Annotated in this window: 54 protein-coding genes, 1 tRNA gene and 1 pseudogene (1 of these 56 running past the window's edge); 17 read left to right on the forward strand and 39 right to left on the reverse strand. The window is 40.4% G+C overall.

Going from position 1 to position 57671, the window contains the following annotated elements; translation table 11 throughout:
* Window positions 1-203 precede the first annotated feature (203 nt).
* On the reverse strand, window positions 204-662 hold the full coding sequence (locus tag MTN97_RS07120; RefSeq protein WP_010387855.1) for an LPP20 family lipoprotein: 459 nt from the start codon (window positions 660-662) through the stop codon (window positions 204-206).
* Window positions 663-801: 139 nt separating this feature from the next.
* Here MTN97_RS07120 and MTN97_RS07125 point away from each other — a divergent pair, with 139 nt between their 5' ends.
* Window positions 802-1989, forward strand: a complete 1188-nt coding sequence (locus tag MTN97_RS07125; RefSeq protein WP_248474040.1) for a flagellar assembly protein T N-terminal domain-containing protein — start codon at window positions 802-804, stop codon at window positions 1987-1989.
* Window positions 1990-2003: 14 nt separating this feature from the next.
* Here MTN97_RS07125 and MTN97_RS07130 read toward each other — a convergent pair whose 3' ends face one another.
* Window positions 2004-2903, reverse strand: coding sequence for a LysR substrate-binding domain-containing protein (locus MTN97_RS07130; RefSeq protein WP_248474041.1), 900 nt, complete (start codon window positions 2901-2903; stop codon window positions 2004-2006).
* A 113-nt stretch (window positions 2904-3016) separates the two neighbouring features.
* On the opposite strand from MTN97_RS07130, the gene MTN97_RS07135 reads away from it, so the two are divergent.
* The 4 genes from MTN97_RS07135 (at window position 3017) to MTN97_RS07150 (ending at window position 7058) form a co-directional block, all read left to right on the forward strand.
* Window positions 3017-3745 carry a glutathione peroxidase gene (locus tag MTN97_RS07135; RefSeq protein WP_248474042.1) on the forward strand — a complete coding sequence of 243 codons (729 nt, stop codon included), beginning with the start codon at window positions 3017-3019 and terminating at the stop codon, window positions 3743-3745.
* 54 nt (window positions 3746-3799) lie between these two features.
* Window positions 3800-5248: a dihydrolipoyl dehydrogenase gene (locus MTN97_RS07140; RefSeq protein WP_248474043.1), complete on the forward strand. Its 1449-nt coding sequence runs from the start codon at window positions 3800-3802 to the stop codon at window positions 5246-5248.
* Window positions 5249-5382: 134 nt separating this feature from the next.
* Window positions 5383-6315: an exopolyphosphatase gene (locus tag MTN97_RS07145; protein ID WP_069438731.1), complete on the forward strand. Its 933-nt coding sequence runs from the start codon at window positions 5383-5385 to the stop codon at window positions 6313-6315.
* Between the two features lie 338 nt (window positions 6316-6653).
* Window positions 6654-7058: a DUF1801 domain-containing protein gene (locus MTN97_RS07150; protein WP_138596076.1), complete on the forward strand. Its 405-nt coding sequence runs from the start codon at window positions 6654-6656 to the stop codon at window positions 7056-7058.
* Between the two features lie 343 nt (window positions 7059-7401).
* On the opposite strand, the gene MTN97_RS07155 is transcribed toward MTN97_RS07150, so the two are convergent.
* The 12 genes from MTN97_RS07155 to rppH form a co-directional block, all read right to left on the reverse strand.
* Window positions 7402-7476 (reverse strand) — tRNA-Arg (locus MTN97_RS07155).
* An 81-nt stretch (window positions 7477-7557) separates the two neighbouring features.
* Window positions 7558-8235 (reverse strand): FlgO family outer membrane protein, encoded by a 678-nt coding sequence (locus tag MTN97_RS07160; protein WP_214552533.1) that lies wholly within the window; start codon window positions 8233-8235, stop codon window positions 7558-7560.
* A gap of 8 nt (window positions 8236-8243) precedes the next feature.
* Window positions 8244-8921, reverse strand: coding sequence for a FlgO family outer membrane protein (locus MTN97_RS07165; RefSeq protein WP_069440011.1), 678 nt, complete (start codon window positions 8919-8921; stop codon window positions 8244-8246).
* A gap of 12 nt (window positions 8922-8933) precedes the next feature.
* A complete protein-coding gene (locus MTN97_RS07170; protein ID WP_069440012.1) occupies window positions 8934-9527 on the reverse strand; it encodes a FlgO family outer membrane protein in 594 nt (197 codons plus the stop codon).
* Between the two features lie 67 nt (window positions 9528-9594).
* Window positions 9595-9984, reverse strand: coding sequence for an SPOR domain-containing protein (locus tag MTN97_RS18115; protein ID WP_409418108.1), 390 nt, complete (start codon window positions 9982-9984; stop codon window positions 9595-9597).
* Between the two features lie 334 nt (window positions 9985-10318).
* Window positions 10319-10621, reverse strand: coding sequence for a hypothetical protein (locus tag MTN97_RS18120; RefSeq protein WP_409418109.1), 303 nt, complete (start codon window positions 10619-10621; stop codon window positions 10319-10321).
* A 207-nt stretch (window positions 10622-10828) separates the two neighbouring features.
* The gene (gene galU, locus MTN97_RS07185) at window positions 10829-11707 is read right to left on the reverse strand and encodes a UTP--glucose-1-phosphate uridylyltransferase GalU (RefSeq protein WP_248474044.1); all 879 of its coding nucleotides are present in this window, start codon (window positions 11705-11707) and stop codon (window positions 10829-10831) included.
* 17 nt (window positions 11708-11724) lie between these two features.
* A complete protein-coding gene (locus tag MTN97_RS07190; protein ID WP_138563050.1) occupies window positions 11725-12576 on the reverse strand; it encodes a thymidylate synthase in 852 nt (283 codons plus the stop codon).
* 13 nt (window positions 12577-12589) lie between these two features.
* Complete coding sequence (gene lgt, locus MTN97_RS07195) at window positions 12590-13393, reverse strand: prolipoprotein diacylglyceryl transferase (RefSeq protein ID WP_036981657.1); 804 nt, start codon at window positions 13391-13393, stop codon at window positions 12590-12592.
* 12 nt (window positions 13394-13405) lie between these two features.
* The gene (locus MTN97_RS07200; RefSeq protein ID WP_069440014.1) at window positions 13406-14215 is read right to left on the reverse strand and encodes a sulfite exporter TauE/SafE family protein; all 810 of its coding nucleotides are present in this window, start codon (window positions 14213-14215) and stop codon (window positions 13406-13408) included.
* 101 nt (window positions 14216-14316) lie between these two features.
* Window positions 14317-16581, reverse strand: a complete 2265-nt coding sequence (gene ptsP, locus MTN97_RS07205) for a phosphoenolpyruvate--protein phosphotransferase (RefSeq protein WP_214552544.1) — start codon at window positions 16579-16581, stop codon at window positions 14317-14319.
* 23 nt (window positions 16582-16604) lie between these two features.
* On the reverse strand, window positions 16605-17123 hold the full coding sequence (gene rppH, locus MTN97_RS07210) for an RNA pyrophosphohydrolase (protein WP_013465620.1): 519 nt from the start codon (window positions 17121-17123) through the stop codon (window positions 16605-16607).
* Window positions 17124-17644: 521 nt separating this feature from the next.
* Here rppH and mutH point away from each other — a divergent pair.
* Complete coding sequence (gene mutH, locus MTN97_RS07215; protein WP_069440016.1) at window positions 17645-18316, forward strand: DNA mismatch repair endonuclease MutH; 672 nt, start codon at window positions 17645-17647, stop codon at window positions 18314-18316.
* A 118-nt stretch (window positions 18317-18434) separates the two neighbouring features.
* Here the strand turns inward: mutH and eno are convergent, their stop codons facing one another.
* The 5 genes from eno to rlmD form a co-directional block, all read right to left on the reverse strand.
* On the reverse strand, window positions 18435-19733 hold the full coding sequence (gene eno, locus MTN97_RS07220) for a phosphopyruvate hydratase (protein ID WP_069440017.1): 1299 nt from the start codon (window positions 19731-19733) through the stop codon (window positions 18435-18437).
* A gap of 96 nt (window positions 19734-19829) precedes the next feature.
* The gene (locus tag MTN97_RS07225; RefSeq protein ID WP_036981643.1) at window positions 19830-21464 is read right to left on the reverse strand and encodes a CTP synthase; all 1635 of its coding nucleotides are present in this window, start codon (window positions 21462-21464) and stop codon (window positions 19830-19832) included.
* Between the two features lie 161 nt (window positions 21465-21625).
* The gene (mazG, locus tag MTN97_RS07230) at window positions 21626-22447 is read right to left on the reverse strand and encodes a nucleoside triphosphate pyrophosphohydrolase (protein ID WP_248474045.1); all 822 of its coding nucleotides are present in this window, start codon (window positions 22445-22447) and stop codon (window positions 21626-21628) included.
* Window positions 22428-24584, reverse strand: a complete 2157-nt coding sequence (relA, locus tag MTN97_RS07235) for a GTP diphosphokinase (protein WP_036981639.1) — start codon at window positions 24582-24584, stop codon at window positions 22428-22430. Before relA ends, mazG begins: the two co-directional genes overlap by 20 nt.
* Window positions 24585-24592: 8 nt before the next feature.
* A complete protein-coding gene (gene rlmD, locus MTN97_RS07240; protein WP_036981637.1) occupies window positions 24593-25918 on the reverse strand; it encodes a 23S rRNA (uracil(1939)-C(5))-methyltransferase RlmD in 1326 nt (441 codons plus the stop codon).
* 112 nt (window positions 25919-26030) lie between these two features.
* Between rlmD and barA the strand changes: the two genes are divergently transcribed.
* The gene (barA, locus tag MTN97_RS07245) at window positions 26031-28805 is read left to right on the forward strand and encodes a two-component sensor histidine kinase BarA (protein ID WP_248474046.1); all 2775 of its coding nucleotides are present in this window, start codon (window positions 26031-26033) and stop codon (window positions 28803-28805) included.
* A 29-nt stretch (window positions 28806-28834) separates the two neighbouring features.
* Here barA and pdxJ read toward each other — a convergent pair whose 3' ends face one another.
* The 10 genes from pdxJ to rpoE all read right to left on the reverse strand — a co-directional run bounded on the left by pdxJ (window position 28835) and on the right by rpoE (window position 37383).
* The gene (gene pdxJ / locus MTN97_RS07250; RefSeq protein ID WP_010387803.1) at window positions 28835-29566 is read right to left on the reverse strand and encodes a pyridoxine 5'-phosphate synthase; all 732 of its coding nucleotides are present in this window, start codon (window positions 29564-29566) and stop codon (window positions 28835-28837) included.
* A gap of 21 nt (window positions 29567-29587) precedes the next feature.
* Window positions 29588-30280 (reverse strand): DNA repair protein RecO, encoded by a 693-nt coding sequence (gene recO / locus MTN97_RS07255; RefSeq protein WP_248474047.1) that lies wholly within the window; start codon window positions 30278-30280, stop codon window positions 29588-29590.
* Between the two features lie 22 nt (window positions 30281-30302).
* A complete protein-coding gene (gene era, locus MTN97_RS07260; protein ID WP_013465632.1) occupies window positions 30303-31235 on the reverse strand; it encodes a GTPase Era in 933 nt (310 codons plus the stop codon).
* Complete coding sequence (rnc, locus tag MTN97_RS07265) at window positions 31225-31902, reverse strand: ribonuclease III (RefSeq protein ID WP_008466504.1); 678 nt, start codon at window positions 31900-31902, stop codon at window positions 31225-31227. Before rnc ends, era begins: the two co-directional genes overlap by 11 nt.
* Window positions 31903-31904: 2 nt before the next feature.
* Window positions 31905-32840 carry a signal peptidase I gene (lepB, locus tag MTN97_RS07270; protein WP_013465633.1) on the reverse strand — a complete coding sequence of 312 codons (936 nt, stop codon included), beginning with the start codon at window positions 32838-32840 and terminating at the stop codon, window positions 31905-31907.
* Window positions 32841-32856: 16 nt separating this feature from the next.
* Window positions 32857-34644 carry a translation elongation factor 4 gene (gene lepA / locus MTN97_RS07275; RefSeq protein ID WP_036981632.1) on the reverse strand — a complete coding sequence of 596 codons (1788 nt, stop codon included), beginning with the start codon at window positions 34642-34644 and terminating at the stop codon, window positions 32857-32859.
* A gap of 122 nt (window positions 34645-34766) precedes the next feature.
* Window positions 34767-35216 (reverse strand): SoxR reducing system RseC family protein, encoded by a 450-nt coding sequence (locus MTN97_RS07280; protein WP_013465635.1) that lies wholly within the window; start codon window positions 35214-35216, stop codon window positions 34767-34769.
* Window positions 35217-35227: 11 nt separating this feature from the next.
* Window positions 35228-36181 carry a MucB/RseB C-terminal domain-containing protein gene (locus MTN97_RS07285; RefSeq protein ID WP_069440021.1) on the reverse strand — a complete coding sequence of 318 codons (954 nt, stop codon included), beginning with the start codon at window positions 36179-36181 and terminating at the stop codon, window positions 35228-35230.
* A gap of 4 nt (window positions 36182-36185) precedes the next feature.
* Window positions 36186-36800 (reverse strand): sigma-E factor negative regulatory protein, encoded by a 615-nt coding sequence (locus tag MTN97_RS07290; protein WP_248474048.1) that lies wholly within the window; start codon window positions 36798-36800, stop codon window positions 36186-36188.
* Between the two features lies 1 nt (window position 36801).
* Complete coding sequence (gene rpoE / locus MTN97_RS07295; protein WP_036983401.1) at window positions 36802-37383, reverse strand: RNA polymerase sigma factor RpoE; 582 nt, start codon at window positions 37381-37383, stop codon at window positions 36802-36804.
* A 245-nt stretch (window positions 37384-37628) separates the two neighbouring features.
* On the opposite strand from rpoE, the gene nadB reads away from it, so the two are divergent.
* Window positions 37629-39239, forward strand: a complete 1611-nt coding sequence (nadB, locus tag MTN97_RS07300) for an L-aspartate oxidase (RefSeq protein WP_069440023.1) — start codon at window positions 37629-37631, stop codon at window positions 39237-39239.
* On the opposite strand, the gene MTN97_RS07305 is transcribed toward nadB, so the two are convergent.
* Together MTN97_RS07305 and MTN97_RS07310 are read right to left on the reverse strand one after the other, a co-directional pair.
* A complete protein-coding gene (locus MTN97_RS07305) occupies window positions 39214-39570 on the reverse strand; it encodes a hypothetical protein (RefSeq protein ID WP_036981623.1) in 357 nt (118 codons plus the stop codon). The two genes, nadB and MTN97_RS07305, sit on opposite strands and share 26 nt — an antisense overlap.
* Before the next feature lie 55 nt (window positions 39571-39625).
* Window positions 39626-39877 carry a succinate dehydrogenase assembly factor 2 gene (locus MTN97_RS07310; RefSeq protein ID WP_013465640.1) on the reverse strand — a complete coding sequence of 84 codons (252 nt, stop codon included), beginning with the start codon at window positions 39875-39877 and terminating at the stop codon, window positions 39626-39628.
* A 151-nt stretch (window positions 39878-40028) separates the two neighbouring features.
* Here MTN97_RS07310 and MTN97_RS07315 point away from each other — a divergent pair, with 151 nt between their 5' ends.
* Both MTN97_RS07315 and MTN97_RS07320 read left to right on the forward strand, forming a co-directional pair.
* Window positions 40029-40940, forward strand: coding sequence for a YgfZ/GcvT domain-containing protein (locus MTN97_RS07315; protein ID WP_248474049.1), 912 nt, complete (start codon window positions 40029-40031; stop codon window positions 40938-40940).
* Window positions 40941-40951: 11 nt separating this feature from the next.
* Window positions 40952-41437 (forward strand): peptidylprolyl isomerase, encoded by a 486-nt coding sequence (locus tag MTN97_RS07320; RefSeq protein WP_214552554.1) that lies wholly within the window; start codon window positions 40952-40954, stop codon window positions 41435-41437.
* A gap of 41 nt (window positions 41438-41478) precedes the next feature.
* On the opposite strand, the gene MTN97_RS07325 is transcribed toward MTN97_RS07320, so the two are convergent.
* Genes MTN97_RS07325 through MTN97_RS07335 form a run of 3 tightly spaced genes read right to left on the reverse strand, consistent with a single transcriptional unit; the run spans window position 41479 to window position 43171 of the window.
* Window positions 41479-41964: a hypothetical protein gene (locus MTN97_RS07325; RefSeq protein WP_248474050.1), complete on the reverse strand. Its 486-nt coding sequence runs from the start codon at window positions 41962-41964 to the stop codon at window positions 41479-41481.
* Window positions 41965-41991: 27 nt separating this feature from the next.
* The gene (locus MTN97_RS07330) at window positions 41992-42804 is read right to left on the reverse strand and encodes a DUF481 domain-containing protein (RefSeq protein WP_013465645.1); all 813 of its coding nucleotides are present in this window, start codon (window positions 42802-42804) and stop codon (window positions 41992-41994) included.
* A 46-nt stretch (window positions 42805-42850) separates the two neighbouring features.
* The gene (locus MTN97_RS07335) at window positions 42851-43171 is read right to left on the reverse strand and encodes an HI1450 family dsDNA-mimic protein (protein WP_013465646.1); all 321 of its coding nucleotides are present in this window, start codon (window positions 43169-43171) and stop codon (window positions 42851-42853) included.
* 289 nt (window positions 43172-43460) lie between these two features.
* On the opposite strand from MTN97_RS07335, the gene MTN97_RS07340 reads away from it, so the two are divergent.
* The 5 genes and pseudogenes from MTN97_RS07340 to MTN97_RS07360 all read left to right on the forward strand — a co-directional run.
* On the forward strand, window positions 43461-44252 hold the full coding sequence (locus tag MTN97_RS07340) for a crotonase/enoyl-CoA hydratase family protein (RefSeq protein ID WP_036981617.1): 792 nt from the start codon (window positions 43461-43463) through the stop codon (window positions 44250-44252).
* 83 nt (window positions 44253-44335) lie between these two features.
* Entirely contained in the window at window positions 44336-44689 is a 354-nt protein-coding gene (locus tag MTN97_RS07345) for a CidA/LrgA family protein (RefSeq protein ID WP_013465649.1), read from the forward strand.
* A complete protein-coding gene (locus MTN97_RS07350; RefSeq protein WP_033102807.1) occupies window positions 44682-45413 on the forward strand; it encodes an LrgB family protein in 732 nt (243 codons plus the stop codon). Before MTN97_RS07345 ends, MTN97_RS07350 begins: the two co-directional genes overlap by 8 nt.
* A gap of 37 nt (window positions 45414-45450) precedes the next feature.
* Window positions 45451-46284 (forward strand): mechanosensitive ion channel family protein, encoded by an 834-nt coding sequence (locus MTN97_RS07355; RefSeq protein ID WP_016899673.1) that lies wholly within the window; start codon window positions 45451-45453, stop codon window positions 46282-46284.
* 106 nt (window positions 46285-46390) lie between these two features.
* A pseudogene (locus tag MTN97_RS07360) lies at window positions 46391-46828 on the forward strand (GGDEF domain-containing protein); the annotation flags it as partial.
* A gap of 80 nt (window positions 46829-46908) precedes the next feature.
* On the opposite strand, the gene MTN97_RS07365 reads toward MTN97_RS07360, so the two are convergent.
* Both MTN97_RS07365 and MTN97_RS07370 read right to left on the reverse strand, forming a co-directional pair.
* The gene (locus MTN97_RS07365) at window positions 46909-48261 is read right to left on the reverse strand and encodes a magnesium transporter (protein ID WP_248474051.1); all 1353 of its coding nucleotides are present in this window, start codon (window positions 48259-48261) and stop codon (window positions 46909-46911) included.
* Window positions 48262-48559: 298 nt separating this feature from the next.
* Window positions 48560-50227, reverse strand: coding sequence for a methyl-accepting chemotaxis protein (locus MTN97_RS07370; protein ID WP_248474052.1), 1668 nt, complete (start codon window positions 50225-50227; stop codon window positions 48560-48562).
* Window positions 50228-50633: 406 nt separating this feature from the next.
* Here MTN97_RS07370 and purU point away from each other — a divergent pair, with 406 nt between their 5' ends.
* Both purU and MTN97_RS07380 read left to right on the forward strand, forming a co-directional pair.
* The gene (purU, locus tag MTN97_RS07375) at window positions 50634-51464 is read left to right on the forward strand and encodes a formyltetrahydrofolate deformylase (RefSeq protein ID WP_248474053.1); all 831 of its coding nucleotides are present in this window, start codon (window positions 50634-50636) and stop codon (window positions 51462-51464) included.
* Between the two features lie 467 nt (window positions 51465-51931).
* Entirely contained in the window at window positions 51932-53818 is a 1887-nt protein-coding gene (locus MTN97_RS07380) for a hypothetical protein (protein ID WP_069440029.1), read from the forward strand.
* Between the two features lie 538 nt (window positions 53819-54356).
* Here MTN97_RS07380 and MTN97_RS07385 read toward each other — a convergent pair.
* From MTN97_RS07385 to acs, 3 genes are all read right to left on the reverse strand, one after another.
* Window positions 54357-55964, reverse strand: coding sequence for an AbgT family transporter (locus MTN97_RS07385; protein ID WP_008111547.1), 1608 nt, complete (start codon window positions 55962-55964; stop codon window positions 54357-54359).
* Window positions 55965-56122: 158 nt separating this feature from the next.
* Window positions 56123-56773: a response regulator transcription factor gene (locus tag MTN97_RS07390; protein ID WP_214552559.1), complete on the reverse strand. Its 651-nt coding sequence runs from the start codon at window positions 56771-56773 to the stop codon at window positions 56123-56125.
* A gap of 92 nt (window positions 56774-56865) precedes the next feature.
* Window positions 56866-57671, reverse strand: the end of a protein-coding gene (gene acs / locus MTN97_RS07395) for an acetate--CoA ligase (protein ID WP_214552560.1). It continues 1135 nt past the right edge of the window; the window shows 806 of its 1941 coding nt (coding positions 1136-1941); its start codon lies beyond the right edge, outside the window; its stop codon occupies window positions 56866-56868.

The raw sequence follows: 57671 nt of genomic DNA on the forward strand, positions 1-57671 counted from the left end.
GGGTGGAGCAACGATTGAAACGCTTCGAGCTTATGTTGATAGCCAATCAACACCAGATTAAAGTTCTTCGAACTTTACGCCTTATATCCCCGCCCTCAGATCGGGCGAGGGTTTACGGCGAAACTGCTAAAAAAGAATACCCATAAAAAAACGCCTAAACGATAATTCGTTTAAGCGTTTTTTTATGGGTAATAATTTGTCGCTCAGTAATAAGTCACTTTTTTCACTTCACGTGGCTTTATCTCACCTATGTACAAGTCGTGAACGCGTTTCATATTAAGTTCAAGCTCAGTTATATACATATCATTTACGGCATATGTTTTTATAATTTGTGCGCCTTTAATAATACCTTGTACCTTGCTTTGTAAATAATCATCTTGGGCAACAGAGCCTGCAACGGTTGTACCTGCGGTAATTTTTTGCCCGTATACTTGCTCTGTTAGTTCGCGGTATGCTTCTAGCTTTGAAGCCTTAATCGCCATAAGTTGTTTTTGAGTGTCATTACTTCCCGACTGCAAACTAATGGGCGCGTACCCTATTGCTTTTAATACAGGGTAATTATTTGGCTCAACATATTTATATTCAACGTGCTTATCAAATATATTGCTACAACCGCTTAACGTTAAGCAGCCTAATGTGATCATTAATGGCATTACTCGCATCATACAGGGCCTTTAAAAACTAATTAAACTCAGTTATGCACGTTTAATGCCAGTGATACCTATATTCTGTAACAACAAATAATAGTGGTACATTACTTGCTGAGATTCATTAACGCTAACGTTTAATTGGAGTAAGAGTATGAAATCGTTTTTAAAAGCAGTATTGGCAGGATTAAGCACCACTGCGGTATTAACGTTTTCACCTTTTACCCACGCTCAGTGGTATGAGTCTACAGGCCATGCGGTTATTCAAAATAGCGACATTCCCGGTGCAAAGGCCGCTGCAATAAAAGATGCGATTACCCAAGCCCTTGTATTCTCTGGTGCGCGGGTGAGCTCGGTGCAAACCCTTGTTGATGGTGTTTTAACCCAAGATCAGCTAAAAATTAGTAGCCAAGGCGAAATTCAAAAAATAGAGCTCGTTAGCGAAAACCGCAGTAGTGATGAGTTTGCAATTACCTTACGCTTAGATATCTTTGCGCAAACAGAGCAATGTCCACAAAGTAACTTTAATAAGTTTATAGCTGTCACGCAAAGCCAACTAACAAATCGTGATCAAGCGAGAATGGGTCAAATATTTGACATTAACAAAGCAGTCAGTAAAAACATTTATACCTCGTTGCAAAAATCAAAAATGAGTGCAATACCCGTTGCCTATTTCAACAAAGCTATAAAGGTTGATACCTACTTTAATCAACAGCATGACTATTCAAACAGCCAGTTAGAAGAAATTTCATCACGCAGCAACGCGCAATATGTGCTGTTAAGTCAAATAACCAGTTTATCTACCAGCGATAAACTCAATAGCGACTATGCGTTTTGGCAAGATGAAAGCTATCAGCGCCACTACCAAATAGAGTTTAGCTTATTTAATGGCACCACTTATGAGCCGTTATGGCAAAACAGCTATCAAAGCCAAGCAATTTGGCCATTTGAAAAAACAGCCATTATTGATGTAAATAGTAATCGGTTTTGGCAATCACCTTTTGGCCAAAGCATTAGTGATATAAACCAAACCTTAAGTTACGACCTGCAAGCTGCCATGGCCTGCCTACCTACTCAAGGTAAAATAATGCATATGGAAAACAATAAACTAGTGATTAATTTAGGTAAGGCTCATGGCTTAGAAAAAGGCCAACAACTGAGTATTGCCCATCATAATTATTTAACTGACGCACAAGGCAACACTATGCCGCATACCATCACTACACTTAATCGTATACGAATTGAGCAGCTTTATCAGCACAGCGCTATTGCCGTCAGTATTAATGATCAACCTTTACCGGGCGTACAAATTAATGACATTGTAGAGATTGCCGAGCAATAGCCGCATATAAAATGCTAAAGCGCCTCGCTTAGTTTAGCCTTTAAATTAGAGTGGGCGCTTAACCACTGAGCCAATTGCTCAACCCCAGATAAGTGCGGGTAATGCTTTCTACATGCAAACACAATATTACGTTGCTGATTAGGAAAAATAGGCAAATAATGAATACCCACTCGTGGTATTGCTGCAAGTTTTGGCACAAACGTAACGCCATCATCCATCGCCACCAGCGCCAATAAAGTCTCTATGCTATTTCCTTGATACTGGCTGGAAACATCTACCCCTGCCGAAAAACAAAACTGCTGGGCTTGATCTTTAAAGCAATGGCCATCACTTAACATTAATAGGTTGCAACCTTGCAGGTCTTGCAGTGCCACTTTTTTATGCTTACACAATGCGTTATCGCTTGATGCGGCAACTAAAAAGTCTTCTTTATATAAATCAATGGTATGGTAACTTTTAAGTTCAGGTACATCCGCTAAAATTGCAAAGTCGACTTCACCACTCTCTAACGCAGCTAAAATAGTGGTTGTTTGCATTTCAATAAACGAAAACTGGCTATTTATAAACGCTGCTTTCATTGATGTTAGTAGCGTAGGTAATAAATACGGCGCAATCGTTGGAATAATACCAATGGTAAGCTTACCCTGCAGTGGTTCATTAGATGTTGCTGCCAGCTCTTTTAATATTTGTGTTTGTTCTAAAACGACAGCTATTTGTGTCAATAAACGTTCACCTTTGGCAGTTAAGGTAACGTGCTTGGTAGAGCGGTCAAAAATAATAACGCCCAATTCTTGCTCAAGCTTTTTAATTTGCCCACTTAAAGTAGGCTGGCTTACAAAACAGGCATCGGCCGCTTTACGAAAATGCTTATAGTGGGCAACCGCTTTTACATACTCTAAATCTTTTAAGTTCATATTTACACTCAACCTGATAGTTTATACCTATCAGTTTAATACAAACAAACGATTGGAACTATATTTAAATACTCGCCATAATGGCTATCAACAAATCAAGAGGAACTAAAAACATGTTAAACAATATTGAAGGTCAAACAATCCCAAACGTAACATTTGCAACTCGTCAAAACGACGAATGGAAATCAGTGACTACAGACGACATTTTTAAAGGTAAAACGGTTGTTGTATTTTCACTACCAGGTGCATTTACACCAACGTGTTCATCAACGCACTTACCACGCTACAACGAACTAGCAGGCGTACTTAAGCAAAATGGCGTTGATGACATTGTTTGTATATCAGTAAACGATACCTTTGTAATGAACGCATGGGCTGAACATCAAGAAGCGCAAAATATTACCTTACTACCAGATGGTAACGGTGAATTTACCGACGGCATGGGTATGCTAGTTGATAAAAACGATTTAGGTTTTGGTAAGCGCAGCTGGAGATACTCTATGCTGGTTAAAGATGGCGTAGTAGAGAAAATGTTTATCGAACCAGATTTACCAGGCGACCCGTTTGAAGTATCTGACGCTGACACTATGCTTGATTACATCAACCCAACTCAAGTAAAACCAGAAGCAGTTACTCTATTTACTAAGCCTGGCTGTCCTTTCTGTAAAAAAGCAAAAGAGCTACTTACAGCTAAAGGCTTTGCTTTTGAAGAAATTGTAATGGGCGCTGGCGCATCACTTACCAGCCTTAAAGCGGTATCTGGCCGTGAAACCGTACCACAAGTATTTATTGGCGGTAAGCACATTGGTGGCTCAGACGACCTAGAAAAATACTTTGCTTAATTAAGTAAATAAAACAGGGGCTGCAACGCCCCTGTTTATTAAAGGAAAAACACTATGAAAGAATTGCAAACCGACGTTGTTGTTATAGGTGCAGGTACCGCTGGTTTAAGTGCCTACCGTAATGCTAAACAATTTACTCAAAACGTACTTATGATTGAATCTGGCCCTTACGGTACAACCTGCGCACGTGTTGGTTGCATGCCAAGTAAATTATTGATTGCAGCAGCAGAAGCCGCGCACTCAATAGAAATGGCCCCTGCCTTTGGAGTTCACAGCTCAAAACCGGTAATTGACGGTAAAGCCGTTATGGCACGAGTAAAAAGTGAGCGCGATCGCTTTGCAGGATTCGTAGTAGAAGCCGTAGATGAAATACCTAGCGAAGATAAAATTCGTGGCTATGCACAATTTTTAGACGCCAACCGCGTACAAATAGACGACCACACCATTATTACTGCCAAACGCTTTGTAATTGCAACGGGTTCACGCCCATCTTACCCTGGCGTATTTAATAACTTTGGCGACCGATTGATTATTAATGACGATGTATTCGGCTGGGATGATTTACCAGAATCAGTAGCCGTATTTGGACCTGGCGTTATAGGCCTTGAAATTGGCCAAGCGTTGCACAGATTAGGAGTAAAGGTAAAACTATTTGGCGTAGGTGGTGCCATAGGCCCATTAACCGACCCCGTGGTTAAAGATTACGCTAACACCGTATTTGCAGAAGAATTTTATGTTGATACCGACTCAAACGTATCAGACATGAAAAAAGTAGATAATAAAGCCCAGCTTACCTACACCGACAAACAAGGTGTTAAACATACTGAGCAGTTTGACTATGTACTGGCTGCAACCGGGCGAGTACCAAACACCGATAAGCTAGGGTTAGAAAACACCGGCATAGAGCTTGATGAACGTGGCGTACCACTCGCTGATGCCCACACTATGCAATGTGGCGACTCTCACATATTTATTGCCGGCGATGCCAGTAACATGATCCCACTGCTTCACGAAGCATCCGATCAAGGCACTATCGCAGGGCAAAACGCAGGCCGCTACCCTCAAGTGCGTGCTGGTTTACGTAGAGCTAAAATTGCCGCTGTGTTTAGCGACCCACAAATAGCCATGGTTGGTGAAAGCTTTAAAGAAATTAGCCAACGATTAGGAAGCTGTGATTGCTTTGAAATAGGCGAAGTTAGCTTTGAAAACCAAGGTCGCAGCCGCGTTATGCTAAAAAACAAAGGGCACATGCGCGTATATGCCGAGCACGGTACCGGTTTATTTTTAGGTGCTGAATTTATAGGCCCACAAGCAGAGCACATTGCTCACTTACTTGCATGGGCTGTACAAAACAAAATGACTGTACCACAAATGCTAGATATGCCTTTTTATCACCCTGTTATTGAAGAAGGCCTGCGCACGGCACTGCGTGATTTAAACGCTAAATTAAAATTTGGCCCAGACATTCTTAACCATTGTATGGAATGTGGCCCAGGCGCATAACACATCACTAATACACACTTGCTACTCAAAGCCAAAACCATTGTTTTGGCTTTTTTTTATGTTAAAAACTGGTATATAAAATGGCGTTTAAACTGCTACACTCAGATTAATAAACAAACAAAAATAGACCGAAAATGAGCAATAATAAATATAGACTTGTCACTCGAAGCGATTTTGACGGCCTAGTGTGTGCCGTATTACTTAAAGATTTAGATTTAATCGACGATATTTTATTTGTGCATCCAAAAGACATGCAAGACGGTAAAATAGCCATTACCAGCAACGATATTACCACTAACCTTCCCTATGTTGCCGGTTGTCATATTGCATTTGATCATCACTTGAGTGAAACCGTTCGTAACGCAAGCGATATAAAAAATCACATTATTGACCCAGATGCGCCCTCTGCGGCACGCGTTGTATACGACTATTATGGCGGTGCAGAGAAATTCCCTAATATTTCAACTGACATGATGGAAGCGGTCGATAAAGGGGATTCTGCACAATTTTCAAAAGACGAAATTTTAAACCCAACAGACTGGGTACTGATGAACTTTATTATGGATGCGCGCACAGGACTTGGCCGTTTTCGTGAATTCAAAATTTCTAATTACCAGTTAATGATGAAGTTAATTGACGCCTGTAAAGATCACAGCATAGAACAAATACTAGCAATGGAAGATGTTGCCGAGCGTGTTGCGTTATACCACGAGCACAACGCACAAGCTAAAGAGCAAATAGACCGCTGCTCATCAGTACACGACAACTTAGTGGTACTCAATTTAACCGAAGAAGAAACCATTTACGCTACTAACCGCTTCGTTATTTACGCCATGTTCCCCGAGTGTAATATCTCAATTCATAAAATGTGGGGGCTTAAAAAGCAAAACGTGGTGTACGCCATTGGTAAATCAATCACCAACCGTAGCTCAAACACCAATGTGGGCGAGTTATGCCTTAAATATGGCGGCGGCGGCCATTTAAATGCTGGCACTTGCCAAGTAGAAACCAGCAAAGCTGAAGAAGTATTGAGTGAGCTGATTGCTACAATTACCAGTGATGGCTGAGTTATAGCTTCGGGGTTCGGGGTTCGGGGTTCGGGGTTCGGGGTTCGGGGTTCGGGGTTCGGGGTTCGGGGTTCGGGGTTCGACAAAGTACTTTATAAAGCGGGTTAATTGATAGCTCGCTTTTTTATTATGCAGAATTTAATGGAGGGCTTCTTTGAGCGATAACCGGACATTGAGGTGAGTTGTCATTTACTTAGTAAGAAAGAAGAAAACTTTCCTCTTTTTTATACGCTCAGATAAGCTAAAATAATAATAGAAGCTCATGAGATATGGACGTTTTCGCGCTAGAATAGGGAAAATGTCCTCTGATAAAGTTGTTATATGAATAGGAGCTTTCAATGGACGAGGTAGTCAAAAATCGCTTCGAAGAATATCCCGAAAAAGTTCGGCTACGACTTGAGGAGTTACGAACTTTAATCCTCAAGCTTGCATCCGATTTGGAGCTAGGTGAAGTCGAAGAGTCACTGAAATGGGGTGAGCATAGTTATAGTGTAAAAACAGGCAGCCCAATTAGAACTGATTGGAAGTTGAAATCGCCAAACCAATACTACTTGTTCTTCAACTGCCAAACTAAGTTAATCGATACATTTAGAGAGCTGCACAATGACACACTCGAATTTCAAGGTAATAGAGCAATCGTATTAAGTTTATCGAGTTCGTTGCCTGAGGCGGAAATCAAGAACTGTTTAGAGCTAGCTTTAACCTATCAGCAGCGAAAGCATTTGCCACTTTTAGGCGCGTAATAGGTAATCACATATAAGGTACTAAACCCGCACCTTTCGGTCACTACCCGTTAGCTTAGCGTTACTAATGTCCGCAATTAGCACTCAGCCGATAGTCGGTATAGAGTGGTTTAACTTACAGTGTAAGGCAGTTGTCTCTGGTAAATTTATCATTTTTGTCGGATGGCGTGGCTCCGCCACTTATCCGACCTACGCCAAAATGTAGGTTGGTTAAGCCGAAGGCGCCACCCAACAAGCTTTCAAATTCACTTTTTATCCGAACGGCACAAAGCTGACATTGCTACAAATATACTACATATAGTTGATATAGAAACAAAGAAAGAACATAATTCATTGATTTTATTGGCAGCCCCTGCAGGAATCGAACCTACAACTGCCCCTTAGGAGGGGGCCGTTATATCCATTTAACTAAGAGGCCACATCGAGCTTACAGCTTACAGCTTACAGCTTACAAAAATTATAACGGTATCTGGTTTTTTATATCAAGCCTCAAATTAAGTTAATTGCTTGATAAATATATATCTTCTTTATTTAATACGTAAAGCGGTATAAATGTTCGGCTGCTGGCGGCAAGGCGCTTATTTTCAATATTTATCACGCGAGCGTTAACAACAACCCCATCTGCACGGTAAATTAATGTACCCGATAAAACATGGCTGGCTATATTCGTACCTGCAAGCTTGCGAGTGTTTCGGGTGAATGCAAAGTCGCCTTGTTCATTAACGGTAATTAAATTGGCTGTTTTAAAATCAACCGCGCTATAACCAAACTTTTGTAGCTGATGTATAAAAGTTTCTGATAACTGATTACCTAACTGGCTTGCTGTAGTTAAACTTGCGTCTAAATCAACGAACGACGTGACTGCAATCGCTGCATCTTGCGGGACTACTTGCATGGTGTCGGTTAAATCAAGTGCCATTTGCTCTACGTAGTTAACTAAGCTTTTATGATGCTTGTTAGGGTTAAACTGCGTTGTATCAGCATATTGCTCTTGCTCGTCATTGCGCTGCATTTGCGACATGATTTGATTAAAATCAAGATCACTTACCACTGTTTGCTCTGGCTCAGATTTGGCGGATTCAGCCATGTTAGATTCACTAAGTAAATTACAGCCTGAAAGTAATAGTGATAATGCACTTATGCTAATTAAAGCTGAGCGCTTAGCTAAGTTAGCCATGATAAACCTCACTTACTCGCCTGTTTAAGCATAATGCCATCAGCACTGTTACTGCTATTTAGCGCATCAACAACTGATTGCGGAATAAAGCCCTGTGCAGAGCCTACAACCGCTTTACTCGCTAAACCAACAATTCGTGCATTTACTAATATGCCGCCTTGGTGGTTTACTAACGTGCCTGCTAATACGTAACTAAAGTTTTGTTCTTGGTTAAGCTCTAAATAGTCGCGGCTAAAAACAAAATCGCCACCAGGGGTTACACGCATATAATCGGTGGTTTTAAAATCGATTACCGGTACACCAAAATTATGTAGCTCATGCATAAAGCTCTCGGCAATTTGATTGCCCACTAAGCCAGCATTGTTATAGTCACGGTCTAAAAATACAAAGCTCGATACCGCCAATGGCGTTTTAGTATTTACGTACTGTAAATTTTCAGCCATGTCTTGCATGATGCCACGCACATAGTGATTAATATTTTTGCGTGTTGGCGTGTTAACTTGTTTGTTTTTATTCATCACTGCTGTTTTATTTTGATACAGCGAGTCGCTTTGTGTAGGTGCGGCTACAGGACGTTGCTCAAAAAACATAGGTGCATCGTCGGTAATTTGTGTGTCACTATGGTTTTTCATTTGTGAACAACCAAAGCCTAGTGGCAAACATAAAGTTAATAGTAGGCGTTTCATGTGCGCTCCTAATTAATATTCACTGCGGTAAATATAGTCACCGCGCTGCTGTATTTTTTCATTGCTCCACATCACATTGATGGGAATTTCAGTACTGCCGGCAGATACAACTTGATTAGTTTGCATATTTACCATGCGCGCGTTAACAATATAAGCATGCTCTTGACGGGTTAAAGTACCGGTGATGACAAAGTCAATAATCTGACGCTGCTTTAAATTGCCAGTATTGCGGCTAAGTACTGAGTCTGCACTCGCTGATAAGTTAAGTTGGTTTTCAAGCCGGTATTCAACCGTGTTATAACCTAATTGGGTGAATTGGGTTATTAAGCTTTCCTGAATTTGCTGGCTAAGCCCTGCCCCTTGCCCTTGAGCAACATGAGAATCTAGGGCATCTGCTAAATAAAAGCTACTGACCGCAATTGAAGCGGTGCTTTTAAAAGGCTCTTTAATATGGCTAAGCTGGGCACTCAAGCTATTTACGTACTGGTTAAGCGTATAAGGTGCCATAACCGCTTTAGGCGCATCAGTGCTTATACTCGGCTTTGGCTGGGGTGTTAAGCTACAGCCCGCTAAATTTAATAATAGTAAGGGTAACAAAAGGCGCATAGTTGCCATCCTCTAAAAACATAATAGTTACATAGCAATTATTATGCCTAATACCCTAGATACATATTTATTTTAATGGCTGTTGGGTGTAATGGCTCACAATGCAGTTGATTTGGCGCTGTTTTAGTTTATCGCAATCAGCAGCCGCATTGGCTTGATTTTGATAAGCTCCAAGCTTTAAACGGTAGTAAGTAACCCCACTTACATTAATAGTTTCTACATTCGCCACAAATTCGCCCTGAAATAATGAAGATGCACTTTTAAAGTTAAAATACTCACCTAATTTTAATCGATAATAGGTTTTGTTATTAACCTTTGCTTTTTCAATATTTGTCGTGATTTTGTCCTTAAACAAAGGCGCTGCTTTTTTGTTAATTTGCTTCCATTTTTTAGCAACACTCTCTTGTGAATCGAGTGACGCAACCTGCAATGCAAATACTTTTTTTGTTGGTATCAACCATTGTCACTTTTGTTAGCTTCGATGTTTGAGGGAATACTTTTTTCTTCACAATTGAGTTCGTTGCTTTCACAGGCAAACTAACAGCGTGCTTACTGTAGCTTTTTGAAGGGGCTGTAATTATTTTTGTAGGCACGCTAGCATAGCGACTACTGTGTCGCTGATTGTATGGAGCGTCCCCTTTATAGGATTTTGCGTAGCGGTTACTATACCTTTGCCTTGGTCGTTCAACTTTATCTGAGGTGCTTGCGTAGTTATTGCCATACCTGAGGTTTGCCGAGGTATTAGTCTTAATTGATAAGCGAGCATAACGATTGCTAACAGCCTGATTAGATTACGCTATTGCTTTACTGTTAATAATATCTAGGTGATCAACTAAATATGTGAGCTCACGTTCTAACTTTAATAGCCGCTTTATCCCAGAGCGTGCTTGCTGCCATTGCAAGGCGGCATCTTTTAGTTGAGCAAGCTCGAGCGCTGTGATGGTTACATATTCAGGTGAATCTTTAACTTGTTCATTTAATGATGTTTTATCAGGCGATATCGTACAACCAGTACTTAATAACAACAGTAATACGACTAACAGATATCGGTGATACTTTTTGCTGTATTCATATATTGATTGTTTCTCTTTCAATAGTTTAGACCGCTCAATTAAGTCAATTTTCCATTGAATCAACAAAGCACGTTAACAACAAAACAACCTGATTTAACATGGCGATTACAACACAATGTTAAATATGTCTGTATAACTGCAAAAATAGTGATAATTTAAAATACTAAAAAAGCTATTTTACAATCAAAAAAAGCGCCATATAGGCGCTTCTAATAATGATAAGTTTATTTAAATTAACGTTTTAATAAACGTTTTAAGCTCACCGGCGAATTCATCACGACGAAGAGCAAATTCAATAGTTGCTTTTAAATAACCAATTTTACTGCCGCAATCATGGCTTCGGCCTTTCATTGCGTAGGCATCTGCTTTTTCATCTTGCATAAGCATGGCTATTGCATCTGTTAGCTGAATTTCATCACCAGCACCTTGAGGGGTTTTAGCCAGTAATGGCCAAATATTTTTACTCAACACGTAACGACCAACCACAGCAAGGTTTGAAGGTGCCTCGTCAACGGGTGGTTTTTCTACCATGCTTTGAATAGGTGAGCTTTCACCTTGGTTTAACTCAACATCACCTAAATCCACAACACCAAATTTATCTACGTCATCTTTAGGGACTGGCTCAACCATAATTTGACTGTGTTTAGTTTGCTCAAAGCGAGTAATCATTTCAGCTAAGTTGTCTTTTGTTAGGTCACTTTCTACATCATCAATAATAACGTCGGGTAAAATAACCACAAAAGGTTCATTGCCAATAATAGGGGCGGCACAGTTAATAGCATGGCCTAGGCCTTTTGCTTCACCTTGACGTACATGAATAATCGTCACGTCCTTAGGGCAAATAGACTGTATTTCGGCAAGTAATTGCCGCTTTACACGTTTCTCTAACGTTGCCTCTAGTTCAAAGCTGGTATCAAAATGGTTTTCAATCGAGTTTTTACTCGAATGCGTTACTAGCACTATCTCTTTAATGCCAGCGGCAACCGCTTCGCTAACTACGTATTGAATGAGTGGACGGTCTACAACGGGCAGCATTTCTTTTGGAATTGCTTTAGTAGCCGGTAACATACGTGTTCCAAGGCCGGCTACGGGGATCACTGCTTTCATTATGCTCTCCTTATTTTTTAAACTGAAAATGGGTACTGAATCGCTTCATGGCATTGATAACCAACCACCTCAAAGTCATCACGTGTTACCCATGTTTCTATATCTTCGAGTGACTTAATCTCTGGGTTAATTTTTAATTGAGGAGAAGCAAATGGCTCGCGCTTTAATTGCACATCTCGCATTAAATCTAGCTGATTTTCGTAAATGTGGGCATTGGTGATTTTATGATATGCCTTACCGGCTTTGTGGCCAGTAATTTGTGCAACCAGTGCCAATAAAACAAAACATTGAATTTGATTAAAGTTTAGACCTAGCGGTACATCACAACTTCGTTGGTACGAGGTTAAATACAGGGTGTCGCCTAGTAATGAAAAGGTATGCGTATGCATACATGGGCGCAAGCAGCCAAGCTCAAACTCACCTGGATTATAAAAGGTAATAATTTCACCGCGATCATCAATGCCATTTTTTAAATTATTGATGACCTTTGCCAGTTGATCTAGTGTTGAACCATCAGGGCGTTGCCAGCCTCGTCCTTGCACGCCATAAACGCGCCCCATATCATCCTCACCTTTACGATTAGGATTATTGAGCCAGGCACTATTTTCATTGGCGTTGGCATCCCAAGTTTTACAGCCTATATTACGAAACTGCTCAGCACTATCATAGCCTCTTAAATAACCTAACAATTCAGCAATAGCTGCTTTGTAATAGCTTTTTCGCGTGGTGATCATAGGGAACTGATTATTAGCCACATCGTATTCTAAATCAGCGTTTATAACCGTTAAACAACGTGTACCGGTACGCTTATTTTCAACCCATTGTCCTTGGTCAACAATGCGCTGACATAATTCTAAATATTGTTTCATCTAACTTCTTCTTTTAAGCTTTTGCCGCTGTTTTTGATTGTGGTTGTTTATAGGCCCAAATAAGTAAGCCTAACCCGCCAATTATCATTGGTAACGATAGAATTTGCCCCATAGAGATAAAGTCGGCAAATAAACCCAATTGCGCATCTGGTTGGCGAAAATATTCAATACAAAATCTAAATACGCCGTAACCCAGTAAAAACAAACCCGACACACTTCCCGCAGGACGTGGACGCTTAATAAACCACAGTAATATGACAAACAATACAAACCCTTCAAAAAAAGCTTCGTAAAGTTGTGAAGGGTGGCGTGCAAGCGGGCCTCCAGTTGGAAACACCATTGCCCACGGAACATCAGTGGTACGCCCCCATAATTCGCCGTTAATAAAGTTACCTATACGCCCAGCCAGTAAACCAACAGGCACTAAAGGTGCTACAAAATCACCGACTTGTAATAACGATTTTTTACGCTTGTAAGCAAAAATAGCAATTGCAGTGATCACCCCCAGTGTTCCACCATGAAACGACATGCCTCCTTGGTCTATTCTAAACAAATATAAGGGGTTTTCGATAAAATAGCTAAATTGATAAAACAGAACATAACCAATACGCCCACCTAATATAACGCCCAGCATGCCGTAAAAGAGTAAATCGCTGACTTCGTCTTTAGTCCAACCTGAACCGGACTTACTAGCTTGGCGATTAGCAAACCACATCGCAAACGCAAAACCAATTAAGTACATTAATCCATACCAACGAACGCTAAGTGGTCCAATAGAAAAAATTATTGGATCAATTTGAGGAAACTCCAGTGCCATAAAAATAAACCTTTAGCTAAAAACCATTTTAATAGCGATGATAACAAGTAACATCGCGAAAACTTTCTTAATTGTATTTACAGGTAAGTAATGTGTTGCTTTGGCGCCTATTGGCGCTATAAACCATGAGGTAACAACAATCCCTAACAATGCAGGTAAATAAACAAATCCCATAAAACCATGCGCTAAGTCAGTTACTCGCCAACCGGCGCTGATATAACCAATAGAGCCAAAAAAGGCAATTACAATACCACATGCAGCAGCGCAACCAATTGCCTTTTTAATATCAACCGAAAAATAGTGCAGCATAGGCACAAGTAATGCGCCACCGCCAATCCCAATCAACCCAGATAGTGCCCCCATTATCGCACTAATACTTCCTAGCACGGGGCCTGCAGGCATCGGGTGACCTACGCTCACTTTATTACGGGCAGAAAGCACCATTCTCATAGCAATAAAAACCACACTCACCGCAAACACGGTTCGTAACATTTTCTCAGGTATAAAGCTGGCAGCAAAGCCGCTAATCAAGGCACCAATGGCCACACCCGACATTACCCAAGGGGCAATTTTCCAAGGCACATTATCATTTTTATGATGAGCTAACGCTGAAGAGGTCGAGGTAAATAAAATAGAGGCTAAAGATGTCGCAATAGCGATAACTAATACATGATCGGCAGCGGCCACATTAAAACCCAGTAACAAGCTCGTTAGCACCGGCACAATGATTAAACCACCGCCTATGCCTAGAAGTCCTGCTAAAAAACCAACAATGCAACCTAATAACGCACAACTTGCAACTAGAAGTCCTAGTTCATACATAGTTATCTCTAATACATTTAAGAATATGTATATTTTAATTGATTATATAAACAATAACAGCTCAATCATTTATAACAGCCCTATCATTTATAACAGCCCTATCATTTAGGTGTATAAAATAAATTACCTAGCTGATGCTCTATCATAAAATTACGGGTTAAACGCAACACTTGTTTAGCATTGGGCTGTGCTAAACACTCGCTCAGTAATTGTTCCATATCACTAACATTTAAGCGCCTAAGCACCCATTTCACTTTATTTAACGACGATAAGTTCATACTTAAGCGTCTATAGCCCATGGCAATGAGTAATATTGCTCCCTCGGGATCGCCGCCAAGCTCACCACATAAACTAAAGGGCAATTCATAGTGCTCACATTCGCTGGCAATATTATTTAATACACGTAACACAGCTGGATGATAAGGATTGAATAAATCGGCCACACGGGCATTTGCTCTATCTACCGCTAATAAATACTGAGTTAAATCGTTACTACCCACTGAGCAAAAATCGACTTTTCTAGACCACTCTGGCAGCATAAATACACTTGAAGGTACCTCAAGCATAATGCCAATATCTGGCTTTTCTATTAGTTGCTCAGGAAATGTTTCGCTTAACTCATAATAGGCTTGGTTATACAATGCCAGCGACTCTTCAACTTCATCAGTACCACTGATCATAGGCAGCATTATTTTTAAATTACCTAAGCCAACATTCGCTTTGAGCATGGCTTTGAGCTGATCTAAAAAAAGCTCAGGATGATCTAGGCTAATTCTAATACCACGCCATCCTAAAAACGGGTTTTCTTCGGTAATATTAAAATAATCTAAAACTTTGTCGCCACCAATATCTAACGTTCGCATAACTACGGGGTTAGGATAATAGCTACTGAGTACTTCTCGATACCATTTTTCTTGTTCTTGCTGCGATGGAAACTGCCCTTTTTGCATAAACCACGCTTCGGTTCTGTAAAGACCAACACCATCACAAATATGGGCACTATTTTGTTGCGTATTAAGTTCAAGCCCAGCGTTGAGCAATAAACTAATATGCTCCCCGTCCATGGTAATTGCAGGCAGCGATTGCTCTTCTAAAAAACGATTATTGAGTAAGTTATCTTGATGTTGTAACTCGGTATACTCATCAATAAGCATTTGCGAAGGCGAAATATATAAACGTCCAGCAAAAGCATCTAAAATCATTTCTTTGTTATCAAACTGCAATAACGGTAAATCTTCAATACCCCAAATTGCAGGCACCCCCATTGCTCGCGTTAAAATAGAGGCATGGCTATTAGCTGAACCATTAATGCTTACCACACCTGCTAAACGCTCATTTGGCACTTCGGCTAACATCGCAGGAGTTAATGTGTGAGCTATGAGGATTGTGTTTTCAGGGTAGTCTTTTATTGCATGCTCGGTATTCACTAAGTGATGAAGCACCCGTAAGCCAATGTCTTTAACATCAACCGCACGCTCTTTAATGTAAGGGTCTTGCATTTCATTAAACTGCGCAACTAAACGTTCAATCACAATTTTTAATGCACTTTTTGCACACCAACCTTCTTGTAATTGTGCCTCAACATTATGACCTAAGCTTTTAGCATCCAATAATTGCTGATACACATCAAACACCGCCAACGCTTCTTGCGGTATGGTATCGCTTAATGTCATCGATAAGGTGCTAAATTCTTTGCGCGTTGCAGCAACCGCTTGCGTGAATAAACGGCGTTGTTCATTCACATCACTATTTTTAGTAAGTTCTATGGACTTAAAATTAAGTTTAGGAATAACAACAAAGGCTTTACCAATACTAATGCCTGGCGCACTAGACACCCCTTTTAAAACCGATGTTTGATGAGACGACTCATCTTGGCGCAATACTTCTTTTATTTCGGCATGCGCAAGCTGTGAAGCTAACTGCGCTGAGAGCGTAATTAAAAACGACTCTTCATCTTGAGAAAATACTCGAGCCATTTTCTGTTGCACAACAATAACGCCTAATACCTTTTTTTGATGAACAACAGGCACAGACAAAAAAGCGTTGTAGCCTTCTTCGTTCACTTCTGGGGAGAGTTTAAAGCGAGGATGCGATTTAGCAAACGCAATGTTAATCGCCTCTTCGCGCTGAGCAACTAGCCCAACAAGTCCTTCAGTAAAGCCAATTCTAAATTTACCCACCGCATCGGGGTTTAACCCTTCGCTGGCCATTAGTACAAAGTTATCTTGACTGTAATCGGCAAAATAAATGGAGCAGCACTGGGTATTCATGGCATCTTTTACCATTTTCACAAAGCACACTAACGCATCGTCTAAATTCGCTTGTTGCGAAACAGACTCAGCTATCGATCTGAGTGTTGCCAGCATACACTGCTCCTTTTTATGTAAAACTACCTTTTGCTTCGCCAATTGTCTTTTTGTTGCTCTCGCTTATTGAAGGGCATAGCAAAAGGAGCAAACTCTTTCATAACACGTCGATAAACATCCCGTTTAAACGATACTACCTGCCTTACTGGATACCAATAACTCACCCACCGCCAATCATCAAATTCAGGATGGTGCGTTTTTAGTAAATTTACATCTTCATCTTTACAGCGTAACTTCAGTAAAAACCATTTTTGTTTTTGCCCAATACACACCGGACTTGAGTCGCGACGGATTAATCGTTTGGGTAATTTATAGCGTAACCAATGTTTTGAGCTTGCAACTATTTCTACATCTTCTGGTCGCAAACCTACTTCTTCGTGTAATTCACGGTACATAGTTTGTTCTGGTGTTTCACCATCATCAACACCGCCTTGGGGAAATTGCCAAGAATGTTGACCATAGCGTCTGGCCCAAAACACTTGCCCCTGATTATTGCAAATTACAATTCCGACATTGGCACGAAAACCTTCGGCATCAATCACCTTAGTGCCTCATTTGTAAGTCGATTTTTTATGATTGTTCCACATTAGCTGCAATACGGCAAATACTATTACGTACAAGCCTCGTTAACGTCCTCGGTTAAGGCAAATTAATGGCAAAATCCATTGCATGTAAATAACAAATAACACTGCCATACATAAAAACCACACTGTTTGTGCTGGTTACTCACAGCTTGTGCATAACTTTTGTAAAACACGCTCATTTAGCAAACAAATCCACAATGCAAGATCTAAAAGGTGATGTTCTCCACAGAATCTGTGGATAAACATGTTTATACATCTGTATTTATCCTTACAACAAATATAGACCTTAATTAAAACTGAACACTAAAAACAAAAAAAACAATACAGTTCAGTTACTTAGTTAAATTTAGCGTTTTAAAACAGCGCATAAAATTGCACCACACACAGTGCGAACAAAATTCAACCAACCGCTAAAGATATCCACTAACACCCTAATTTGCTATCATGGCGTTGGTATTTATTCAACTAAAATAAACAGTATGCAACCTTTAAAACCTCATTCAATCAAGCAATTAATGCAACGTGTCGATGCTATTGCAGGACTCACACTAGGACAACTAGCACAGCAGTACCACTTTAAAACGCCAGATGATTTATTGCGTGAAAAAGGCTGGACAGGTCAACTGATAGAGTATGTTTTAGGCGCAACGGCCGGTTCAAAACCGCTACCCGACTTTGAAGATTTAGGTATAGAGCTCAAAACATTGCCCATTTCATATAAAGGTAAACCGCTAGAAACCACCTTTGTGTCGGTTACCCCACTAATGAATGTAACTGGCATGACCTGGCACACAAGTAGCGTACGTAAAAAGTTGAATCATGTTTTATGGTTACCTATTTTAAGTGAGCGCAATATCGCCCCGTTTGATAGAACCATAGGCAGTGGTTTTTTGTGGCAACCCTCCCCCGCGCAAGATGCGCAATTACAGCGAGACTGGGAAGAGCAAATGGAGCTTATAGCGCTTGGTCGGGTAGATGAAATATCAGGGCATTTAGGCGACGCCATGCAAATACGGCCAAAAGCTGCTAATAGCAAAGTAGTTACCGATGCCATAGGCCCGAACGGACAAATTATACAAACCCTGCCCCGTGGCTTTTATTTAAAAACCAGTTTTACAAAAGAGATATTAAAACAGCAGTTTCAGTTGTAATTAGTCTTAGGTTCTCTACTGTAGCTTCACTATGGACAGCCCTTCCCATTACTTTATAACACGCATAAAAAATCCCCGCATAAGCGAGGATTTTTATAATTTTAAACAAATTAAAGAATTACTGACCTTTAACTTCTTTTAAACCATTGTACGGTGCTTTAGCGCCTAATTGCTCTTCAATACGAAGCAATTGGTTGTACTTAGCAACACGGTCTGAACGGCTTAATGAGCCTGTTTTGATTTGGCCTGCAGCTGTACCAACCGCTAAATCAGCAATGGTTGCATCTTCTGTTTCACCTGAACGGTGAGAGATAACCACTGTAAAACCAGCATCTTTCGCCATTTTGATTGCCGCTAACGTTTCTGTTAGTGAACCAATTTGGTTAAATTTAATTAAGATTGAGTTAGCAATACCATTGTCGATACCACGTTTTAAAATCTTAGTATTGGTTACGAATAAGTCATCACCCACTAATTGAACTTTATCGCCCATTAGTTTAGTTTGATGTGCAAAGCCATCCCAATCAGACTCATCTAAGCCATCTTCAATTGATACAATTGGGTATTGCTCAGTTAAGTCTTTTAAGAAGTAGTTAAACTCTTCAGAGGTAAACTTTTTACCTTCACCTTTAAGGTCGTAGATATTTGCTTCTTTGTCATAAAACTCAGAGGCAGCACAATCAAGTGCAAGCGTAATATCTTTACCAAGCTCATAACCGGCATTTGCAATAGCCACTTTAATTGCTGCAAGTGCTGCTTCGTTTGATGCAAGGTTTGGTGCAAAACCACCTTCGTCACCAACAGCTGTTGAATGACCATCCGCTTTAAGCACTTTTGCAAGGCTGTGAAATACTTCAGCACCCATACGCAGTGCTTCACGGAAATTAGCAGCACCAACTGGCTGAACCATAAATTCTTGAATATCTACTGAGTTATCAGCGTGCTCACCGCCGTTGATGATGTTCATCATTGGTAGTGGCATAGAGTAAACACCTGGCGTGCCATTTAAGTCAGCAATGTGCTCGTATAGCTCTACTTTTTTAGATTGTGCAGCCGCTTTTGCGTTAGCAAGTGAAACCGCTAAAATAGCATTAGCACCTAGTTTTTCTTTATTTTCAGTACCATCTAAATCAAGCATTACTTGGTCTACATCACTTTGAGCAAGTGCATTTTGACCTTTCAAAGCCGCTGCAATTTCATTATTAATGAAACCTACCGCTTTTAATACGCCTTTACCTAAATAACGAGTTTTATCACCATCACGTAATTCTAATGCTTCGCGAGTTCCTGTAGATGCACCTGATGGTGCAGCAGCACGGCCCCATGAACCATCAGCTAAATATACCTCAGCTTCTACAGTTGGGTTACCACGCGAGTCCATAATTTCACGACCGATTACTTTTACGATTTCTGACATCTTGATTCCTCTATATTCCCAAAATGGTGAGTACGGCTAACCTTGGCTAGCCTTAGAAACAAAAAAGGCCGCGCAATATGCACAGCCTTTTTTAAATTACGAAGACGCTTTTTGGTAGGTATGAGCCGCAGCTACAAACCCTTCAAATAGCGGATGACCATCGCGTGGCGTTGAAGTGAATTCCGGGTGGAATTGCGCTGCAATAAACCAAGGGTGATCTTTATTTTCAATAATCTCTACTAGCTTTTTATCTTCAGATAAACCAGTAAAGCTTAAACCTGCTTGCTCAAGCTGTGCAACGAAGTTGTTATTAACTTCGTAACGGTGACGGTGACGCTCAACAATTTCGTCGCTGCCATACACTTCGTGTACTTTAGAGCCAGGCGTTAAATGGCATTTTTGTGCGCCTAAACGCATTGTGCCACCTAAATCAGACTTTTCATCACGTACTTCTACGTTACCCTCAGCGTCTAGCCACTCAGTGATTAAACCAACCACTGGAGCCTCTGAATTTGCATTAAATTCCGTTGAGTTTGCATCAGTTAAACCGGCAACATTTCGTGCGTATTCAATTAACGCAACCTGCATACCTAAACAAATACCTAAGTAAGGCACTTTGTTTTCACGAGCATATTTAGCCGCTAAAATCTTACCTTCAACACCACGACCACCAAAACCACCTGGCACTAAAATAGCATCTAAACGAGAAAGGATATCGGTTCCTTTAGTTTCTAAGTCTTGTGAATCAACGTATTGAATATTAATAGTTAAACGATTTTTTAGGCCCGCATGTTTTAATGCTTCGTTTACTGATTTGTATGCATCCGGTAATTCAATGTATTTACCAACCATACCAATTGTCACTTCACCCGTTGGGTTAGACTCTTGATACAATACTTGTTCCCACTCAGCTAAATCAGCCTCAGGCGCGTCTAAATGGAAACGACGACATACAAAGTTGTCTAACTCTTGCGACTTTAATAACGCAGGGATTTTATAAATACTGTCTACATCAGGCAGTGAAATAACGGCTTTTTCTTCAACGTTTGTGAATAATGCAATTTTTGCACGCTCGTTATTTGGCAGCTTACGGTCTGAGCGACAAATAAGAATATCTGGTTGAATACCGACTGAGCGTAACTCTTTAACTGAGTGCTGAGTTGGTTTTGTTTTCACTTCACCGGCAGGGCCTAAGAATGGCACTAGCGTTAAGTGAATAAATAGCGCACGTTCACGACCAATCTCTGTGCCCATTTGACGAATAGCTTCGATAAATGGTTGTGACTCAATATCACCTACCGTACCACCAATTTCAACGATTGCTATATCATAGCCTTCTGCGCCATCATAAACACGTTGCTTAATATCATTAGTGATATGAGGAATAACCTGAATTGTTGCGCCAAGATATTCGCCACGTCTTTCACGACGTAGTACATCTTCATATACGCGCCCTTGCGTAAAATTATTACGGCTGGTCATTTTGGTGCGAATAAAACGTTCGTAGTGACCTAAATCAAGGTCCGTTTCTGCGCCGTCTTCGGTAACGTATACTTCACCGTGTTGAATTGGGCTCATTGTGCCTGGGTCAACGTTGATGTAAGGATCCAGCTTTAAAATGGTAACATCTAAGCCACGGGCTTCTAAAATAGCGGCCAACGATGCTGCTGCAATACCTTTACCCAACGAAGAAACAACTCCGCCAGTAACGAAGATAAATTTTGTACTCATGCGAACCCTAGAATATCAGGAATTAAAAGGAATATAATACCCAAACAAGTGATTTTGGAATATAAACAAGACGGGGCGAAATTGTACCAAAACATAGCTAAGCAATCCAGCTAAAAATAGCAAATCTGTGCACAAAAAACAGACATTTTTTATGTCCCTATTTATTTAATTTTTTTTATCGCATCCCATGCTGCATCCATTTCCTCTAAAGACGCAGACTCAATACATTTACCCTGTGCAATTAAGTAGTTTTGCACCTTTTCAAATCGTGCAGAAAACTTATCGTTCGCACTGCGAAGCAATTGCTCTGGGTCACGTTTAACATGGCGCGCTACATTAACAGTAGCAAACAGCAAATCACCTAGCTCTTCTGCTGTATGATCTGAGTATGGATCATGAGCTAAGGCTTCTTTCACTTCTTCAACCTCTTCACTCACTTTGTCAATCGCGCCGTGATAAGTCGGCCAATCAAACCCTAACGCAGCGACCCGTTGCTGAATTTTTTTGGCTTTTGTTAAGCTAGGTAAACTGTTTGGTATATCTTGCCAAAGTACTGAGCTTTGACCTTGGGATTTAGTAGCACGCTCTTGTGCTTTTATTGCTTGCCACTGCGCAGCTAATTCGGCATCGGTTTTAGGTGTGTCTTGCGCTGAAAATACATGCGGATGACGACGCACCAGCTTTTCATTTAACTGTGCCACTACATCGTTAAAATTAAATAATTGCTGCTCTTGTGCTAATTGCGCATAAAACACAATTTGAAATAGTAAGTCGCCTAACTCATTTTTTAAATCGCTTAAATTATTCGTTTCAATACAATCAGCCACTTCATAGGCCTCTTCAAGAGTATGAGGCACGATTGACGCAAACGTTTGCTTGAGATCCCAAGGGCATCCGCTCTCAGGGTTTCTCAGTGTTTGCATTATTTCCAGCAGTTGGCTTAAAGCCTCATTATTAGCCTGATTACTGCCCTCGTTTTGCACTGTGCACCCCTTCTATCTGGTGTAACTTAGAAAGCACTTTATTGGTGCCCTGTAAGTCATGCACTTCTATTTGCATCACAAAAATAGCCGTTTGAGTGCTATCAACCGTGTTGACATTCATATTGAGCACATTGACTTTTTCATTCGCCAAAGCAGAACTAATATCACGAATTAACCCAGACCGATCGCTGGCTTCAATACGAATAGTTAACGCGTAGGAGCTACTAATATCATCTGACCAACTTACTGAAATAACGCGCTCTGGGTGCTTGTTTTTTAAATTACTAAACGAGTCACAATCCTCACGATGAACGGCAATGCCACGGCCTTGGGTAATATACCCAATAATTTCATCCCCAGGTACAGGGCGGCAACAGCGAGCAACATGGCTCATTAAGCTGCCTACTCCATCAACCACAATGCCGTTTTTATCGCCAGTCACTTTACTGGGCGATTTAAAGCGAATAACCGGCTCGTGTTCCGTTCTATCGGTAATAAAGTTAAGCATTTGGTTAAGGCGAATATCGCCTGCACCAATGGCGACCATTAAGTCATCAAGTTCTCTAAAATTAAAACGCTTTATCGCTGGGTCTAAATCTTTGTAAGTTAACTCTAACTTTTGTAATTCGTTATCAAGGATTTCTTTACCCGCACTTAAGTTTTTATCGCGGTCGAGCTGTTTAAACCAATGGTGGATTTTGGCTCTAGCGCGAGACGATTTAATATAACCTAACGACGGATTTAGCCAATCACGGCTTGGATTTGGCTGCTTTTGGGTCAGTATTTCAACCTGATCGCCGGTACTTAATTGATGAGTAAACGGCACTATTTTGCCAAATACTTTTGCACCAATACACCGATGCCCTACATTGGAGTGAATGTAGTAAGCAAAATCAAGAGGTGTTGCTCCTAGTGGTAAGTCAAAAATGTCTCCACGTGGAGTAAACACATAGACGCGGTCTTCAACCACTTGATTTTTAAGCTCTTGCGCTAAATCGCTGCCATCAACCACTTCTTCTTGCCATTGCAGTAACTTACGCAACCAGCTAATTTTTTGCTCATAACCTGAACCACGCCCTGGTAACGCACCTTCTTTATACATCCAATGTGCGGCAACGCCCAGCTCTGCATCTTGATGCATGTCGTGCGTTCGGATCTGAATCTCAACAGTTTTACCTTCGGGGCCAAATACTACGGTATGAATAGATTGATAGCCATTTTGTTTTGGGGTCGCAACGTAATCGTCAAATTCTTTATTTAAATGGCGCCAATTAGTGTGCACTATGCCTAGGGCACCGTAGCAATCTTGCAGGCGCTCAACCACAATTCGCATCGCGCGTATGTCAAACAGCTGATCAAACTCGTAGTTCTTTTTCACCATTTTTTTATAAATGCTGTAGATATGTTTTGGCCTGCCGTATACCTCGGCTTTAATACCCGCTTCATGTAGGCGCTGTTTTACTTGCTCAACCATATCAGCCATATACGCTTCACGGGCAAGGCGCTTATCATCAAGTTGTTTAGCTATATTTTTATAAATATCTGGGTGTAAATAGCGAAAGGCTAAATCCTCTAGCTCCCACTTTAATTGGCCAATACCAAGGCGATTAGCAAGCGGTGCAAATATATCCGCAGTCTCTTTGGCTGCAATCACTCGCTCTTCTTCAGCGGCATCTTTTACGTTGCGTAAATGGCACACCTGTTCGGCTAATTTAATCACCACGGCACGCACATCTTCCACCATAGCAAGCAACATACGGCGAATATTATCGACCTGCACGGTACCATTGCCTTGATGAGCTAACGTACTTATGGTGGCCATTTGCGACACACCCGTTAATAACACCGCAACATGATTTCCTAAATGCTCTTCGACAGCGTCAATGCTCACTACATCATTTAAATAATAAGGGGTTAAATAGGCGGTGGCTAACGAGTCAGCATCTAAATTTAGCTCAACCAAAATCTCCACCATCTCTATGGCGGTATTTTGGCGCTCGCTATTATCGCAAGTTTGGCAAAGTTGCTGTGCTTTATTGAGTAAGCTAATTTTTTCCTGAGACAAATCAAGAGATTCTACGCGTGAAAAAAAATCACCCGCTTTGTCATGTTGATGAGATTGACGTGTCGCTACCATAATGCGCTTTACCTCCGTTGAAATAACGCCATAGTTTCGATATGCCCCGTATGAGGGAACATATTCATTAGCCCTATTTTATTAAGTTCAAAGCCGGCTTGCGAAATAATAGCGCTGTCACGGGCTAAAGTAACAGGGTCGCAAGAGACATATAAAATCGCTCTAAACTGCGTTAATGGAAGCTGCTCTAAAACTGCCATAGCACCAGTGCGAGAGGGGTCGAGTACTAAAATATCTAACTCTTTATTAAACCACGGCGCTTTTTTAATACTCGTGGTTAAATCAAAACAATGAAATTGGGTATTTGTAATAGAGTTAGTGTGCGCATTTTGCGTCGCTAATGCAACCGCCGAAGTAACGCCTTCAATTCCTGTTACTGTTTTAGCCTGCTTTGCTAACACTAAAGAGAAGTTACCAATACCACAAAATAAATCCAGTACATTTTCATCACCTTGTAATGCTAACCAGCTCGCCGCTTGAATTAACATTGCCTGATTTACACTCGCATTGACCTGAATAAAGTTATTTAGTCCAAATTCAAATTTTATATCTAACTGATCAAGCTTATAAAATGGCATCGCTAAGTGGGCATGATCAATGGTATCGCTATCACTTTGCCACACTAATTGCCAATGATGCGCCGAGACACTTTGCTCAACAAACGCTTTATCTGTGGGCGAAATAGCTTTTGTATGACGAATAACAATAAAGTGTTGTTCATCTGCAGCGCATAACTGCAAATGACTTATACTGTGCAGCGCCTTATTATGATTAATTATGTTATCAAATACGCTAAATACCTCTGCAAATACGTCACTTAATACTGGGCAATGATTAATGCTAACAATACTTTTAGAGCCACGTGCTCTATAGCCTACCCGCATTTTTTTTGCTGCTTTGTCGAACATTACGGCAATGCGGGCACTACGTCGGTAATGCGTTGCTTGGCTTAGCAGCGGAGCCTGCCAGTTCAAATCAGTTAATTTTGCAAACTTGGCAAATAATTGATTTACCGCCGCTTGCTTTTCAACGACTTGTTGTGTGGCATCTAAATGCTGTAACTGACAACCACCGCATTGGCTGTAATGTTCACAAATGGGTGTGGTGCGATATTCACTGGCTTTGAGTATTTTAAGCGTGTCAGCTTGGCTGTAACGTGCTTTATCATCAACTAACTTGGCTTTTACTCGCTCATCAGGTAATGCCCCACTGACAAAACACACTTTATTATTGTACTTAGCAATACCACGTCCGTGGTGATCCATTGCCGTTATATCAAGTTCAAGTGATTGCTGTTGAAGTGGTTTTTTCTTTGCTTTAAATATTTGTGCCATTAGGCATTACCTTAAAAGGTTGATGAATCACGTCTCTACCTAGATACTTTGAGAATAACTATGAGTATGTATATACTCACATTCAATAAAAAATGATAATAATGCTCAGATTATGACCAAACTAGGCTTGCGCGATTCTGTTTTAACACTCACCCTGATCCCCACAGTGATCATCGGGCTATTACTAGGTGGTTATTTTACAATAAATCGTTACATTGAGCTTGATGAAATTTTATATCAACAAGGCACAACGATTGCTGAACCTCTGGCTATTGCACTTGAACAGCCTTTACTGGAAAAAAATAAAAAACTGCTTAATCGCATAATTCGCTATACACACAACAAACACTCCCCTTCGATTAAATCGATTGCCATCTTTAATGATAACAACCAACTTATTATAACCAGTAATTATCATCGCTCATTCGACACTTTAATTGAGCAAACGCAATTAAATGGCTTTAAAGCCACCTATGTTCAGCAAAGTGAAGACTTAGTAACCTTTTTCACCCCTATCATTAACCATACAACCCCCAATAGCGACTGGAATACTTCTGAGTTCCAAACCTCGTTGGGCACCGTTGTGATTCAGCTTAACCGCGACAAAGCTGTTATTGGCCAACAACGTGCATTATTGGTCAGCGGTATTATTATTATTCTCGCCTTAGTATTAGCCGCTATTTTAGCGCTAAGACTTAGTCGGATGTTTATGACCCCACTTAATAAGTTAGTACTTGCTACCGACAGATTAATTGAAGGTAAAAGACAAACCGGATTAACTGAACCCATGAATGGCGAGTTTGAGTTATTACGTGAGGGGCTCAATACCATCTCGCATTCTATGGTGATGCAAAAAGATGAAATGCAAAAAAATATTGATCAGGCAACCAGCGATTACCGCGAAACGCTTGAACAATACGAAACACAAAATATCCAGCTCACCATGGCTAAAAAAGAAGCACAGGATGCTAACCGTGTTAAATCTGACTTTTTAGCTAAAATGAGTCATGAGTTACGCACCCCACTTAACGGGGTTATTGGATTTACCCGTCAGCTTTATAAAACGCCTCTGAATAAAAACCAAAAAGATTACCTTGATACCATAGAGCTTTCGGCTAACAGCTTAATGACTATTATTAGTGACATATTAGATTTCTCCAAGTTAGAAGCAGGAGCCATGGAGCTTGAGTCTATTCAGTTTCAACTGCGCGATAGCGTAAACGAAGTAATGACATTACTAGCACCTAGCGCACACGACAAACAACTTGAGCTTTCTATTTATATTAACCCTCAGGTGCCTGACCACTTAACCGGCGACCCCACACGGTTTAAACAAGTGCTGATTAACTTGTTAAGTAACGCAATTAAATTTACTGAAAAAGGCGCTATTAAAGTCGATATTAGCCATCGTTTATTAGATGAGGAGCAAACTTCCATTTTAGTGTCGGTTGCTGACACCGGGGTGGGTATTCCAGCAGATAAACAAGACGCGCTATTCACCGCCTTTGGTCAAGCCGACTCCAGTATTACCCGCAAATTTGGTGGTACCGGCTTAGGGCTTATTATTACTAAACATATCGTTGAAGCAATGAGCGGCCGTATTACTTTAAATTCAGCCCCTGGTAGCGGAACTTGTTTTACCTTTAATGGTGTATTTAGATTACCAAATCATGTATTTATCAACGATTTGCCTACCCAGTCATTAATTGGTAAACGTGTTCTTTATTTAGAGTCGCATAAGCATACTCATCACGCCGTTGCCTCATTATTACAAGAGTGGAAAGTCAGTGTCACTTCTTGCTATAACGAAACCGAATTTTTAGAGTGCATAAAAAATTCAGAGATCAATTTTGATATTTGTCTTATTGGTCACATGGCATCAGTTGACGATATGCAGCGTTTAAAAAGCTATGTAAAAGCGGTTAGGGAATCAACCGATTATTTATATTTAATGCTTAATACTGTATCACACAACATGCGCGAAGCCTTCATCGGCAGCGGCGCTGACGCCTGTTTGAGTAAACCTCTTAATCACCGAAAGCTATGTGAGTTATTAGCTGCGCCTTATCGACTCGACCATCCGGCACATAATATAGAACAGCATGAACAAACCCTGCTGCCGCTAAAAGTGTTAGTGGTGGATGATAATGACGCTAATTTAAAATTAATTTACACCCTGCTCAACGAGCAAGTTGAATTAATTGATACCGCACATAATGGGTCACAAGCGTATAGTTTAAGCAAAAGCCATAAATATGATGTGATTTTTATGGATATTCAAATGCCTATAATGGATGGTATTACAGCCTGTAAACTCATTAAAGAGTCATCTTTGAATGAAGATACGCCTATTATTGCCGTGACGGCGCATGCACTTAATAGTGAAAAAGAACAGTTATTAAAAGATGGTTTTGAAGGTTATTTAACTAAGCCCATCGATGAAGATATGCTAAACCAGATTATTTGCGATCATAGCCCGCAATTACCAGTGAGTCGTGATAAGTCAAAAAGCACATTTGAACATAGCCCTGCTCCTTTTGATAGTACTCGCCTTGACTGGACGCTGGCATTGCAACGTGCAGGCGGTAAAGCAGAATTAGCCAATGAAATGCTTAATATGTTACTGCTAAGCGTGCCCGAAACCCTGAACTTACTAAATCAAGCAATAAGCAGCGAAGATTGCCCTCAAGTACTTAGCGTTATCCATAAATTTCATGGCGCATGCTGCTATACAGGTGTACCAAAATTAAAAACATTGGCTGAAACGATCGAAACATCACTTAAAAATGAATGTACGCTTGAGAATATTGAGCCCGAGTTATTTGAGTTGCAAGACGAGCTTGAAAACTTACTTGTTGATGCCAACATTGATATCACTAATAAATAAGCTCGTCTTTAATATTGTTAATTATAACTCTACGCGCGAGCTTCAAGCATTAAGCGTTTCATGTCACGAACCGCTTTATCTAAACCGTCAATGGCTGCGCGGGCAATAATAGCGTGGCCAATGTTTAGCTCATAAATCTCTGGCATCGCTGCAATTGGTTTTACATTGTGATAATGCAGACCATGGCCAGCATTAACAATCAAACCAATACTGGCTGCATATTTCACGCCTTGGCGAATGTGCTCAAGCTCTTTGGCGGTGTCTTCATCGTTGGTGGCATCAGCATACGCCCCAGTATGAATTTCAACATAAGGCGCACCACAGGCTTTTGCTGCGTCCAACTGCGCTTTATCGGCATCTATAAACAGTGACACTTTAATACCGGCTTGCGTTAAAGTTTTAGTCGCTGCGGCTATTTTATCAATATTACCCGCTACATCTAAGCCGCCTTCGGTAGTAAGCTCTTCACGTTTTTCAGGTACTAAACATACATATTCAGGCTTAACCTCAAGTGCAATAGCAATCATTTCATCGGTTACTGCGGTTTCAAGGTTCATACGTGTTTGAATGGTTTTAGCCATTACATACACATCGCGGTCTTGAATGTGTCTGCGGTCTTCGCGTAAATGAATAGTAATGCCATCAGCACCGGCATGCTCTGCAACACTGGCTGCATGAGCAGGATCAGGATAAGAAGTGCCTCGTGCTTGGCGAAGCGTTGCAATATGATCTACGTTCACGCCTAGAAGAATATCTTTCATTTTTGTACCTGTGAAATTTGTTTATTGAGAGGCCGTAAATAATTCACGACTTTTTAATGGCTTGTTGCCCAACAATGGTTTTAATAAATAACGACTTAATTGCTTTGCCATATATAACACATCCGCTTGGCTAAAGTTATGATTTGCTATGGCATTGAGTTGTGAACCAGTAAACCCAGAACGCGAGTCGTGTTGCACCGCAAAGCCCACTTCTGCGAAGTAGCTATACGTTTGCGTGTCATCAATTGGCTCACCATCCGCATCAAAACTAAAATCAACCCCATAACCTAGTAGCTCTAGCAATTGAAACTCATAAGAGCGAAGCACTGCTTGCATGTCAGTCCCGCTATTAAGGTTTTCTAAGTGAGTTTTATAAAGTTGAAAAACCTGATCAATGGGTTCATTAATCGGCACAATTCGGTTGGTTAATTCATTTAAATAAAAGCCACAGTAAAGCTTATCACCGGTTAAAAATAACGGATTACCATGAAGCTCAAATTTATTGATGTACTTTAAATCGTATTTGCCATTGTAATGGACGAGTAAGGCTTGAAATGGTTGGAGTTGGGCTTTGTATTTAGTGGCCTGGCGGCCACTAACTCGTGCGAGCATTCTAAGCTGGCCAACGCCTTCTACTAGCATATCGAGCATTACTTGCGAGTCGCTATATGGACGCCGATGTAATAAATAAGCTTTATAGAAATCGCTGTCCATAAATTATGCTGCGTATAAAATGTTAATCTTCACCGTAACCTAAGCTTCTTAAGGCACGCTCATCGTCAGCCCAGCCCGATTTAACTTTAACCCACAGTTCTAAAAACACTTTATTTTCAAGCATTTCCTCTAAGTCTTTACGCGCTTCACGGCCGATTACTTTTAGCTTTTCGCCTTTGTTACCAATTACCATGCGCTTTTGCGTTTCACGCTCAACTAGTATCAGGCCATTAATATGCCAAATACCGTTTTCTTGCCATTTAAACTGCTCTATTTCCACAGTCACTGAATACGGTAACTCTTCACCCATAAAGCGCATTAGCTTTTCACGGATAACTTCAGCCGCCATAAAGCGCATTGAGCGGTCAGTTACGTAGTCATCAGGAAAGTAAAATTCGCACGGTGGTAAGCGCTTAGTCACTTCTTCTTTGATCAGGTTAATGTTTTTACCCTGAGTCGCAGATACGGGCATAATACCGACAAAATCAAACTTATCGCCTAAAAACTTCATATGTGGAAGTACAAGGTCGCGATCTTTCACTTGGTCAATTTTGTTAATAACTAACAATACCGGCTTGCCACTTTGGCTTACTTTGTTAAGTACCATGTCGTCATCGGCATTCCAATGAGTGCCTTCAACCACAAAAATGATCAGCTCAACATCACCAATTGAGCTAGACGCTGCACGGTTCATTAAACGGTTAATAGCACGCTTTTCTTCAACGTGCAGGCCTGGGGTATCGACGTACACCGCTTGGTGCTTACCCTCAGTATGAATACCCATAATACGATGGCGCGTGGTTTGTGGCTTACGTGAGGTAATACTGACTTTTTGCTCAATAATTTCATTAAGCAGTGTTGATTTACCCACGTTAGGACGGCCAACAATCGCAACCATGCCACAAAATGTGTCTATCTCGCCTTCATGAGGCTGTATTAAGGTATCAAGATTCATTTTTAAGTATCTTCAATGCTTTTTCGGCCGCTTTTTGTTCGGCTTTACGCCGTGAGCTGCCAACAGAAATAATGCTATCCATTCCATCAACAATACATTCAACCGTGAATGTTTGATTGTGTGCCTGACCTTTAGTATCAACTACGGTGTAGCCTGGTAATGATAGCTTACGAGCTTGCAAATACTCTTGCAGCAGGGTCTTAGGATCTTTTTGGTTAAGCCCTGGTGAAATAGCATCTAAACGTGATTCATACCACGCTAAAATAAGCTCGCCGCAGCGATCAATGTCTGAATCTAAAAATACAGCGCCAATAATGGCTTCAACTGCATCCGCTAGGGTCGACTCACGTCTAAAACCACCACTTTTTAGCTCGCCAGGACCTAAGCGTAGGTAATCACCAAGCTCAAATTCAAGGCCAAATTCAGCTAACGTCTGGCCGCGAACTAAAGTCGAACGCATTCGGCTTAAATCACCTTCGCGTGCTTTAGGAAATTTAGCGTACAGTGCATTGGCAATGACAAAGCTCAAAATAGAGTCGCCCAAAAATTCGAGTCGCTCGTTATGTTGACCTTTGTGGCTGCGATGCGTCATTGCTTGCTCAAGTAACCCTTGATCAGCAAATGTATAGCCAATTCTTTTGTATAACTCTGTTACATTTTTTTTCATTGTTACTGAATATTACCTAGGCGTTCAAAACGAACACCAGTTGGAACCCATCCTGGTAAAATGTCATCTGGGCCATTATCAAATTCAAAACTCATCCATATAAAGACAGCTTTACCCACCAAGTTTTCTTTTGGTACAAAGCCCCAAAAGCGACTATCTTGGCTGTTATCGCGATTATCACCCATCATAAAGTAATGATCAGCTGGAACCACCCACTCATCCGCAGGTGTGCCCAATTGCTGGTAGTAACGCCCCTTACGTTCAGGCGATTTTGGGTTGATTAAAATGTCATGGTTAGTCGTGGTTAAATCTTCATTTAAACGCGCTAAATCCATTGGGCCTTGCTTAAATTCATTATCATTAATTAATTTAAAATCAATTTTATTGAATTCATTACAAAGAAGTGCGCCCTTTTGAACTTCACCTTCTTCGCATTTTGGTTGAATATATAAACGCTTATCACGATAAACAATTTTATCGCCAGGTAAACCTATAGCACGTTTAATATAGTCCACTCTCTCATCTAACGGGTATTTAAAAACAACAATATCGCCACGCTCTGGTTCGCTTACATCCACTAATTGGCTGCGCCATACTGGGTCTTTAATCCCATAAGAATACTTTTGCACTAAAATAAAATCACCCACTAATAAGGTGGGCATCATTGAACCCGATGGGATTTGAAACGGCTCAAAAATAAACGATCTAAAAATAGTGATAGCAGCAATCATCGGAAAAATCGACTTTGCTGTTTCAGTAATCATTGGCTCAGGCGCAATCAATGCTGCGGTTTCTTCATCAAGTTGACCACCGGCAGAGGTTTGAGCAATTGCTAAACGTTCCTGCCTTTTAGGTGCAAACATTAAGTGATCAATTAACCATATTAGACCTGAGCCTAAAGTTAATAACACCAATAAAACTGAAAAGTAGCCAGCCATTTATTATCCTTTATTTTTATTTACCAACTTTCAAAATGGCTAAGAACGCTTCTTGAGGCACTTCAACGTTACCAAGTTGCTTCATTCGCTTTTTACCATCTTTTTGTTTTTGAAGTAGTTTTTTCTTACGGCTCACGTCACCACCGTAACATTTAGCGATTACGTTTTTACGTAGTTGCTTAACAGTCGTTCGAGCGATTACGTGTTGTCCAATCGCTGCCTGAATCGCAATATCAAACATTTGACGTGGTATAAGGTCTTTTAACGCATCAGCAAGCTGACGACCGCGTGATTGCGCGCTGTCACGGTGAACAATAATAGCCAACGCATCTACACGCTCGCCATTGATAAGTATATCTACACGCACCATGTCTGAGGTTTGGAAATGCTTAAAGTTATAATCAAGCGAAGCAAAACCACGGCTTGTTGATTTTAGCTTATCAAAGAAGTCCATTACCACTTCAGCCATTGGCAGTTCATACGTTACTGCAACTTGCTTACCGTGATAACTCATTTTAGTTTGCATACCGCGCTTATCAACACATAAAGTGATTACGCTGCCTAAGTACTCTTGTGGAACTAAAATATTAGCTTCTACAACCGGCTCACGTATCTCTAAAATATCGTTTACTGGCGGAAGATCAGACGGGTTATCTATTTGTGTCGTGCCTTCTTTAGTCACTACCTCGTAAATAACCGTTGGCGCGGTGGTGATTAAATCAATGTCGTATTCACGCTCTAAACGCTCTTGGATAATTTCCATGTGTAGCATGCCCAAGAATCCACAACGGAAACCAAACCCTAACGCAGTTGAATTTTCTGGTTCAAAGAATAACGAGGCATCGTTTAAACTAAGTTTGTTTAGGGCATCGCGGAATGACTCGTAATCATCAGAGGCTATTGGGAACATACCCGCATACACTTGCGGCTTAATTTTTTGAAAACCAGGTAAGCGCAGTGGTGCCGCATTTTTTTGATGAGTAATGGTATCACCCACCGGTGCACCATGTATTTCTTTGATACCAGCAATAACAAAGCCTACTTCACCAGTGTGTAAAACACCGGTGTTAGTTTGTTTAGGCGTAAAAATCCCCACATGATCTGCGGTATGTACGTTCTCGTTTGACATGATTTTAATTTTGTCGCCCGCGCGAAGTTCACCATGTTTGATACGCACTAGCGATACAACGCCTTGGTACGGGTCAAACCAAGAATCGATAATTAGCGCCTGTAATGGCGCATCTTTATCACCAACTGGTGGCGGTACATCTTTAACGATCATTTCAAGTACTTCAGCAATACCTACACCTGTTTTGGCGCTACATTGCACGGCATCAAGGGCATCAATACCAATAATGTCTTCAATTTCTTCGGCTACACGTAATGGATCAGCTTGCGGTAAATCAATTTTATTAAGTACCGGTATAACTTCTAAGTCCATTTCAATCGCGGTGTAGCAGTTTGCTAATGTTTGCGCTTCTACGCCTTGACCAGCATCAACAACGAGCAGTGCCCCTTCACAAGCCGCTAACGAACGCGATACTTCATAGGTAAAGTCAACGTGCCCTGGGGTGTCGATAAAGTTAAGCTGGTAAGTTTCACCATCATTCGCTTTATAATTTAAGGTTACACTTTGTGCCTTGATGGTAATGCCACGTTCACGTTCAATATCCATTGAATCCAGAACTTGCTTCTGCATTTCACGGTCGGTTAAACCACCACAAACTTGGATCAAACGGTCAGAAAGGGTCGATTTACCATGGTCAATGTGGGCGATGATCGAAAAATTACGGATATGCTTCATAAACTGGATTCTAAACTTCTATTTTAAAGGACTAAGGTCATATGCCTAAATAACTTGAAAATACTTGCTGTGTATTTTCAAGTTACTGTGGCATAAAAACGCAATTTTACATTTAATTGGCGTCAATCACCATCTATTTGAGTTAAAGGGAGGCTAATTGGATGAATTTTTATCACTTTTATCTCATGTCTTAATGATTTCACCCATGTTTTAGCAATTAAAAAGCCGGTGATCCCACCCAATATCGCGGCTAAAATTTGCCAGCCTTCGGCTAACAATATCAATTCACTGGCTATTAAAGCGAATATTAAACTCAAAAACAAAGGCAGCATGTAAACTGCAAAGGCATGCTTTACAACATGGCTATCATCCAATGACAAAGTTACTTTTTGGCCTATTTCTAACTGTGTTTCAAATTTATAAGGTAATGTTTTTTTGGCGGTACCAAATAACTTACTAAACACTTGTGAGCCACAACGTCCATTACAGCCTTCACAGGCCTGTTTTTGTTGGGCTTCTAAATGCGCAACGTGGCCACTAAGGGCCACGACGGTTAACGTTTGTTCAATCATAGTTTAGTTACTTATAATGCCCGCGATACAGACTCAGCAATGGCTTTGGCACTCATGGTTGGAATGTTTCCCACCACAGAGACATCAAAATTTCCGCCGTTGTGTACATAAATCGTAGTTGCCCCTGAGGTGAGGGCACCGCTTAAACGCTTACCCGGTAGTGGTCGTTGTACAAACACCGATACTTCAACAAACCCATCAGAAAATAAATAATAGTCTGTTAATTCATTATTTAAGTCGAGCTTATGCCTGTCTGACTTAAGTAATTCAAACCCCTCAGGTAACCAGCCAATAGTCCAGTTCATGGCATTCGCTTTAGTTTGTTCGTCAATTGAATTGGCAGGTAATGGGGTTGGAAAGTTACGATTAAGCACTTCTAATAATAAGTTTGCCGGTTGCTCAGTCACACTAATATGAGTGAGCTGTAATTGCTCAAGCGCTTCACCTTGATGATTAACATACGCCGCCTTTAATAATAACGACGACTCAGTATCAATCCATATCCAATAGTTGTATTTATCTTCGTTTTTAGATTCAATTCGAACTAATTGCGCGGGACGCCCAGCAATACGGCCTTTACCACCAAGCACAAAATCATAATGCGCACTTAAGCGGTTAATATCTTTAAAAAGCACTTCAGGAATAGGGCCGGCAATTGAGTCGGTTGTTAACGAATACGGCTCTGATTGTGGCTCAAAATAGGTAACTTGGTTGTCAATGCGGATCATTTCAAGGCCAGCACCGTTGAGTAAACTCAAATGCTCAAGCTCAACGTCCCCCTGTTTAGCATGCACCCAACGGTAGGGCTCCATACTTTTGCCTTTAACAACAACAAAAGAGGCATCAAAATTACGTGTATGAACTGCACTGGCCATTTCAAGCAGTAAATCTTTAGCGGGGTTTGTGTCATTGGCAAAAGCATTAAAACTAAATACCAACGACATAACAAAAGTTATTACTTTCATCTAATTAGTTTTTTTCCTCTTGCGACGTTTCATCTGTTTTCGCAGTTTTCAACGAATGAGCCACACGTGCTTGACGCTGGTGTTCAAGTACAAGAGCGCCAATACGTTGCTGTTGAAGCTCTCGTAAGCCTTGCTCTGCGTTCTCTAGCGCCGGTGCTGATGAATAACTCACTGGCGATGCCATGCCGGTTAACGGCGTGGTTTGTAATAAAGGAATTTCGTTTTGCACAGCATCTTCACCTTGCGGCAAGGTGTTCACGCCAACAATAGTAAACATTGCCACGCTAGCTGCAATTGCTAACTGGGCAACCGGCTTGCGCCAATTAAACGCCACGACTTTGTTGTCGGCTTCAGTGCTTACCGGCTTTGCCACACTTTCAGACTGGCTAAAGCCTGCATAAACCGGCTCACTATCAAGTGCTAATGAAATGCGATCGCTAATATCAAAATCCATATTTTTGTTGTTTCCTTTAGCTCGCATTGCATCACCGATTAACGCGTAACGGCCAAATGTAGCTACATCAGCAGATGCAATCTCGGCATCATTTAATGCTTGCTCACCGTCAAGTAATGCTGATAACGATTCGTTATCTAAGCGGTTAACGTGTGCTTTTGTCATACTAAGACTCGCCTATTAATGGGTTTAATTTGTTATCAATTGCTTCACGGGCACGAAAAATACGCGAACGCACCGTCCCGACAGGGCAATCCATCACCACGGCTATTTCTTCATAGCTCATCCCCTCAATTTCTCTAAGGGTAATCGCGGTTTTAAGCTCTTCAGGCAAACTATCAATCGTATTAAAAATAACAGCGCGTACTTCTTCGCTTAATAGTAAATTTTCAGGTGATGCGTTTGAACGCATTGAATCAGCACCCTCATAAAACTCGGCATCGTCAGCATCTATATCATTTGCTGGCGGTTTACGCCCTTGAGCCACTAAGTAATTTTTAGCACAATTAACGGCGATACGGTAAAGCCAAGTATAAAAAGCACTGTCACCACGAAAATTAGGAAGGGCACGATACGCTTTAATAAACGCCTCTTGTGCTACATCAGCAATGTCACCCTTATTTGATACATAACGTGAGATCAAACCGGCAATCTTGTTCTGATACTTCTTAACTAATAGGTTGAAGGCGTTTTTATCTCCCTGCTGAACCCTTTTCACTAACGCTAAATCTAATTCCTGCTCGCTCATTCGAGCCGGTACTCCTCTGATTGATTCTTGCTTATTATTCATAGTGTCGCCATTGTTCACACCTACTCTGACCCTTAGATGAATAAAAAGTTCTGCTTCATATTGTTTTTTTATAAAATAGCTAAAAAATTACGTATTTATACGCTAAAACCACTTCGTGGTAGTGCTACAAATATGGTACAACTATAAGTATTAAAAATAAATATTGCTCTATCTGAGCATTGTAACCGCAAAGTACCTCACAGATGAACCAAAATAAACATCACATTACCGATGTCGCTATTATTGGTAGCGGCGCAGCAGGCTTATCACTTGCTTTATCTTTGGCTAATTACTGTAACGTTACCGTAATTAGTAAAGGTGAATTAACCGAAGGTTCTACTCTTTATGCCCAAGGCGGAATTGCCGCTGTTTTTGATAAAAAAAATGACAGTATAGAGTCTCACGTTGAAGATACCTTAGACGCCGGTGGCGGTTTATGCGACAGAGAGGCGGTTCATTACACTGCCAGCAATGCTCATGACTGCCTGCAATGGCTGATTGACCAAGGCGTGCCTTTTGATATGGAGTTTGATAGCAAAGGTAAAGAGCGCTTTCATTTAACTCGTGAAGGCGGGCATAGCCACCGACGCATTTTGCATGCAGCCGATGCCACAGGCAAAGCTGTGCAAACAACCTTGATTAGCCAAGTTCAAGCACACAGCAATATCACCTTGTTAGAGCATTACAACGCGATTGATTTAATTACCGATAAAAGTATTGGCAAAATGGGTTCACATGTTCATGGCATGTATGTGTGGAATAAAAAAGCCAAAAAAGTAGAAACAATTGGCGCAAAATTTGTTGCCCTAGCAACGGGTGGCGCAAGTAAAGTATACCTTTATACCTCTAACCCTGATGTTTCTAGCGGTGATGGTATTGCCATGGCATGGCGTGCAGGGTGTCGCGTTGCTAATATGGAATTTAATCAATTTCATCCAACCAGTCTTTATCACCCTGAATTGCAAAACTTTTTAATTACCGAAGCAATGCGTGGTGAGGGAGCCTATTTAAAACGCCCAGATGGCACGCGATTCATGAAAGAGTTTGATGAGCGAGAAGAACTCGCCCCGCGCGATATAGTCGCGCGCGCTATCGATTTTGAAATGAAGCGCCTTGGTGCAAATTGCTTATATTTAGATATTAGCCACAAAGACAAAGATTTTATTATTGAACACTTCCCAACGATTTACGCCAAATGTTTAAGCGTAGGGCTTGATATCACCAAGGAGGCAATCCCTGTCGTTCCCGCAGCACATTATACCTGTGGCGGCGTTATGACCGACTTTAATGGTAAAACCGACTTAGCTAATTTATACGCTGTGGGTGAAGTGGCTTACACTGGGCTGCACGGTGCTAACCGTATGGCAAGTAACTCATTATTAGAGTGCGTTGTATTTGCCCATGCTGCAGCAAAAGACATTTTGAGTAAAATAAAGACCGCTCCTGCACTGGTTGATTTACCTAGTTGGGATGAAAGCCGCGTATCTAACTCAGATGAAGAAATCGTGATCACCCATAACTGGCATGAGCTGCGATTATTTATGTGGGACTATGTTGGGATTGTGCGCTCAACCAAACGACTTGAACGCGCGCTTCATCGTGTTGAACTATTACAGCAAGAAATCCACGATTACTACGCGAACTTTAGAGTGAGTAATAACTTGCTTGAGTTACGTAACTTAGTTCAAGTAGCTGAGCTTATAATTAGAAGTGCTATGGAACGTAAAGAAAGTCGCGGACTGCACTTTACCATTGACTACCCAGAGCAAAACGAAAATCCAACGCCCACTATTTTGACTCCAAAGCGCAATTAATTGCCGCAAGTGTTGCGCGTTTTAAACGCGCGTAGCTTTGCTCATCAACACTATTGGCTGAGATAATCAGCCAATAGTTTTCACTAAGGCCATTAATATACAACCACACACTGCGACCAAGTAATCGGCTTTGCTTACCAATAACCCCTTGAATTAGCAGCTTTTCACTCTCAAAACGAAATTGATTTGGCTCTAATAATATAACGCCCTGCTCTGGCTGAGCAGCCACGATTTTTCGCCAAACGATAATGCCAGCAACGATATTAAGTGCAATGCAAAAAAGAGTTGCCAAAATAGAAGTGGTAAATAAGCATAATATTAAAGTTAGCACACAAAAAAAGACCACAATCTGTTTGTGGTCCGTCTTATTATTTGTAACGATAAACCTATACACGAACTCGGTCTAAAATTAGCTCAACCATACTGTTTAGCTCAACGTCTTTACATTTTTCATGGCCCATAAACCAAGCAAATAAATCTGGGTCTTCTTGTGTTAATAAGCGCTGAAAAGTCGCCTGCTGTTTAGCATCTAACGAATCATAAGCTTCTTCAACAAACGGCATAAACAAAACATCTAGTTCTAACATGCCACGGCGGCAAGCCCAACGGATACGTGCTTTACTATGTATTTCAACCATCTTAAACCTCATATTTAATTAATTCGAGTTTAACAAATGCACGTTAATTTAACAGCACTAAATTATAAAAAACAACGCTTGTTGGTGGCTGTACCATCGGCTTTAACTACGTTATTATGTGGTTTCATTTGTTATTGCAAAGAAGGTGTTTATGTCTCTGGTTTATGCATGTCCCTTATCACATCAGGTTATTAGCCTCTCAGGCACAGATAAATTATCTTACCTACACGGACAAATCACTCAAGATCTCAATAAAATCAACAACAACAACTTTTTGTGGACAGGTCACTGTAACGCAAAAGGTAAGCTGTGGGGTGTATTTAAGCTATTTTCTTACCAGCAAAACTATTATTTAACCGGATCAAGTGCTGAAGTAGAACGCTCACTGGCTGAGTTAAAAAAATACGCTGTATTTGCAAAAGTTGAAATTAATAAAGCCCCAGAGCGATTAATTGGTTTATTAGGTGATGACCTAACTGATTTGCTTACGCAACTTGATATTCACTTTAGTGACGATGCCACAGCATGCGACTTTGCTAACGGCAAAGCCCTTAAACTTGCGCCAAACCGCGTTTTACTTATGGTTGATAGCCAATTTTGCTTACCTGATGAAGTATCTACCCTCGACAACGACGCTATATGGCAACAGGCCTCACTGCTAGCTGGTGAGCCTCAGTTAAGCGTTGATGCAATTGATGAATATGTGCCGCAAATGGTTAACCTTCAAGCCATCAATGGCATCAGTTTTAAAAAGGGTTGCTACACCGGCCAAGAAACCGTCGCACGTATGAAATACTTAGGTAAAAATAAACGTGCCATGTATATCGTTACAGGGCAAAGTGAAGGATTGCTCGATGCACCCGATATCGAAACCCAGTTAGGTGAAAACTGGCGCCGCGCGGGCAAACTTATTGCGCAAAGCTTTAATGAAAAAACACACACTTTAACTGGCTTAGTTGTGTTGCCAAACGATACTGACACCGCTCAGGTTCTTCGTGCAAAACATACCCCTTCGGTAGAGCTAAACATTCTGCCTCTACCTTACTCTCTTGAAGATGAATAATAGGAATGACTATGATCGTTGCAGCAAATAAAGTGGTAAAAATGCATTACTCTGTACTAGATAATGACGGCAATACCATTGATAACTCATTTGGCGGTGAGCCATTAATTTTTATCGTTGGTACGGGTTACCTGATCTCAGGACTTGAAAACGCGCTGCAAGGCAAACAAGCTGGCGATACGCTAAGTGTAAAAGTTGAACCTGAAGAAGGTTACGGTGAGCGTCATGATCACCTAATGCAAGCAGTGCCAAAATCAATGTTTGAAGGCATGGACATTGAAGTGGGCATGCAATTTCGTGCAACTACCGATGACGGCGACCAGTCAGTCATAATCATCGATATTCAAGACGAAGAAGTGATTGTTGATGGTAACAACCCACTCGCTGGTATTACGCTCAATTTTGACGTAGAGATTTTAGAAGTACGCGATGCAACGGCTGAAGAGCTTGAACATGGCCATGTACATGGTGAAGGCGGTTGTGGTCACGACCACTAAACCCTAATCCAGTAATAAAAAAAGCGCCTCAGGCGCTTTTTTTATAGCATATTATTATGCGTACGTAATTTAACTTGAGGCTCTGCTGCAGGTGCTTCGCCAGGGGTTATTTTATCTTCAAGCGCAGCAACTAATCCTGCTTGGTCATTAGTGCCTAAGCGGTATTGGCTGCCATCTTTAAGCGTTAATTGCACGGCACTAAAGCCTGATACTGAATAAATCCAACCATCATGCGTAATGCGGATACCAATACCGTGACGGTAAGAGTTTTGTACTGCTTTTACGTCAACTATGTCCTCTAGTGCTAATTTTTGACCCGCAACGCCTGGACCAAATGCCCAGCTAATATGGGCTTCATCAACTTTAATGATTAAACCATGAAATAAAAAACCCACCAGCAATAAAATACCTGCAAATACCATTAACGGCACATCGGCACCCATTAAATTCCATGCAAGTGCAACAAACCCACCTATCCATGCCAATACTACAAATATAAATACCGCATACTGCTTATGCTGATACATAACACTCTCAATTAAAAAGTTAAAAAATTAAAAACTGTATACTAACGTTGCGCTGAGCTCTGAATCATATTTAAGCTTATCTTCTTCAGGCTTAGAGTTATAACGGTACATATAAGCAAACTTGAGCGATACAGCCCCAACCACTTGGCTAATTAAGGCCGTTTCTGACTTTAACCGTGAGTTAAGCCCAGATAATGACTGCTCTATACTAATGTCTTGATTAAATCGAGTACGCTTAGATACCAACCTCTCCCATTGCATGGCAATACGTAACAAGTAACCCATTTTGTCTTTATCGTCTTCGCTTATTGTCGACTCATCATCAGCAACGGAGCGATATAAACCAGGGCCAATATCTATATCTACTTTGTTTTTAACCCCTTGATAAATACGTGCACCATAGCCGGTCGCCACCGTACTTTTAAAATCAAGACCGCTAAATTCATCCTCTTCATAATCGCCATAAATAAAGAAAGACGAATTTTTAACGCCTACCTTGTAGTTACCCTGCGCAGAAACAAACACGCGATTAGCCGTAACATCCGACTGGCCCGTTTCTTCATTTTCGTCACGTTTGTATAAGGAATCTATTTTGAATTGATTACGCCAGTTTTCAAAATCTTGGTAAAGATTACCTTTGAGTTTAAAACTGGTTGAGTTGGTATTACCTTTACTTAAAATAAAACCAAACTCGGTATCACCATAAAGTACTTCGCCTTTGTGTAGCTCATGAATTTCTTCATCGGAGAGCTCCCCATATTGATGAAAATCTTCAAAGGGATCCACTGCCCAGCTGTAGGAGCTAAATAATAAAAGCAGTAATACAACGTACTTTCGCAAAATACATTCTCTTGCAAATGGTAATAATGAAAAGGGGCCGAAAAAGTTATTCACTTTCTTTCCATAAAATATGGCAAAAAGGCGCGTCTTTATCACGGCTAATTAAAATTTTCGCAAATAAGACGTCTTCGTTATCAAATTCAAGGCCCACTAATACTTGAATAAAATGCTCAGGCTCTATTTCTAGTGCAACAAAATCTTGCCACTGTTCATCGGGCTCATCTTCTTCAATAAAGCCAAGTTCTTCACGATGCAGGTTAAATTCTTCAACATCTTTATCACTCAGGTTGTTGGGAGCCAGCTCTAAAAAAATATCATAAGCTTGATGGGTTGCTTCTTCTACCGTAAATAAACGTGGACCTGACATGAGTGGTTAACCTCTGAGCTTTTAAGTTGGCGCCATAATATCAAAAGTTGTTAGTGTTTTGATAAAAAAAGACGTTAAATACTGACTTTTTTACTTTTACCTAATACTTATAGATATTAATGGATTGGTTAGCATTAGGGTCTGCTAGACCTTTCAAGATTAAATCTGCCTTGAAAGATAAAAGACCGCAAGTGCATTAAAAAATTCACTTTGTTTTTATTCATCTTCACCCACTTTACTTAGCACGAATAAAAACATAAGCTCAAGTAACAGGTCAGAGGAGTGCGATATGATAAAACTAGAAAAAAAACAGGGCATTGCCACCGTCACATTAAATCGAGTAGAAAAACAAAATGCCTTAAGCTTTACTATGTTTATTGAGCTTAACAAGGTGATTAAAAATATTAAAAAAGATGCAAGTATTCGTGCGGTTGTATTAACCGGTAAAGGCGAACACTTTTGTGCAGGGCTTGATATTAACGCGGTTATGGCCTCGCCAATGAATATTATAAAACTCCTATTTAAATGGCTTCCTGGTAATCAAAATTTAGCGCAAAAAGTAGTCCTCGGTTGGCAATCATTGAGTGTGCCTGTTATTGCCAAAATAAACGGAAATTGCCTTGGGGGTGGATTGCAAATAGCACTGGGTGCCGATTACCGGATTGTTCACCACGATGCCAAACTCGCCATTATGGAAGCGCGCTGGGGGTTATGCCCAGATATGGGCGCTAATGTTATGCTTTCAGGCTTAGTAAAACGCGACCAAGCGCTTTGGTTAGCAAGTCACGCAAATCCAATAAACGCACAACATGCTTTTGAACTAGGTTTAGTAACCAAAACAACCGACGATACAGATAAAGCCACTAAAGAGATGCTTGATACACTGCTAGCGCGCTCACCTGACACATTAGCTGCAATAAAGCGTGTAACTCAACAAAGCTATAAAGCCCCTGTTCGAAAAATACTCGCTAAAGAAACATGGAGCCAAATTCGCTTACTGATCAACCCTAATACTAAAAAAGCCATTGCTAAAGCTAAAGGGAAAGCTGATATTGAGTTTACAAACGCCAAGCGCTGGTAACATTGATGGTAATACTAAGGCACAATGCATATAACAGCATTATTTGTTAAAGTTAGGCTCTTCTATTCTAGTGAGCCAAATTAATGAAATACCTACTAAGTAGCGCAATTATTTTATTGTGCTTAGCAACAAGCAAATTCATTATGCATCTTCTTGATGCGAGTTTCCCTGCTCCTCTACTCGCCATGGTTTTGCTGCTAACGTTACTGTTATTAGGCATAGTTAAAGAACATCAACTCGCCCCCTGTGCATCACCTATTTTGAATGTAATGCCTATTTTCTTTATTCCTGCAGGCGTCGGTTTTATAGAACATTTAGGGCTAATTAAATCACATTGGCCTTTCTTAACTGCGGTCATCTTATTAGTCCCACTCAGTAGTTTAATTTTAGTGGCAAGCCTAGTGGGCTATTTTAAAGGTAGAGCTAATAATGACTAACTTAACCACCAGCATAACCCCCAGCCTATGGTGGTTAACCGTGCCATTTATTATTATTCTCTTTATTGCGCTAAGAGCGGTTAATCTTAAGATAAACCAGAGTATTTTAAAGTCATTAACCAACCCTGTTTTTTTAAGCATTGGCATTATTGCCCTACTGTTAGTCAACCTTAAATTACCCTATTCACAATTTGCCTCACATAGTCAGTTACTAAGTTGGCTATTAGAGCCGGCCATTGTTGCTTTAGCCTTGCCGCTTTATCAGCAATTTATGCACGTACGTAAAAACTTACTATTAATTGTCGCTACTTGCAGTATAGGTATTGTTAACGCCACACTAGTGGCTTTTGTATTAAGTATTTTATTTGCTGTGCCCTCACAATTGAGCGCCTCTGTTGCGGCACTCAGTGTAACAACCCCTATCACACTGCTGGTTACTGACTCATTAGGAGGAATTAGCTCACTTGCCGCTGCCATGGTTATTTTTATTGGTTTATTGGGGGCTTTGTTTGGCTTTATATTGCTCAAATTAGTTAAGATTTATAACTTTGAGGCACAAGGAATTGCAATCGGTACCGCGTGCCATGCAATTGGTACGGCGGCAGCTATTGCCGAACACCCAAAAATAGGCGCATTTTCATCAGTGGCTATGGCACTCAGTGCATTATTAACCGCAGTGATAGTACCACTATTATATCCAATTTTAGTTAATACTTTGTTATAGTAAGCGGATAACAGTATCGCTAAAAATAGAGCCCAACATGATCAGTTCCGAAATTCAGCAATTTGAAAAGTACTACGCCCTACTTACCGAGTATTTAGTTACCTACAGTATGCAAATAGTGGGCGCTATTTTTATTCTACTCGTTGGCCTGTGGGTCGCTAAAAAGCTCGCCGAAGTTGTCGCAAACTTAATGACCCGCCATAACATTGATATCACCCTGACTAATTTTGTCAGTAATGTTGTAAAAGTACTGCTGATCATTATGGTGATCATTATTGCGCTTGGTAAAATTGGCATTAGTGTAACCCCATTTGTAGCTGCAATAGGTGCCGCCTCATTAGGCGCAGGCTTAGCGTTACAAGGTATGCTTTCTAATTATGGCGCGGGGCTTGCTATTATTGCTACGCGGCCATTTGTGGTTGGCGATACCATAGAAGTAAAAGGCGTTAGTGGCCAAGTAAAAGTAATTGAGCTGGGGCACACCATATTAATTAATGAAGAAAAAGTAGAAATAACCATTCCTAACAAGCATATTGTTGGCGAAATTCTGCATAACTCATTTAATTATTCATTGGTAAAAGGTGAAATAGACATAGCCTACAGTGCCTGTAGTGATACTGCGATAAGCCTTATTGAAAACGTATTAGTTAATCACGAACTCGTAGCTAAACACCCTAATGCACAAATTGGTATAGAACGTTTTGCTGATAGCGGCGTCACCATTAGTTATCGTTATTGGGTGCCCACCACTAAAATTATTGAAACTAAACTCGCTATAAATGGCGGTGTGTATAAAGCGATTAACGATGCCAATATTGAAATTCCGTTTCCACAACGCATTGTTACGCTTAATAAAAGCGACCTAAAATAAATAAAAACCTTAATATGATTTAAAATCATATTAAATTAATTAAGCGTGCTTACAAATAAAATAATAACGAGTCCTTATGCATCAATCACCTTTTTATTTAGGCGACTGGCAAGAAAGTATTCAAAGCAAACAACCTCTAACCAGCATATTGATTGATGTAGATCACTTTAAAAAATTCAACGACACCTATGGGCATATTAAAGGTGATAAATGCTTACAAAAAATTGCAAAAATGCTTTTGCATTGTATTCCGTCAAGAGAGTGTTTGGCTGCGAGATATGGCGGTGAGGAGTTTGCTATTATTTTACCGCGTTGCGATATAAAAAGTGCTACGATTGTTGCCAAGCATGTACAACAACAAATTAATGCGATGACATTTACAGATATAGGCCTACCACCAGAGGTTAAAGTTAGTGTGAGCCAAGGGATTGCCTGTGAGCATAATAGTCAATATCGCACCTACGAGGCGCTGTTGTGCGCCGCAGACACAGCCTTGTACCGCGCAAAAACCGAAGGTAGAAATAAAACAAGTACTGTTGTTTAAAACATTCTAACGGGCTTGTAATGCTATTATTTTATATATTACTAAACGCCACTCCATGGAACTGGCGTTTAGCTTAAAAATTAGAGTAATAACAAACTACCTAACCCTAAAAAGGTTACAAAGCCGATAATATCAGTGACTGTGGTTAAAATCACTGAACCCGACAACGCAGGGTCAATTTTCATTTTATCTAAAATAGACGGGATCACTACGCCCGCCAACGATGCAGCCACTAAATTCAGCAGTATTGCCACGGTAATGGTTATACTAAGCATAATATCGTTAAACCATACAAAGGTTAGCAAACCAATTACTAAAGCCCACACCAAGCCATTTACCGCCCCTACTCGCAGCTCTTTTTTAAGTAATGCGTTTCGGTTTGAGTCAGTAACCTGACCCAGAGCCAGTCCTCGTACAATAACCGTTAAGGTTTGACTACCGGCAATACCGCCCATTGATGCCACTACAGGCATTAATACCGCAAGTGCCACCACTTGCTCTATAGTTGCGCCAAACAAACCGATAAACCACGAGGCTAAAAATGCTGTTGCTAAGTTTATACCTAACCAAATACCACGGTTTTTAGCACTTTTACGAACACTGGCAAATAAGTCTTCGTCTTCTCGTAAACCACCGGCCTTTGCTGCCGCTTCGTCGGCTATTTCTTGACGTAACTCATAAGCTGATGCAATGGTTAAACGCCCTATTAATTTGTTATCGGCATTAACCACGGGCATGGCCATTTTCTCGCTATGAATAACTACTTCAGCGGCTTCATATAAATCATGGTCTGCGTGCAATGAGGTAAAGTCATGATTAGCTAGCGTCATTAAACTCTCGTTATCATGCGCTTTTATCAGATCATTAACCGCAACTTCACCGATTAAGCTACCTTTACGGCTCACCAAATAAATAACTTCGCTGTATTGCGGTAAGCCTTTGTTTAGCAGCTTTTTAGCGCCACCCGCAGTGAGTTTGTCTGACACCTTTAAAAAATCAAACCCAATCCAGTGACCTAATTGCTCTGGCGTATATTGCTGAGCCAGTTCGTATTGCTTAGTTTGTGCTTCATCGAGTTGTTTTTTAGCGTAATCAATAAAACGTTGTGGAATAACTTCTTCTAACTCAAGTAGCTCTTCAACATTTACTTCGTCTAATAATTTAAATCCGGCACTGTCATCTAGTGTTTGTAGTAACCATAAACAGCTATCTTCACTTAAATTAACAAAGATTTCGTGCTGCGTGTCTTCATCTAATAAATGCCAAATTTCGAGACGCTGCTCTTTAGGGATCGCCTCAAACAATAAAGATAAGTGCTCAGTTGATAAAGTTTGCTGAGCATCTATTAGTAATTTATTTTTGCGCTCAGTGGTATCACACTGCAATAAGTCATTTATGAGTTGTGGTAACTGATCAACCGGATACTCTATCATTTAAAAACCCTAAAATAGTCGTTTCACTATAAATTTACTGTAATAAGTAAGTACTTATTAATGAGATTAGCTAGGATCTGTTTGTCTTTCGAGGTTGAACACGTTTCAATCCAAAAGGTCAACAGACCCTTATAGTGTACATTAGTCGCTAATAAAAATATTAAAAAATCGCTGTGCTGTTAAATATTTATAGATGTAGCAGGCTATAAACTATTGCGCTTTAGCTAAAAATAAAGCAAAAAAAAGCCGTAACTAAATAAATCACGGCTTCTAAAAGCAATTAATAGCTAAATATTATTTATATTTTAAACTGACCGACTAAATCACCTAAGTTTTGACCTCGTTCCGCTAAGTGCTGACTTACCGAAGAGGTCGTTTTACTCGATTGCGTTAATTCATTCACAATTTCTTGAATTGCATAAACGTTACGGTTTATCTCTTCTGTAACGCTACTTTGCTCAGTAGCTGCGGTGGCAATTTGTGTACTCATATCGTTAATTGTTGTTACCGATGTAGTAACCGCACCTAAACTTTCAGATATAGCGCGTGAAGACTCTACAGAGCGGTTACAGCTTTGTTGACTCGCTTGCATGGCTCCTACAGCCGCAGTAACTAAGTTATGTAATTCGCTAAGCATTTCGTTAATTTCTAATGTGCTATCTTGAGTTCTGCTCGCTAAGCTTCTAACTTCATCAGCCACCACCGCAAACCCACGACCTTGCTCACCTGCGCGTGCCGCTTCAATTGCCGCATTTAATGCCAGTAAGTTAGTTTGCTCAGCAATCCCCCCAATGACACTCAATACGCTATTAATCTTTTTAGATTGTTCACTTAACGAGTTAACCTGCTCTGCGGCTTGGTTAATTTCGCCCATTAAGTTTGAAACTTCACTCAATGAAACATCCACACAATCTTGCGCATTAGCCACTTCTTTTGTTGCCGCCTGCGTTGATACCGCAACTTGTGTGGTATTTTGCGCAACTTCATGTGAGGTTGCTGACATTTCGGTAATCGCCGTTGCCACTAAATCGGTTTCATGGTTATGCTTTAATAACTTGTCTTCTATCAATAATGTTTGCGTATTAATATCTGAGGAGGCTGTTTTAACGTCACTTGTTACATCAACCACACCGGCAATAATACTGTGTAGCTTGCTCACAAATACATTGAAAGATTCACCTAACTGACCAATTTCATCATGGGTATCTATTTCTAAGCGTCGGGTTAAATCCCCCTCCCCTTTAGCAATATCATCTAAGCTTTGCACCATACGTTTGATCGGTTTTAGCATATTGTTAGAAGCATACAACGCACCGGCTGCTGCTAAACCAAGAAGCAGAAGTGATATTAAAACCAAAGTGGTCATTTTTTCGCTTAAATGGCGCTCCATAGTTGCTTGATACTTTACCAGCTCAGCTTCAATATCATCCATATAAGTGCCAGTTCCAATCATCCAATTAGTACCTGGGATCATGGCAGCATAGCCAATTTTTTCGACTAAGCCTGTGGTATTGGGCTTTTGAAAATGATAAGTAAACGAGCCACCGCCCTTACGCGCTTGTTCAAGTAGGCCAACCACTATTTTTTTACCGTTTGGGTCGGTCATCCCTATTTTATTTTGACCTTCTATTGCATCACCCAGTAATGCATGAAAAACACTAATACCATCGGTATCATAAATAAAGTAGTAACCATCTTCGCCAAAAGTTAAATCTCGCAACGCATTTTTTGCGTCTTGTTCATTACCTTGTGCTAATTGGTATTGCACTATTTGAGAACCAATTTCTATTTCTGTTTTTAATAGAGTCTGTTTATCAGCAATTAATTTAGTTTTGAACTCATTAAAGTTTTGCTGTTGATTCTGCTTCTCTAAATAATAAGAGCCCGCCATAAAACTGATTAGTAATACTATCAATGGTAAAACAGCCAACAATAGCAATTTGTTTTTTAAGCTTAAATTACCCATTATTTCTCCAATTAACATTATAAGCCATTAAGCTTTTTATTTTGCAGCCGCTTAGCAGCTAAGTTTCCATTGTTTATATTACTGACAACAGCGCCACACTTGTATACAAATTAAGCACAAACAGAGTTAATTCGCAATTTAATATACTCGTATGCTAGTAAAGCACACTAGAAACAACTTTTTAACTAGGCAATAGTATAAATATAGTAATAAACAACTGATTTAGTTCCTTGTTTTAAATCCCTACTAGAACACAATTTGTTAAACTTACTCAAAGCTAAATTAACCTTACTAACGCTATCTTAGCGTAAATTAAAATTAAACATTGGCCATCACACAAAGGTCTTGCTTTCTGAGTTAAAACACAAATAATGAAGCAACTAACCACTGGGTAAGAATGAGGAAAATGAGTTATATACTAACCACCCAATGCGCAGACGATATAGGCTTAATCGCCAAAATTACCGGACTGTGTAATCAGCATAATTTAAATATTATTCGTAACAACGAATTTGTTGATAAAGATGCACAACGCTTTTTTATGCGCACAGAGCTTACAGGCGAACCACATGCTGAGTTTTTGTCACAACTTCGCGACGTATTACCAGCTGGAGCAAAAGTGGCACTGCACGGTGAAGAAAAAACCAAAGTGGTACTATTAGCCACAAAAGAAGCTCATTGCTTGGGCGGCATGTTATTAAAGCAATTTGAACAAGCTCTAAACATAGAGATACTCGCCGTTATCGCTAACTACCCTACTCTAGAGCCTCTAGTGAAAGGGTTTAATATTCCTTTTCATGTGGTTTCTCATGAAGGACTTACGCGCAGTGAGCACGACGAAAAAGTCGGTGACTTAATTGCCAGCTATAATCCTGACATTATTGGCCTAGCTAAATACATGCGTATTTTAAGCCCTGAATTTGTGGGTCGTTTTGAGGATAAAATCATTAATATTCATCACTCATTTTTACCTGCTTTTATTGGTGCAAAACCGTATCACCAAGCATTTGAACGTGGTGTGAAAATTATTGGTGCCACGGCTCACTTTGTTAATAATGAGCTAGACGAAGGCCCGATTATTTTACAAGACGTATCGAGTGTGACCCATGCGAATACAGCTGAGATGATGGCTAAAATGGGTAAAGATGTAGAGAAAACGGTGTTTTGTAAAGCACTGCAACTAGCATCAGAGCATAAGCTGTTTATTAATGGCAATAAAACCGTCGTATTTTCATAATTAGCTTTATATAACTATTAAAAATGCCAGCTAACAAGCTGGCATTTGTTTATCCAATATAACTAAACCTGAACATTGATTAAGAGACTTTATTAAAACAAAGTAAATTTACGTATCAGCTGTTTTCTATTGCAAGTAAATTCAACCTAATAGAACCGAAAATAGAGCCTTTTTTTAGATTTATATCATTATTTTACTCGACCTTTACTATCAACTTCCACGGCCAAAATATGCAATTTTCCTCTTGGCAAAACCATTCACTTTATGGATTAGCTGAAATACCAGGTTATTTACTATACTCCCTTTTAAGCAATAACAACTTTTAAGAGATTTAACTTATCATATTCAAGTAACCTTAAGCTGAACAATATTATTGATATATAATCAGAAATTAAGCAATAATGTATGCATTATTTTAGCTATGCTGATATTCCCTTTTTAGGGTTACTATTTATAAGGAGCATTTGATGGCTTTTGATTACGGATCAATCGATCTTGGACTAAAAAACCCTTTCAAACTGGAAGGTAAAGTAAAAGCAATAAGAGGGCTTATTGAATCTGTTGTTGGCATCAGCTTGCTTGTTATCGCGTCTAGCTCTGTAAAAGAAGATGCAACAGCAGGTTGGATCTTAATGATATTTGGCATGTTAATACTCGCCCTAGGAATTCGGACTTTATCAGGTGGTATTTATGCAACGCTTAAGTACTTCGTAGGTAGAAACCACCCGACATCGTTGGCGTTTAATTTTAGTAAGTCACAAACCTCAACTGCACAAGAAGAAAAAAACGAGGTAGCCTACACTGCGCAAACATTAGAAGAAATGCTTGTTGGTCGCAAAAACAGTACTTTTAAAGAACCGAATGGCTTTTTATCGCGTTTGCTACATAGTCTAGTACCAAAACTATTATTTTTACCCTACCCAATACGTAATGTTGCCCAACGTTTATTTGGCTCATGGATAAGCACACTGGTTGCTCTTATCGCTTACGCATTGGTCGCCTTTGTGTCACTGTCTGGTTTTACCGGTGAAGCTGGCGAACTAGCTTTTCCAATATATAGTGCCATATTAATGTTTTATGTGCTGTTTTCTTGGCGCTCTTCTGGCAAACCTATTTCACGTAATGCAGAGAAAAATATTGAAGCCTTAGGTACTGGTGCTCTTGCTAAAATCATTTCTTTATCCTTTATATTGCCCATTGCTATAGGCCTGTCTATGTCGTGGATAATGCAGGAACAGCGCATAAGCAAACAACAAATAGACAATTGGCTTGAGCAATTACCCAACCTTAACGCGGGCCTCTATTTAACTGCCATTATTATTTTAGCTGCATTTAGTTGTGCACTTGTTTTTGTGATGATTAAAGCGCGTTTAAACGAAGTGACACCAAGCGCTGAAGTATCAGAACTACGTGAAAATTGGCAAGAGTCTGTTCATCCAGATGAAATTTTTATAAATCTTGATAACTTAGTAATGGCTAATCGCCGTTATAAAGAAGTACCTAATAGGGTTTATCGTGAGCTAGATCCTAAACTACAAGAGCAAATTGAAGGAAAAGGCGGGTTTAAAGGCGAAATGATTCAAGAAATTCAGCCTAAACTACACACAATGGATTTAGGTAAGCACTTTAACCTTTCTCGTTTAGTTGCGTTAATTAGTGGTAACTTACTCTACATTGTAGCGCTTACCTTTACTGTGTTGCTTGCTTACTCTTTTATTAATATTTACCACTATATTGACGCTGCTAATATAAATAGTATTGAACAAGCCTTTAATAATAAAAATATTATTGAGTTTAGTGAGCTGTTAATGGCAAGTGTTCATTTATTGCTTATCGGCATATTAGTTAAAGCATTTGCTCAGCTGCTGAGCAATAGTGCCCATTTATTTTTTGCTGAAATGCAATTTGAATCTTTACTCGTGTACTTCAAGTGCGAGGGTACATTTACTGAGTCAAAAATATCAACGGGCACCGGTATTCATGATAGCACACGCTCGGAAAATACCTTGGTACGTAGCAGCATAACGCCTTGGGTGATTGTTTCGCGCATTGTTTCTACAACCTTTGCAGCTACAGGCATGAAAAACCTCGAGCATCCTCGACATATTATGGAAATGCATAAAGATGAAGGTCAATTACAAGCAATCAAAAAAGATGTAATTGCATTTTTGAAAGACCGAGAATCAATTGCCTCTATCACTAGCGAACGCGATTTAGGCAATGCATCTCAACTGCACCAGTTAAACCAGCAAACACGGGCTATGCCTATGCAGCCAGCTTTAACCAAAGATGATGAGGAAGCCGCTGGTTTTTTGCGTCAGGAAGACGATTTAGCGTCTGAGCCAAAAACCTAGCTTATCTATATGCCACCTTATTACTAGGTGGCATCTTTCCACACTAAATCCCCCTCTCTACACATTGATGTAAATGTAATTCCCCCCTGCAAGCGCATCAAAGACAGGGAGGGGATGAGGAAAATAAGTAATACACTAACCAATTAATACGCAGACGATATAGGCTTAGCCAAAATTACCAAACTCTGTAATCAGCATAATTTAGATATTATTAGGCCTTGTTGATAAAGATGCACAACGCTTTTTATGAGAGCAGACTCACAGGCTAATCTCGCAGCGATTTTTATCATAACTTTGCGAAGGGTTTCCTGCTAACGTCAAAGAGGCACTGCACGGCGAAGAAAAAACCAAAGTTGTATTATTAGCTCCAAAAGAAGCCTTTGTTTAGGCGGCATGTTATTAAACCAATTTGGTAATACTCTAGCTGTTTATTAATGGCAATAAAACCGTCGTATTTTCATAATTAGCTTTATATAGCTATTAAAAATGCCAGCTAATAAGCTGGCATTTTTATAAGTAAATAATAAACCTTACTTAACTAGGGTGTGTAATACGTTGGTGCTCCAGGGCCTACTGGCATACCTAAAACAAATACCCATAAGTAAAACAGTACCACCCAGCCAACAAAGAAGATTAAGCTGTATGGCAACATAGTGGCTACCAAAGTACCTATTCCCATGTCTTTTTTGTATTTAGTGGCAACCGCAAGGATTAAACCAAAGTAACTCATCATCGGGGTAATTAAGTTAGTTACTGAATCACCAATACGATAAGCCGCTTGAATTGTTTCTGGTGCATAACCAATTAACATCAGCATAGGAACAAAAATAGGGGCTGTTACTGCCCACTGCGCTGACGATGAGCCTAGCGTTAAGTTCACTAAAGCACACATCAAAATAAACAGTACAAATACTTCCGGCCCAGTTAAGCTAAGAGCTTGTAGTAACGCGGCACCGTTAATCGCTAAAATTGTGCCTAAGTTAGTCCATTTAAAAAATGCCACAAACTGCGCAGCAAAAAACACTAATACAATGTACATGCCCATAGAGCTCATACTTTTGCTCATGGCATTGATCACGTCTTTATCATTTTTCATGGTGCCAACCACTCGACCATACACAAAACCTGGAATACCAAAGGTAACAAAAATAAAAACAACAATCCCTTTTAAAAACGGCGAGTGAGCAACTAGACCTGTTTCAGGGTTACGTAAAATACCGTCTGCGGGTACAATCGTCCAAGCGAGCAACAACGAAACAACAAGTAATGAAACTCCAGCCCATTTCAAACCTGACTTTTCTTTGGCAGTTAAACCGGCAATATTATTTTGAGCTAAATCTTCACTGGCTTCATCTGGGTTATATTTACCTAAACGTGGCTCAACAATTTTCTCAGTAACAAGCGTACCTAAAACAGCAATTAGCAATACTGAAATCATCATAAAATACCAGTTCGCTTCAGCGCCTACTTGGTAAGTTGGGTCAATCATTTGTGCTGCAGGCGTCGTAATACCCGCTAATAACGGATCGATAGTACCCAGTAATAAGTTAGCACTATAGCCACCCGATACACCAGCAAACGCTGCAGCAAGGCCTGCAAGCGGATGACGACCTAAACTATGAAATATCATTGCCGCTAGGGGGATCAATACTACATAACCCAGCTCAGATGCTGTGTTTGATAAAATAGCAGCGAATACCACCATAAAGGTAACTAAGCGTTTAGATGCACCCATAACCATGCCACGCATTGCCGCAGACAATAATCCTGAATGCTCGGCAACACTTACACCTAATAGCGCTACTAGCACCGTACCCAGTGGCGCAAAGCTGGTAAAGTTAGTTACCAATCCCGTTACAATACGCTGTAAGCCCTCGGCACTGAGTAAGCTAACTACTTCAATTACACCATCTGGATCGCGCCCAGCAGAGCCCTCAGGGCGAGGATCGATAGCACTAAGTCCAAACCAATCAGCAACGCCACTAAATAAAATAATGGCAATACAAAACAGCGCGAATAAGGTAATTGGATGGGGAAGCATATTCCCTAAAAATTCTACCGTGGCTAAAAATCGATTAAACCAACCGCCCTTTGCGGCCTGATTTTCATCTTGGGATGTGTGTGGTGAGTCCATTGAGTCTGACATACCATGCTCTCTTAATTACAAAATGCCCGTAACCTAGCATTATTTTCTGAGCAGGTCATGTAATAAAGATGAATGACTTGTTATCCCATGGTAATTAACTGATGGGTTTGTTGTGATGGGGTTACAAAAAAGAGGCTCTCGCCTCTTATTTAGTCTGCTTAAGCTTGCTCTATGGGTTCTAGTTGTAGTTTTGCAGCAATTAAAACAGCTTGAGTTCGATTATAAACACCGAGTTTTCTAAATATGGCAGTGATGTGAGCTTTGACTGTGGCTTCTGAAATGTGAAGTTCGTACGCAATTTGTTTATTCAGTAAACCTTCGTGCAAATATTGTAATACGCGGTATTGCTGTGGAGTGAGTGATGCCACTTGTGCAGCAATTTCTCTATCTGCGCCTTCTATTTCAGCCACTTTAGTTTTTAGTTCGGTTGGCAGCCAAGTATCGCCTTCGAGTATTTGGTTAATTGCGTTGGCAATATCGTCAGATGATGATGACTTAGGAATAAACCCCATTGCCCCATAACCCATAACTTTCGAAACAATATTTACATCTTCACTACCCGAAACCACCGCAATAGGTAAGCTTGGGTAATCTTCACGTATACGGATCAAACCGTATAAGTCACCGTTACCTGGCATGTGTAAATCTAGTAGTAATATATCAAGATCTTCTTGTTCGCTTAACACCTTCAATGTACTATCAAAATCCGCTGATTCAAATACTTCTAAACCTGCAAACTTTACACTCAAAGCGCCCTTTAGTGCTTCACGAAATAACGGATGATCGTCCGCTATTAAAAACTGACTCATTGTTCACTCCCAAAAATTCGGCTGCTATCCAACAGACAACAGCCGATATACTACGTTTAGAATCAACTTCTAATCAAGCTTTTAACGCGAAATTAACGATTTAATCGATTTTCTACTAGCTCATCAACCACTGACGGATCCGCAAGTGTTGAGGTATCACCAAGCTGTTGGTGCTCATTTGCCGCGATTTTACGTAAAATACGACGCATAATTTTGCCAGAACGTGTTTTAGGTAAACCTGGCGACCACTGAATCATATCTGGTGATGCTATTGGGCTTAGTTCTTTACGTACCCAATTACGGATCTCTTTTGTTAGCTCATCACTCACCGTTACACCCTCGTTAGGAGTTATGTAAACGTAAATACCCTGGCCTTTAATATCATGCGGGTAGCCTACTACTGCCGCTTCAGCTACAGCTTCATGAGCAACTAACGCGCTTTCAATTTCCGCAGTACCTAAACGGTGCCCAGATACATTAAGTACGTCATCAACGCGTCCTGTGATCCAATAATCACCGTCTTCATCACGACGACAACCGTCACCAGTAAAGTACACACCAGGATAAGCGCTAAAGTAGGTTTGTTCAAAGCGCTCGTGATCGCCATACACAGTTCGTGCTTGTGAAGGCCAGCTATCTAAAATAACTAGGTTTCCTTCAACAGCGCCCTCTAATGTATTACCTCCAGCATCAAATAATGCCGGTGCAATACCAAAGAATGGGCGAGTTGCTGAGCCAGGTTTCATATCGATTGCACCTGGTAATGGCGCAATCATGATGCCACCGGTTTCGGTTTGCCACCACGTATCTACAATTGGGCAGTTAGATTTACCAATTTTCTCAAAGTACCAAGTCCACGCTTCTGGATTGATTGGCTCACCCACAGAACCTAAAATGC

The organism is Pseudoalteromonas sp. 2CM36K, from assembly GCF_023161865.1.
GTDB lineage: Bacteria > Pseudomonadota > Gammaproteobacteria > Enterobacterales > Alteromonadaceae > Pseudoalteromonas > Pseudoalteromonas tetraodonis.

Excerpts from the sequence above, each read along its gene's own strand:
- MTN97_RS07120 (WP_010387855.1), bottom strand. The coding sequence starts at position 662 with ATGCGAGTAATGCCATTAATGATCACATTAGGCTGCTTAACGTTAAGC.
- MTN97_RS07125 (WP_248474040.1), top strand. The coding sequence starts at position 802 with ATGAAATCGTTTTTAAAAGCAGTATTGGCAGGATTAAGCACCACTGCG.
- MTN97_RS07130 (WP_248474041.1), bottom strand. The coding sequence starts at position 2,903 with ATGAACTTAAAAGATTTAGAGTATGTAAAAGCGGTTGCCCACTATAAG.
- MTN97_RS07135 (WP_248474042.1), top strand. The coding sequence starts at position 3,017 with ATGTTAAACAATATTGAAGGTCAAACAATCCCAAACGTAACATTTGCA.
- MTN97_RS07140 (WP_248474043.1), top strand. The coding sequence starts at position 3,800 with ATGAAAGAATTGCAAACCGACGTTGTTGTTATAGGTGCAGGTACCGCT.
- MTN97_RS07145 (WP_069438731.1), top strand. The coding sequence starts at position 5,383 with ATGAGCAATAATAAATATAGACTTGTCACTCGAAGCGATTTTGACGGC.
- MTN97_RS07150 (WP_138596076.1), top strand. The coding sequence starts at position 6,654 with ATGGACGAGGTAGTCAAAAATCGCTTCGAAGAATATCCCGAAAAAGTT.
- MTN97_RS07160 (WP_214552533.1), bottom strand. The coding sequence starts at position 8,235 with ATGGCTAACTTAGCTAAGCGCTCAGCTTTAATTAGCATAAGTGCATTA.
- MTN97_RS07165 (WP_069440011.1), bottom strand. The coding sequence starts at position 8,921 with ATGAAACGCCTACTATTAACTTTATGTTTGCCACTAGGCTTTGGTTGT.
- MTN97_RS07170 (WP_069440012.1), bottom strand. The coding sequence starts at position 9,527 with ATGCGCCTTTTGTTACCCTTACTATTATTAAATTTAGCGGGCTGTAGC.
- galU (WP_248474044.1), bottom strand. The coding sequence starts at position 11,707 with ATGAAAGCAGTGATCCCCGTAGCCGGCCTTGGAACACGTATGTTACCG.
- MTN97_RS07190 (WP_138563050.1), bottom strand. The coding sequence starts at position 12,576 with ATGAAACAATATTTAGAATTATGTCAGCGCATTGTTGACCAAGGACAA.
- lgt (WP_036981657.1), bottom strand. The coding sequence starts at position 13,393 with ATGGCACTGGAGTTTCCTCAAATTGATCCAATAATTTTTTCTATTGGA.
- MTN97_RS07200 (WP_069440014.1), bottom strand. The coding sequence starts at position 14,215 with ATGTATGAACTAGGACTTCTAGTTGCAAGTTGTGCGTTATTAGGTTGC.
- ptsP (WP_214552544.1), bottom strand. The coding sequence starts at position 16,581 with ATGCTGGCAACACTCAGATCGATAGCTGAGTCTGTTTCGCAACAAGCG.
- mutH (WP_069440016.1), top strand. The coding sequence starts at position 17,645 with ATGCAACCTTTAAAACCTCATTCAATCAAGCAATTAATGCAACGTGTC.
- eno (WP_069440017.1), bottom strand. The coding sequence starts at position 19,733 with ATGTCAGAAATCGTAAAAGTAATCGGTCGTGAAATTATGGACTCGCGT.
- MTN97_RS07225 (WP_036981643.1), bottom strand. The coding sequence starts at position 21,464 with ATGAGTACAAAATTTATCTTCGTTACTGGCGGAGTTGTTTCTTCGTTG.
- relA (WP_036981639.1), bottom strand. The coding sequence starts at position 24,584 with ATGGTAGCGACACGTCAATCTCATCAACATGACAAAGCGGGTGATTTT.
- rlmD (WP_036981637.1), bottom strand. The coding sequence starts at position 25,918 with ATGGCACAAATATTTAAAGCAAAGAAAAAACCACTTCAACAGCAATCA.
- barA (WP_248474046.1), top strand. The coding sequence starts at position 26,031 with ATGACCAAACTAGGCTTGCGCGATTCTGTTTTAACACTCACCCTGATC.
- pdxJ (WP_010387803.1), bottom strand. The coding sequence starts at position 29,566 with ATGAAAGATATTCTTCTAGGCGTGAACGTAGATCATATTGCAACGCTT.
- recO (WP_248474047.1), bottom strand. The coding sequence starts at position 30,280 with ATGGACAGCGATTTCTATAAAGCTTATTTATTACATCGGCGTCCATAT.
- era (WP_013465632.1), bottom strand. The coding sequence starts at position 31,235 with ATGAATCTTGATACCTTAATACAGCCTCATGAAGGCGAGATAGACACA.
- rnc (WP_008466504.1), bottom strand. The coding sequence starts at position 31,902 with ATGAAAAAAAATGTAACAGAGTTATACAAAAGAATTGGCTATACATTT.
- lepB (WP_013465633.1), bottom strand. The coding sequence starts at position 32,840 with ATGGCTGGCTACTTTTCAGTTTTATTGGTGTTATTAACTTTAGGCTCA.
- lepA (WP_036981632.1), bottom strand. The coding sequence starts at position 34,644 with ATGAAGCATATCCGTAATTTTTCGATCATCGCCCACATTGACCATGGT.
- MTN97_RS07280 (WP_013465635.1), bottom strand. The coding sequence starts at position 35,216 with ATGATTGAACAAACGTTAACCGTCGTGGCCCTTAGTGGCCACGTTGCG.
- MTN97_RS07285 (WP_069440021.1), bottom strand. The coding sequence starts at position 36,181 with ATGAAAGTAATAACTTTTGTTATGTCGTTGGTATTTAGTTTTAATGCT.
- MTN97_RS07290 (WP_248474048.1), bottom strand. The coding sequence starts at position 36,800 with ATGACAAAAGCACACGTTAACCGCTTAGATAACGAATCGTTATCAGCA.
- rpoE (WP_036983401.1), bottom strand. The coding sequence starts at position 37,383 with ATGAGCGAGCAGGAATTAGATTTAGCGTTAGTGAAAAGGGTTCAGCAG.
- nadB (WP_069440023.1), top strand. The coding sequence starts at position 37,629 with ATGAACCAAAATAAACATCACATTACCGATGTCGCTATTATTGGTAGC.
- MTN97_RS07310 (WP_013465640.1), bottom strand. The coding sequence starts at position 39,877 with ATGGTTGAAATACATAGTAAAGCACGTATCCGTTGGGCTTGCCGCCGT.
- MTN97_RS07315 (WP_248474049.1), top strand. The coding sequence starts at position 40,029 with ATGTCTCTGGTTTATGCATGTCCCTTATCACATCAGGTTATTAGCCTC.
- MTN97_RS07320 (WP_214552554.1), top strand. The coding sequence starts at position 40,952 with ATGATCGTTGCAGCAAATAAAGTGGTAAAAATGCATTACTCTGTACTA.
- MTN97_RS07325 (WP_248474050.1), bottom strand. The coding sequence starts at position 41,964 with ATGTATCAGCATAAGCAGTATGCGGTATTTATATTTGTAGTATTGGCA.
- MTN97_RS07335 (WP_013465646.1), bottom strand. The coding sequence starts at position 43,171 with ATGTCAGGTCCACGTTTATTTACGGTAGAAGAAGCAACCCATCAAGCT.
- MTN97_RS07340 (WP_036981617.1), top strand. The coding sequence starts at position 43,461 with ATGATAAAACTAGAAAAAAAACAGGGCATTGCCACCGTCACATTAAAT.
- MTN97_RS07345 (WP_013465649.1), top strand. The coding sequence starts at position 44,336 with ATGAAATACCTACTAAGTAGCGCAATTATTTTATTGTGCTTAGCAACA.
- MTN97_RS07350 (WP_033102807.1), top strand. The coding sequence starts at position 44,682 with ATGACTAACTTAACCACCAGCATAACCCCCAGCCTATGGTGGTTAACC.
- MTN97_RS07355 (WP_016899673.1), top strand. The coding sequence starts at position 45,451 with ATGATCAGTTCCGAAATTCAGCAATTTGAAAAGTACTACGCCCTACTT.
- MTN97_RS07365 (WP_248474051.1), bottom strand. The coding sequence starts at position 48,261 with ATGATAGAGTATCCGGTTGATCAGTTACCACAACTCATAAATGACTTA.
- MTN97_RS07370 (WP_248474052.1), bottom strand. The coding sequence starts at position 50,227 with ATGGGTAATTTAAGCTTAAAAAACAAATTGCTATTGTTGGCTGTTTTA.
- purU (WP_248474053.1), top strand. The coding sequence starts at position 50,634 with ATGAGTTATATACTAACCACCCAATGCGCAGACGATATAGGCTTAATC.
- MTN97_RS07380 (WP_069440029.1), top strand. The coding sequence starts at position 51,932 with ATGGCTTTTGATTACGGATCAATCGATCTTGGACTAAAAAACCCTTTC.
- MTN97_RS07385 (WP_008111547.1), bottom strand. The coding sequence starts at position 55,964 with ATGTCAGACTCAATGGACTCACCACACACATCCCAAGATGAAAATCAG.
- MTN97_RS07390 (WP_214552559.1), bottom strand. The coding sequence starts at position 56,773 with ATGAGTCAGTTTTTAATAGCGGACGATCATCCGTTATTTCGTGAAGCA.